We start from the raw sequence: 43,643 nt of genomic DNA on the forward strand, positions 1-43,643 counted from the left end.
CGCCGGGGTGCTCTCCTTGGCCGGAGGCCTCGCCTTGGACCAAGGCGTTCCTTGGGCCGCCTGGCTCGCCCTCGCGGCCCTCGCGGGCTACGTCTCCCACCTCGTGCTCGACCTGGCCAACCCGACGCCCCGGATGCTCCTCTGGCCCTGGTCGAGGAAGCGGATCCGGCCGGAGCGCCTCCCCGCTCTGCCCGACGGAAGCCTCCCGGAGAACGCGCTCGAGGCGCTCCTGTCCTGTCTGGCCCTCGCCAGCGGCTGGACCGTCCTGGGCCCAGACGCCCTTTGGCGTCTTCGGGAGGTGGTGCGCCCGTGATCGAGGCGGTCGTCACCCGCGCCACCGCGACCGCCGTGGCGCCCCTGGTTGGCGCAGACGGCCATCTCCAGGTGGTCGAGCGCGGCCAGGGCGGGCCGGCCGTGGAGACGGCCGCCCGGGTGCCCTCCGACACCCTGATCGTCGACGCGGACGGGCTCCCGGGCATCGGTCCCCTCGTCACCTATCGGCTGGCCCGGCCACAGAGCCGCGTGATCGTCCTCGCCCCGGGTCGCTCGCCTGGCGATAGGCTTCTCGCGAGCATCGTGGCACTGGGCGTCTACGACATCGTCACCGACCCGGAGGAGCTCGCGACCGTGGTGGACAGGCCTCCGGCCACCCTCGCCCAGGCGATCCGCTGGGTCGACCCGAGCCGGGATCCCGGCGCCCAGGCGGCCACGGCCACGCGCGTCGAGGTGGTCGACCGCCTCGTTCCCCTGGGGGCGCGCAGCCAGCTCATCGCCGTCGGCGGCATCGCCCCGGGAGCGGGAACCACCACGGTGGCCGCGGCCATCGCCGGCGCGCTCGCCCGGCGCTGGGGCGTCTACCTGGTGGAGGCGAGCCAGGTGCCCTCGGCGGCCTTGGCCGCGACCGGGCCGGCCGAGTGGGTTCCCCGGTTGGCGGTGATACCCGGCGCGCTCGTGAGCGTGGCCGAGGGTGAGGAGGCGGGGAAGCCCCTTCCCTATGCCCGGCCCCCCGAGGCGTGGGAGAGGGTGATGGAGGTCCTCCGCGCCCGCGACCGGCCCTATGTGGTGGCCGACCTGGGCACGGTCGACGTCGGCGTGGACGAGCTCTGGCGGCTCGCCAGTCGCCACGCCGACCTGACGGTCCTCGTGGGCTCGGGCGAGCCCGCCCGCTTCGCCTGGTGGCTCGCCTGGCGGTGGCGTACGAGGCGCCACCGGGCGCTTCCCAATACGGTGGTCCTCACGGGTTCGCGGGTGAATCCCCGCGACTGGTGGCTCGCGATGTCAGACGGTGACCCCGGCTTCCCGCCGGCATCCGTCCGCGCGGTGCACTTCCCGCGCCCGGAGCCTCGCCTCCGCGATGGCCGGTGGGAGACACCGCCCGCCTATCGCGACGAGGAGGAAGCCCTTCGGGGCGCCGTGCGCGAGATCCTCGGCGACCTTTGGCCGCCGGAACCCGAAAGGAGGCACCGCTGGAAGCCGCCGTGGCGGAGGTGAGGGCGCATGGTACGCTCAGCGTGAACCTGGGAGGGAGGGGAAGGATGGGCCCGGACCGGACTGACGGCCATCGACGGGCCGAGGAGTGGTCGCTCTACTACCACAGGCTCGTCGCCCAGAAGCTCCGCGACGCGCCCGAAGCCGTGCTCGCCAAGGCCCGCAGGAATCTCGCCGAGATGCGCCGGCTGCACGGGCCCAGCGTGGAACCGTACGCGGCTCGTTGGGAAGAGCTCCTAGACGGGCCCGTCGAGGAGCTGCTCCAGGCGCTCTCCTCGCCTAGCGAGGAGGACCGTGCGCTCCGGCAGTGCACGCCTTTCGCGGGCGTGCTGAGCCCAAGAGAGCGATGGGAGGCCTACCGGGCATGGAGTCACGAGCGGAGGCGAGCCGATGCGGCGCGACCAACTTGAGCACGTCATCCGGGCTGTGGGAGCGATCCTCGGCGAGACCCGGCTCGTCATCCTGGGCAGCCAGTCCATCCTGGGCAAGTACCCAACCGGCCTGCCTCCCGAAGCCACCTTCTCGGTGGAGGTCGACGTCCTGCCGTTCGACGACCTGGAGGGGCGCAAAGCCGACCTGATCGACGGCACGATCGGGGAGGGCTCGCTCTTCCATGAGACGTTCGGGATCTACGCGCAAGGCGTCGGAGAGAAGACAGCCCGTCTTCCGGACGGGTGGCGCGAGCGCCTGATCCCCGTCCAGAACGCGAACACCATGGGCGTTACCGGGTACTGCCTGGAGCCCCATGACCTCCTGATCTCGAAGTACTTGGCAGGACGGCCGAAAGATCTCGCCTTCTGCGAGGCCGTGGTGCGAGCGGGGCTCGTGAGAGAGGACGTCCTCGTCGACCGCCTCCGGCACACGTCCTGCACCCCCGAGGAGGCCCGGCGCGTCCTCGCGGCCATCCGCCGTCACTTCCGCGACCGCGGAGAACGCCAGGACCGCGAGGCCGACCCCGGGCGCGACCGCTGAACGCTGAGAGCCGTGGAGCGGGGCCGTATCCGCGGCCCTTTTCCCATGTCCAGAGGCTCCGGCCGAGCCTGCCCCCGCCGGGCTTCCCGCTCCGCGCTCGTTCCGCCCTGGCCCCTGTGCCCGGCGGGACCGCGGTGCGCGCCCAGCCCTCGGCTATCAGAACCGCTAGGCGGCCCCCGGAGCATAAGGAACTGGTCAGACATCTAGAACCCGGGAGGGGCGGCCCATGCGGCCGCCCCTCCCACTTGGAGGTGCAGCCCATGTCGGTAGGACCCTGCCCCCTCTGCGGGGCGGAGGCGCTCGAGGAGATGGAAGACGGCTGGCAGTGTCCGGAATGCGAGTGGGTGCTCTGGCGCGAGATCGGGCATCGACCGCTCAGCGACGCCGAGGCAGCCGAGCTCTGCAAGAAGGGGAAGACGGCGGTATTGAGCGGTTTCCGCTCCAAGGCCGGGAAGCCGTTCAAGGCCGCCCTCAAGGTGAACGACGAGGGCAAGGTCGTCTTCGACTTCCCCGAGCGGCCGCCCGCCGAGCCGGTGGGAAGGTGCCCGTCCTGCGGCGCGGACGTCATCGAGTACGACCGCTCCTACTCCTGCTCGGCCTGGCGGGAGACCGGCTGCTCCTTCGCCCTCTGGAAGGAGATCGCCGGCCATCAGGTGACGCGGGTGGAGGCGACCTCGCTCCTCCGTGGGGAGACGGTGGGGCCGGTCCGGCTCAAGGGTCGCAGCGGCCGGCACTTCCGGGCTCGGCTCCGCCTCGGGGAGGACCACCGCGTCGAGTTCGTCTTCGACGACACCGCCCAGGCCGTCTCGTGAACACTCGGACCGCCCCAGGGGGTCGGGCTGGGCCCGGACCCCTCTCTCCCTTTCCGGAGGTGCAGAGCGTTGAACCCCGAGACCGTGCGGGAACGGGTCCAGGCGCTCCACAGGCGACTGGAGGAAGGCATCGCCCGCCTCCAGACCGCCGGGGAATGGCAGCGCTACCTCAAGGTCCAGGCCCGCTTCCACCGTTACAGCTTCGCCAACACCCTGCTCATCCTCACCCAGCGGCCTGACGCCACCCTGGTGGCCGGCTACCGAGCCTGGCAGGAGCTCGGGCGCCACGTCAGGCGCGGCGAACACGGCATCGTCATCCTCGCTCCGGTGGTCGTCCGGAGTCGAGCCAACGAGGAATCGCTGCCCGCACTTCGGGCAGCAACCGTTTCGGACGAAGAGAGCCGCGAAGAGGAGGGTGGCCACCCGGACCTGAGCTCAAGGGACGAACGGGTCATCCGATTCCGGCCCGTCTACGTCTTCGACGTGAGCCAGACCGAAGGGAAGCCCCTCCCGGAGCCACCCGTCCAGACGCTCCGGGGCCACTCCAAGGCGGCGGAGCGCCTCTACCGCGCGCTTCTCCGCATGGCCGCGGCGGAGGGGATCCGCGTGGCGGAGACCTCCGAACTGGGCGGTGCCCATGGCGTCTGGCGCCCGCAGGAGCGAGAGATCCTCCTTCTCGCCTCCGATCCGCCGGATCAGCGGGCGAAGACGCTGGCCCACGAACTCGCCCACGCCTGGCTCCACCCCGCAGGGTACCCCTACGAGCAGAACCGGGCGCGCGCCGAGACGGAGGCCGAGAGCGTGGCCTACGTGGTCTCGGCGGCAAGGGGCCTCGACACGTCCCGCTACTCCTTCGGCTACGTGCTCGGGTGGGCCCAAGATCCGAAGCTCGTGCGCGAGTCAGGCGAGCGGATCCAGGCGACCGCCCGACGCATGATCGATCGACTCGAGGAGCTTGAGCACCGCTGGGAGCAGGTGGAGAGAACCCACGCCGGGCTTGGAAACCCACGGGGCGAGCGCGAGGAAGCGCTCGCCCTGGAACGATAGGAGGCGTCAGCATGGACGACCGCATTCTCGACGAGGACGGAGAGCCGCTGGTGCTCACCGTCGCCGAGGTGGCCCGGCTCCTGAGGGTCGGCCAGACCACCCTGCGCCAGGCGCTCAAGCGGGGCGACATCCCCCACGTGCGCCTGGGCCGGCGGATTCTCATCCGCCGCGACGCGCTCTTCGCGTGGATGGAGGAGCGGGAGCAGAGGGCTGCAATCACCACCGGCTGAAAGGCCGCCCGCGAAGGTCATGGCGGCTCCCCGGCGTACTTCCTGGGCCGGAGGGGCCACCTCGCCTTTCGAGCGAGGTGACCAGAACCTTGGCAAAGGCACAACAGGCAAAAAAGGGCGCCGCTCCACGGGGCCACATCGAGCGGCGTGGGCAAAGCTCCTGGCGGGTGGAGGTCACCCTCGGGACCGAGCCTACCACCGGCCGGCGAAAGCGCCTACGGGTCACGGTCCGAGGGACCGAGGAGGACGCGCAGCGGAAGCTGACGGAGCTCCTGCGCCAGGCCGACCTCGGGCAAGCGGTAGAGCCGTCGAGAATCACTGTGGGAAGGTACCTCGAGCAGTGGATCGAAACTGTCAGACACCAACTCGCACCCTCAAGTCACATCGCCTACGGATTCGCTCTCCGGTCGTGGCGGAGAACCAGCTTGGCCGACATCCGCCTGCAAGCCCTGACGGCCCTCCAGGTGGAACGCGCCCTGGGCGAGCTGCTCGCGGCCGGGCTTTCGCCCCGCACGGCGGCCACGCGATTGACCATCCTTAAGCGGGCGCTTTCCGATGCGGTACGATGGGGCTTGCTGCCGGCCAACCCGGCGGCGCGGGTGAAGCGCCCCAAATGGGTCGGGCCGGAGATGCGGGCCTTGGATGAAGGCGAGGCCAAGCAGCTTGCCCAAGCCGCTCGGACGGCGGAAGAGACGGGAGCAGGGAGAAAGTACGCCCGCATCATCCTCTTGGCCCTCGCCACGGGGATGCGTCTCTCCGAGATTCTCGGCCTGCGCTGGTCGGACGTGGGGCCGCGGGAGCTGAGCGTGCGCCAGGGACTCCGCGACGGTCACACGCCCCACCCACCGAAGACGGCGGCTGCGATGCGGACGATCCCCCTGGCAGACCAGGCCCTCCAGGCTCTGCGGCGGCAGCGGCACTGGCAGTTGGAGCAGCGACTCGCTTGGGGCCCGGCCTGGAGGCAGACGGACTACGTCATGACGCACGAGGATGGCTCCCCGATCGCGGAAAGGATGGTGGAGCTCTGGTACAAGCGCTGGATTCGCTCGGTCGGGTTGCGGGAGCCTGCTCCCCGGATTCACGACCTGCGGCACACCTGGGCTACGCTCCAGCTCCGCGCGGGGACTCCGGTCCACGTCGTGAGCCGGCTGCTCGGGCATTCGAGCATCGCTGTCACCCTCTCCGTGTACGCCCACGTATTGCCCGAGGAGACGGTGGGAGCTGCGGAGACAGCCGACAAATGGCTCCATGTTTAGGGCACATCCAGGGCAGGAGACCGAGACGGCAGGCGGCGCTGTCCCCAATCCGGTCCCCAATCATGGGGGCAAGCAACCGCAACCTGGCTCAGGACAAGGGCTTCCGGGGGTGGGTACTTTGAACGCCTGGTTCACCGAGGAACAGACGCGCGACATGCGCCTCTCGCTGCGCGTCCGCTCGCTCCTGCACCGGGAGCGGAGCGGCTACCAGGAGATCGCCGTCTACGAGACGGCGGAGGTGGGGCGCCTCCTGGTCCTGGACGACGTGATCATGACCAGCGAGAGGGACGAGTTCGGCTACCACGAGATGATCAGCCACGTGGCGCTCTGCACGCACCCGGCGCCGCGCCGCGTGCTCATCATCGGCGGCGGCGACGGCGGCACGCTGCGCGAGGTGGCGCGCCACCGCGAGGTGGAGGAGATCCACATGGTGGAGATCGACGAGCGGGTGATCGAGGTGTCGCGCCGCTTCCTGCCCTCCATCGCCGCCGCCTTCGACGACCCGCGCCTCCGGCTGCACATCGACGACGGCATCGAGTACGTGCGCGCCGCGGCCGAGAAGGGCGACCGGTACGACGTCATCCTCTGCGACTCCACCGACCCGGTGGGGCCGGCGGCGGGCCTCTTCAGCGCCGACTTCTTCCGGAACGCCGCGGCGGCGCTGGGCGAGGAAGGGCTCTACGCCGCCCAGACCGAGTCGCCCTACTTCAACCGCGAGCTGCTGAGCGGCGTCCAGCGCGACCTGCGCGAGGCCTTCGGGCGGAGCTACCTCTACCTGAGCGCCGTCCCCACCTATCCGGGCGGCCTCTGGAGCTTCTCCATGGGCTCGAAGGGGCCCGACCCGACGGGAGCGGAGCTGCACTTCGAGCGGGTGGAGGGGATGCCGCTCCGCTTCTACTCGCCCGAGGTGCACCGCGCCGCCTTCGCGCTGCCGCCCTTCGTGCGCGAGCTGCTGCCGGGGGAGGCGCGGGGGGCGCGGTGAGCGGGCGGTTCGTGCGGCGGGGGGGCTTCCTGGGCGCGGTGGAGCGGGAGCGTGCGCGCGCGGTGCTGGTGGGCCTGCCGCTGGACGCCACCACCAGCTTCCGCGGCGGCACGCGCGAGGCGCCGGCGCGGGTGCGCGAGGTCTCCGACGTGCTGGAGGAGTACAGCCTGGAGCTGGACCGGAGCCTGGAGGAGCACCCGCTGGCCGACGCGGGCGACGTGGCCGTGGTGCCGGGGAACGTGGCGCTCTCACTCGGCCGCATCGAGGAGGCCGTGGGCGAGCTGCTGGACGAGGGGAAGCTGCCCCTCGGCGTGGGCGGCGAGCATCTGGCCAGCCTGGGCACCTTCCGCGCGCTCCTGGCGCGCCACCCCGACCTGCACGTGATCCAGCTGGACGCCCACGCCGACCTGCGCGACCGGTACGAGGGCGAGGCGCTCTCCCACGCCACCGTGTTGCGGCGCATGGCCGAGGCGCTGCCGCCGGGACGGGTCCACCAGTTCGGCGTCCGCTCGGCGGTGCCGGAGGAAATGGCCTTCGCGCGGGAGCGGACGGAGCTGGTGCCGGTTCAGGTGCTGGAGCCGGTCCGCCGCCTGGTCGGCTCGGGAAGGCTGGAAGGGGCACCGGTCTTTCTGACGGTGGACATCGACGTGGTCGACCCCGCCTTCGCCCCGGGGACGGGGACGCCCGAGCCGGGCGGGGTGAGCGCGCGCGAGCTGCTGGAGGCGCTCTACGCCATGGCGCCGCTGCGCGTCATCGCCTTCGACGTGATGGAGATCTCGCCGCCGCGCGACCTCTCCGAGCGGACGGCCATCCTGGGGGCGAAGCTGGTGCGGGAGGCGGCGCTGCTGTGGGGCTGAGGCGCACTTTCTGGACGGGGACGGCGCGGAACCGGAGGGGATGCGGGCGATGGGCGTGATCGAGCGGACGGTAGAGGAGCTGCGCGGCCGGCTGGAGGCCGCCTGGCGGGCGGCGGTGGCGGAGGGCGAGCTGCCGGAGGGCGGGTTGCCGCCCTTCGCCGTGGAGCGGCCCAGCGAGCCGGGCCACGGCGACTTCACCTCCAACCTGGCCATGCTGCTGGCGCGGACCGCAAGGAAGCCCCCCCGCGCCATCGGCGAGGCGCTCCTCCGCCACCTCCCCGCGGGCGCGGGGGCGGCGCCGGTGCGCGAGGTGGAGGTGGCCGGGCCGGGCTTCCTCAACTTCCACCTGGAACCGGGCTGGATCCGGCCGGTGGTGGAGGAGGTGCTCCGCGCCGGCGAGCGGTACGGACAGGCGCCCGCCAACGGGATCCGGGTCAACATCGAGTTCGTCTCGGCCAACCCCACCGGCCCGCTCAACGTGGTCAACGCGCGCGCCGCCGCCTTCGGCGACGCGCTGGCGGCGGTGATGGCGGCCGCCGGCTACGGCGCCTACCGGGAGTTCTACGTCAACGACGCCGGCGGGCAGTTCGAGAAGCTGGGCCTGGCCATGGAGCTGCGCGCCCGCCAGGAGCTGGGCGAGGCGGTGGAGCTGCCCGAGGGTGTCTACCCCGGCGAATACGTTCGCGACCTGGCCCGCCTCTGGCTCCAGCAGTGGGAGGCGCCCGCCGACCCCGAGCTCCGCCTCGACCTGCTCCGCCGGGAGGATCCCGCCCTGCGCGAGGCCATGGGCCGCTTCGCCGTGGAGAGGATCGTCGGGGAGCAGCGCCGGGTGCTGGAGCGCTATGGCGTCCGCTTCGACCGCTGGTCGCGCGAGTCGGAGATCCGCGCCCGCGGCCTCGACGGCGGGCCCGAGTGGGTGGTGGAGGAGCTCCGGCGGCGCGGCGCCGTGGAGGAGCGGGAGGGGGCGCTCTGGTTCCTCTCCGACCGCTGGGGCGACGAGAAGCCGCGCGTCCTCCGCCGCTCCAACGGCGAGCTTACGTACTTCGTGCCCGACGTCGCCTACCACGTCGACAAGTTCCGGCGCGGCTTCGACCGGCTCATCGACATCTGGGGGCAGGACCACCACGGCTACGTGGCGCGGATGCGGGCGGCGCTGGCGGCGCTGGGCTACGAGACGGAACGCTTCGAGGTGCTGATCAACCAGATCGTCCGCCTGGTGCGCGGCGGCGAGGTCGTGCGCATGTCGAAGCGGCAGGGCGAGTACGTCACCATGGAGGAGCTGCTGGACGAGGTGGGCACCGACGCCGCGCGCTTCTTCTTCCTGATGCGGACGATCAACAGCCACATGGACTTCGACCTGGACCTGGCCAAGCTCCAGGGCGAGGCCAACCCGGTCTACTACGTCCAGTACGCGCACGCGCGCATCGCCAGCATCCTCCGCCAGGGACGGGCGGAGGGGATGACGCCGCCCGGGCCGGGCGAGGTGCCCGCGGAGCGGCTGACGGAGCCGGCGGAGCTGGAGCTGATGCGGAAGCTGGGCGAGTTCCCGGAGGAGATCCGGCTGGCCGCGGAGGAGAGGGCGCCGCACCGGATCGCGACCTACGTGCGCGAGCTGGCGACGCTCTTCCACGCGTTCTACACGCGCTGCCGCGTCCTCGACCCGGCGGAGCCGGAGCTGACGCGCGCGCGCCTGGGTCTGGTGGAGGCGACGCGTATCGTCCTGGCGCGGGGGTTGGGGCTCCTGGGGGTGAGCGCGCCGGAGCGGATGTGAGCCGGGGCGACCGCGCCGCCGGGGCGGTCCGTCGCGCTCCCGTCGGAGGCCGGGGATCCTGGTGCCAGGAGGCGTGGCGATGCCCGTCGTGGAGCCGAAGTTGCGCTACGACCACCTCCGCCAGTTGCCGGAGGACGGAAGGCGCTACGAGCTCGCCGAGGGGGTGCTCTGGGCGAGTTCCCCGCCCAGGGAGCGCCACCAGCGCGTGGTGGCCCGGCTGGTCGCGTGGTTGGACGGCCTGGGGCGGGCAGGCCTCGGCCGGGTCTACCCGGCTCCCTTCGACGTGGTGCTCTCCGAGGAGACCGTCTTCCAGCCGGACGTCCTCTTCGTCCGGGAGGAGCATAGGGGCGTCGTGACCGAGGAGAACGTCCAAGGACCGCCGGACCTGGTCGTGGAGGTGCTCTCCGAGGCCACCCGGGAGTGCGATCTCGGGCTGAAGCTCCGCCTCTACGCCCATTACGGCGTGCCGGAGACCTGGATCGTCGATCCCGACGGTCGAAGCGTGCGCATCTTCCGCCGCGGCCCGGAGGGGAGATACGTCGAAGAGACGACCGTCCGCCCGGGGCAGGCCTTGACCTCGCCGCTCCTCGGCGACGCGCGGTTCCCGGTGGAGGAGCTCTTCGACGGAGGCGCGGGGCTCGCCTGAGGCGCGGGACTCGTCTCAGGCGCCGGCGCCCGTCTCGCCCTGCCGGTCCGCGGGGGCGGGCCGCGCTTCCCGGAAGCCGCGCAGCGGCGAGAAGACCAGCCAGAGTGCGGACGCGCCGGCCCCCGCCGCCGCGAGAAGGAGCGTCGCTCGCAGCCCGAGGAGCCTCCCCAGCAGGCCGCCCAGGAGCGACCCCAGCGGCATCAGACCCCAGACGATGAAGCGCAGGGTGGCGTTCATCCGCCCCAGGAGCGCGTCCGGCGTGATCGCCTGGCGGAGGCTGAGCGCGTGGACGTTGTAGACGGGGATGGCGCAGGCGGTGAGCAGGCCGCCCGCGACGACCATCGCCACCCGGGCCGCTCTCGGCCCGGCGGCCAGGGGAAGGCCCAGCTGCCCGAAGCCGATGGCCGCGGCGGAGAGGACGAGCGTCCGGCCGAGCCCGAGGCGCCGTCCCAGCGGCGCCGCCGCCAGGGCGCCCAGGAGCGCCCCTGCGCTCTGCTCCGAGAAGATGAGCCCGACGGCGACCGCGTCGAAGTGGAGCTCGCGCGTCAGGTAGAGGATGATCAGCGCCTCGGCCATGCTTCCGAAGAAGTTGCCGGTTCCCGTCGTGGCGGCCAGCGCTCGCAGCCGCGGCTCCCGGGCGACAAGCCGCAGCCCCTCGGCGACCTGCGCGCCGAGCGGCGGCTCCTCGGAGCCGCGCTCCGGGGCCGGTTCGGGGCGGCGGATCCCGGCGAGCGCCAGCGCGGAGAGGGCGAAAGAGGCCGCGTCGGCCAGGACCGCCAAGGCCGCGCCCCACAGGTGGACGAGGGCGCCGGCCAGCGAGGGACCTGCCACCCGCGCCAGCGAGCGGCTCACCTCAAGCTTGCTGTTCGCCTCGACCAGGTGGGGCCGTTCAACCAGGGCGGGGACGTACGCCTGGTAGCCCACCTCGAAGAGGACGGTCAGCGTTCCGGCCAGGAAGCCCACCCCGGCCAGCCACTCCACGCTCAACCGTCCCGCCAGCGCCCCCGCGGGGATCAGCGCCAGGACCAGGGCGCGGCCGGCGTCGGCGGCGACCATCGCCGGGCGCCGCCGGCTCCGGTCGAGCCAGGCGCCGGCCGGCAGCGCGAAGAGGAGCCACGGCAGCCACTGGACCGCGTTGAGGAGCCCCATCTGCTCCGGCGTCGCGTGCAGCCGGAGGGATGCGATCAGCGGCACGGCCAGCAGGGTGACCTGCGACCCGAAGAGCGAGACCGTCTGTCCCGCCCAGAAGAGCAGGAAATCCGCCTGCCGCCAGAGCCCTCCCGGCCGTCTCACCCTCCCGGCCTCCCTCCGGGCGGCGCAGGATTCGGTCGTCTCGTCGCCGTAACCTGCGGGAACATGCGTCGCGCGCCCCCCGACCGCGGCGGGCGGCACCGGGCGCGCGCGACGCCCTCACAGCGGGAGGAAGCGACCATGCACCCCAACGTGCAGCGGGTCCTGGCGGCGCTCCAGGCGGCCGGCCTGACCCCCGAGGTTCGCGAGATGCCGCAGTCCACCGCCACCGCCCGCGAGGCGGCGGAGGCCGTCGGGACGACCGTCGACCGCATCGTCAAGAGCCTCCTCTGGCTGGTCGACGGCGAGCCGGTGCTGGTGCTGGTCTCCGGGGCCCACCGCGTCGACGAGGCGAGGCTGGCGCGGGCGCTCGCCGGCCTCCTCGGGCGGGAACCTGGAAGCGTGCGGCGCGCGGACGCCTCGACGGTCAAGGCGGTGACCGGCTTCCCCGTGGGCGGCGTGCCGCCCGCAGGCCACCTCCGCCCCCTTCCCACGGTGGTCGACCGGAGTCTCCTCGACGGCGGCGAGGCCACCCTCTGGGCGGCCGCCGGGACGCCGCGCGCCGTCTTCGCGACGACGGCGGCCGACCTCCTCCGCCTGACGGGGGGCCGGCCGGCCGAGATCGCGGAGTAGCGCGGCCCGCGCGCTCCTCAGTCCGGGAGCCCGGGCGGGAGCCCGTCCGGTCCCTCCCGCCGCGAGTAAGCCACCCAGCGGGCCACCTGCCGCTCCAGCTCGTCCAGATCGAAGGGCTTGACCAGGTAGCCCTGCGCCCCCGCCAGGGAGGCTTCGCCCTCGGGCGGCACCCTGGCCGAGAGGATGAGGACGGGCAGGCCGGCGGTGGCCGGGCTGGCGCGGAGGCGGCGGAGCACCTCGTAGCCGTCGAGGCCGGGCAGGATCAGGTCCAGCAGGACCAAGTCCAGCGGCTCCCGCTCGGCGATGGCCAGCGCGGCGAAGCCGTCCGCGGCCTCCAGGACCGTGTAGCCCTGGAGTCCCAGGTCCGTCGCCAGCAGCTGCCGGATGTAGGGCTTGTCGTCGACGGCCAGCACGCGCCCGCGCTCTCCGGGCCGCTCCGCCCGCGACCGCGCTGCCCACGCCGCCCGCGGCCCCGCGCCCGGCCGCACCTGCCTGCCCGCTAAGATCAAGGCCATCCCCCCTGCCGGCCCGGGGCCGGGGCCCCGCCCGGCTCCCCGTGGGGCGCTTCCGCACGCTGCATCGATTCACGGGCCGCAAGCCGATTCCTGCCACCGATACCGTTGAACCGGAGGCCGCGGCGACGACCGGCGTCGCGCCGGGTCGAGCGGTGCCGGCGACGGCCGGTCCCCGCCCTGCCGTCGGGCCGGCCTTAACGGAGCCTTAACACTTCGTCCGGCCGGGGCGCCGCCGCTTCTGGTAGGTTGGAGGCGGAGCCGGGGAAGCTGAAGGTGGGGGCGGTACCGTGCAAGCGGAGGCGCCGGTGGTCACCGAGGAGCGTCCCGGTCCGCGCGCGGGCGTCGCGGCCTCGAGCGGAGGCGCCCGCGAGGCGGCGGCGGCCACGCAGCCCAAGATCGTGGTCCGGGATCTGAACACCTACTACGGCGCCAAGCAGGCGCTGAAGAACGTCAGCCTGGAGGCGCCCGCGCATCGCGTGACGGCGCTGATCGGTCCCTCGGGTTGCGGCAAGTCCACCTTTCTGCGCACGCTCAACCGGATGAACGACACCATCCCGGGCTTCCGACTGGAGGGCCGCGTCCTCCTGGACGACGAGGACGTCTACGCGCCCGGCGTCGACCCCGTGGCGCTCCGGCGGCGGGTGGGCATGGTCTTCCAGCGACCCAACCCCTTCCCGCGTTCGATCTACGAGAACGTGGCCTTCGGGCCGAGGCTCCACGGCCTCAAGAGGAAGGCCGAGCTGGACGAGGTGGTGGAGTGGAGCCTGCGCGCGGCCAACCTCTGGGAGGAGGTGCGGGACCGCCTGCGCGACTCGGCCTTCACCCTCTCGGGCGGGCAGCAGCAGCGCCTCTGCATCGCCCGGGCGCTGGCCGTCCACCCCGAGGTGCTGCTGATGGACGAGCCGGCCAGCGCCCTCGACCCCACCTCCACCAGCCGCATCGAGGACCTGATCACCTACCTGAAGAGCGAGTACACCATTATCATCGTCACCCACAACATGCAGCAGGCGGCGCGCATCTCCGACCAGACCGCCTTCTTCCTCGACGGCCAGCTGGTCGAGGCGGGTCCGACCAGCGAGATCTTCACCCGGCCGAGGGAGAAGCGGACGGAGGAGTACATCACCGGCCGGTTCGGCTGACCGGCGCGGGCGCCGCCGGGAGGCAGAAGCGTGAAGCAGAGGGGCGACCTTCTCTTCCGGGCCTTGACCACGCTGGGCGGCCTGCTGATCTTCCTCGTGGTCGCGCTGATGCTGGTGCAGATGGTGGAAGGCTCGCTGCCCATCCTCTCCCGGGCGGGAGTGGGCTTCTTCGCCGGCACCACCTGGGATCCGGTCCACTCCGTCTTCCACGCCCTGCCCTCCATCTGGGGCACGCTGGTCAGCTCCTTCATCGGCCTCCTCATCGCCGTCCCCTTCGGCCTGGCGGTGGCCATCTTTCTCTCGCAGGTGGCGCCGCACTGGCTGGCGGGCACCGCCTCGGTGGCGGTGGAGCTGCTGGCCGCCATCCCCAGCGTGGTCTACGGCTACTGGGGCATCTTCGTGCTGGCTCCGCTCATGCGCCAGGTCATCGAGCCGGCGCTGTCGGCCGCGCTGGGCTGGCTGCCCTTCTTCCAGGGGCCGCCCTTCGGCATCGGCATGCTCTCGGCCGGGCTGATCCTCTCCGTCATGGTCCTGCCCACGGTGACGGCCGTGGCGCGCGACGTGCTGGCGGCGGTGCCGGTGGAGCAGCGGGACGCGGCGCTGGCGCTGGGGGCGACGCGCTGGGAGGCCATCACCGGGGCGCTGCTTCCTTATGCGCGGACGGGGCTGGTGGGCGCCGTGGTGTTGGCGCTGGGGCGCGCGGTGGGCGAGACGATGGCGGTCACCATGCTGATCGGCAACCAGCCGACGCTCTCGCTCTCGCTCTTCTCGCCCGCCTACTCCATGGCCAGCATCATCGCCAACGAGTTCACCGAGGCGACGACCACCCTGCACGTCTCCGCCCTGATCGCCATCGGGCTGACGCTCTTCGTGCTGGGCTTCGTGCTCAACGCCGGGGCGCGGCTTCTCGTCTGGCAGATGGACCGGCGCCTGGGGGGTGCGCGGGGGTGAGCCGGGCGACGGAGCTGGCGGAGGCGGTCGGCGGGCCGGGCGGCTATCCGGTGGAGCTTCCTCCCGTCGACACGCGCTGGCGGAGGCGGAAGGACCGGCTGATGGTGGGGCTGACCGTCCTCGCCTTCGCCCTGGCGCTGGTGCCTCTCCTCCACATCCTGGGCTACACGCTCTGGCACGGCCTGCCGGTGCTCGACTGGGCCTTCTTCACGCGCCTGCCGGCGCCGGTGGGGGAGGCGGGCGGAGGCGTCCTGCAGGCGCTGGTGGGGACGACGGTGATCGTCCTCCTGGCGGCGCTGATGGGCGTCCCGGTGGGGCTGTTGGCGGGCGTCTACCTGGCCGAGTTCGGCCGCGGGCGCTTCGCGGCCTGGCTCAGCTTCCTGAGCGACGTCCTGACCGGCGTCCCCTCCATCACCGTGGGCATCTTCGCCTACACGGTGATCGTCGTCCCGATGCGCTCCTTCTCCGCCCTGTCGGGGGCGGTGGCGCTGGCCGTGCTGATGGTGCCGACGGTGACGCGGACGACGGCCGACATGCTGCGGCTGGTGCCGGTGGAGATGCGCGACGGGGCGCTGGCGCTGGGCGCCCCCTACTGGTACGCGGTGCTGGCGGTGGAGATGCGACAGGCGCTGCCGGGCATCGTGACGGGCGTGCTCCTGGCGGTGGCCCGGGTGGCCGGGGAGACGGCGCCGCTCCTCTTCACCGCCTTCGGCTCCAACGTGCTGGTCTGGAACGTGCTGCGGCCCATGGCGACCATGACGCTCCAGATCTTCCAGTACTCCATCTCGCCCTGGCCGGCGCAGCAGCAGCTGGCCTGGGGCGCCGCCCTGGTCCTCATCCTGCTGGTGCTGGCGCTCAACCTGGGGGCGCGCGCCCTCGCCCGCCGCATGTCGCGCTACAACGCCGGGCGCTGAGCGAAGCCGCCCGTCTCCGGGCCGGCCGACGGTGCGCCCTCCCCCTCCGGGCCGGCCGCCGGCGAGCCGTCCTGCGGCCCCTCGCCGGCCTCCTCGGCCGCCTGGCCCAGCGGACGGAGGCGGAGGCTCTGCCGCCGCGGGCGGACCTGGGCCACCTGGACGCGGAGGCGGCCGCGCGCGGGTGCCGTCAGCCGCCCCTCCAGGCCGCCCAGGGCGGGAAGGGTGCAGGCGCCCGTCTCGCCGGCCTGGCCCTCGAAGACCTGGTCGCGGTGGAGCTCCAGGTAGCGCAGGAGCCAGTAGCGCTGGCGGGTCTGCAGGGCGCGCCGGACCTCGCTCATGCCGCGCTCGATGTAGCCGATCAGCTCGCCCATGGCCAGCTCGTCGTAGAAGGGCCGCCCCTCACGGAGCAGCGCCAGCAGCTGGCGCTGGGCCACCAGGTCGCCGAAGCGGCGCAGCGGCGAGGTGGCCTGGATGTAGGGGTTGAGCGCCAGCACCTCGTGCGGCCCCGGCTCCACGCTCACCCGGGCGCCCTCGCCGCGGCGCGAGGTGCGGAAGGGCGCGGGGACGCGGGAGCGCGCCAGGAAGCGGGCGAAACCGTGGTTCCCCCAGATCATGGCCTCGGCCACCAGGCGGCGCGCGGGCGTGTCGTAGAGCGGCTCCACCCGGATGCTGCCGCCTTCCACGCGCACCTCCACCTCGCTGTGCTCGAAGCGATGGGCGCCGGCGGCGACGCGCCCCTCCTCCAGGCGCTCGGTGAAGGCGCGCAGCCGCTCGAGAGGCGCGGCGAAACGCGCCTCCGGACCGGCCCCCGCCTCCCCGCCCCCGGCCAGCGTCCGGTCCACTTCGTCGTAGGTGAGGCGCGCGCTCAGACAGAGGAGCGCCAGCTCCAGCTCCTCCTCCAGCAACTCGCCGCTGGCGGCGTCGAAGCGGAGGTAGACGGAGAGGGCGGGCCTCGCCTCCCGTTCGCTGAGCGAGAGCCAGCCCTCCACCAGCTCGGCCGGGAACATGGGCAGGACGCCCTCGGGGAAGTAGAAGGTCTCGCCCCGCCGCATCGCCTCCCGCTCCAGCGGCCCGCCCGCGGGCACGGCCAGCGCCGGCGCGGCGATGTGGACGCCCAGGCAGAGGCGGTCGCCCTCTGCCCAGAAGGAGATGGCGTCGTCCACCTCGCGCGTCTCGGCCGAGTCCACCGCCAGGACCGGCGCCCCGACCGCCTCGGCGAGGGCGCGGGGGAGGCCGCTGCCGGGGCGCCTCTCCAGCAGCCGGCGCGCCTCCTCCAGCGCGGCCGCCGAGCGCCCGCGGGGCAGCTCGTGGCGCTCGAAGGTCTCGTTGACGTCCTGGTCGAGCACGCCGGCCGCCTCCAGCAGCTCCAGCGCCTCGTCGGCGCCCTCCAGGCCGGAGGCCTGCGCCAGCTCCGCCGAGGGCGGTCGCGCCTCGCCGTGGAGCGCCCAGAGCGCCAGGGCGCGCGCCTCGTCGCGCGCCTCGGGGGGCAGGAGCTCCTCGTGGATCCAGGCGGGGGCGGCGGGGTCCGGCGGCGCCGGAGGCGGCGGCTCCCCCTCCAGGCGGCGGGCCAGGGAGGGGCGGAGCCGCTCCACCCAGGCGGCCAGCGCCGCCAGCCGCCGGCCGCGTGCCTCCAGGGCGGAGGCCTCGCGCCGGGCCGCCTCGACCCGTTCCGCGCTGCGCGGCAGAAGGCGGCCCTCGGCCGCCTCGAAGAAGGTGTTCTCGCGCGACAGCTGGACGGCCAGGGCGAGGAGCGCCTCGGGGGCCGCTTCCTCGCCCAGGTAGAGGCGGGCGAGCTCCTCCAGGCGGAAGCCGGGCGGGGCGGCGGCGCGGCCCTCGCCGGCGACGCCGGCCGCCTCGTCCAGGGCGGCCGACCAGAGGAGCTCCAGGTCGACGGGCCAGCGCGCGGCCAGCGCCTCCAGGGCGGCGGCCACCTCCAGCCGCGAGGAAGGCTCGCCGACCCCCGGCGCCTCCCCGACCAGCCAGGCGCGCTCGGGCGCCAGCTCCACCCGCTCGCCGTCGGGCGCCAGCAGGAGCCAGCGGCCCCGCGGCCCGCCGTTCAGCCGCGCCGCCACCTGGAGCCGGCGGCGGCGCTCCCAGACCACCATCTGCATGAGTCCAGTCTATCCGCTGCCTACCCGGGACGCACGGAGGCGGGCCCGACGGGCCCGCCCCGCGCCCGAGCCGCCTGCCGGCCCGCCGAGGCTCAGCCGGCGGCCTCTCCCCGGGCGGCCTCCGCCTCTTCCCGGCGCCCGAAGAGGCGCGGCCAGAGCCAGCGGTCGACGCCCAGGTAGCCCGCGTTGGTCCCGGCCACCAGGATGAGCAGGGCCAGCGTGTAGAGCCAGCCGTTGGAACTGGAGGAGCCGGCCAGCATGAAGTTGAGGTTCATCAGCGCCCCGCCTGCGGCGGCGATGGGGGTGAGGAAGCCGAAGATCAGCCCCAGCCCGACGAGCAGCTCCGCCCCCACGATGAAGTAGGAGAAGGCCGGACCGGCGTGGATGTTGATCAGGAAGTGCAGGAAGTCGCGGTACCACCAGTGCGCGGAACCGGGGACCGGCTTGCCGTCGGGACCCACCAGCAGGCCCGCGCCCTTCGTCCAGAAGCCCGTGATGGCCGTCCCGGCCTTGGCGCCCACCCAGACGTCCTCGTGCAGCTTCTCCCAGCCCGCGACCAGCCACTGCCAGCCGACGTAGACGCGCAGCAGGAGCCAGATCCAGCTGTAGGCCCGGTCGCGGAAGAGTCGCATGACGCCCACCTTCGACGCCTCCTTCCCGGGGAGCGTCCGGGGTTCTCCTCCGGGCCGGGCTCGCCGTCCCGGCCCGCCTCCGCCTCCCCGCATCGGCCCGAGCGTAGCGGCGGGCGCGGGCGGCCGTTCATCCGCCCGCGAGAGTAACTTCTGCCCGATCTCCTGGTGTTTCTGCCCTTCTCGCCCATTGGCGCCTCGGTCCTGGACCTTACAATGAATCTAGGTTCACCAACTTACACGACGGCCGCCGCCGGCAGGCGCAGTCAGGCGGGATGGCGAATAGGATTCCGGGCGCCCGGGCCCCGGGGACGTCTTCGGTTGGGCGGGCCCGCCGGCGCAGCCGCGTGCGATGGGGGGATGGAGATGCCCAACGAGACGCCGAAGGCGGGTCTGGAAGACGTCGTCGCCGGGATGTCCGAGATCTGTTTCATCGACGGCCTGGAGGGACGCCTGCTCTACCGGGGCTACGACATCCACGACCTGGCCGAGCATGCGTCCTTCGAGGAGGTCGTCTACCTGCTCTGGTACGGCGCGCTGCCCACGCGGGCGCAGCTGGAGCGGCTGGAGTCCGAGCTGGGCGGCCACCGGCTGCCCGCGGACGTGCTGGAGTACCTGCGCCGGGCGCCGAAGCAGGCCAACCCCATGTCCATCCTGCGCACGGCCGTCAGCATGCTCTCGGACAGCGACGAGCGGGCCGACGACAACTCGCGCGAGGCCAACCTGGCCAAGGCGGCGCGGATGACGGCGCTCATCCCGGCCATCGTGGCCGCCTACGCCCGGCTGCGCCAGGGCCTGGAGCCGGTGGAGCCGCGGCCGGAGCTGGGCCTGGCCCGGAACTTCCTCTACATGCTCAACGGCCGCCAGCCCGAGGAGCGCGTCGGCCGCATGTTCGACGTCTGCCTGGTGCTGCACGCCGACCACGAGCTGAACGCCTCCACCTTCGCCGCGCGCGAGACGGTCAGCACGCTCTCCGACCTCTACTCGGCGATCACGTCGGCCGTCGGCACGCTCAAGGGCCCCTCGCACGGCGGCGCCAACACGGCCGTGATGAAGATGCTGCTGGAGATCGGCGAGCCGGAGCGGGTGGACGCCTGGATCCACGAGGCGCTGGACAACAAGAAGAAGATCATGGGCTTCGGCCACCGCGTCTACCGCACCGAGGACCCGCGGGCGACGCACCTGCGCGAGTTCTCCCGCGAGCTCTGCGAGCGGACCGGGAACGGCAAGTACTTCCTGATGCAGCAGCGCATCGAGGAGATCATGCTCCAGGAGAAGGGGCTCTACCCCAACGTCGACTTCTACTCGGCGACCACCTACTACTCCATGGGCATCCCGGTCGACCTCTTCACGCCCATCTTCGCCGTCAGCCGCATCTCCGGCTGGACGGCGCACGCGCTGGAGCAGTACGCCAACAACCGGCTGATCCGGCCGCGCGCCGAGTACGTGGGACCGACCCGCGAGACGTACGTGCCCATCGACGAGCGCTGAGCGTGCGGGCGCCCCGCCTCCGGCAGGCGCGGGGGCGGGGCGCCAGGCCGCGGCGGAAGGCCCCGCCCGCCGGCCCGGCTGCCGGTGGGCGGGGCCTTCTCGTCGGCGGGGGAAGGGCCCGGCGGCCGGCTCCGGCCCCTCCGCGCGCGGCTAGCGGGCGGCGGAGCCGGCCCGCCGTGGCGCCCGGTCCCCGGCTTCGGACGCTTCGGGCTCGCCGTGGACCAGCCAGACGAGGCCCGCCAGCAGGACCAGCGCGCCCAGCAGCTGGCTCGGGGCGAGGCGCTCACCCAGGAGGAGGACGCCCCAGAGCAGGGCGAAGACGGGCTCGCTGGTGGCCAGGATGGCCGTCCGGGCCGGCCCGATGCGCTCCAGGCTGCGCGCCAGGGCCAGGATGGCGACGAAGGTGGGGACGAGGCCGAGGGCGAGGGAGGCCCACCAGGCGCCGGCGCTCCAGCCGCCGGGACCTCCCCGGAGCCAGCTCCAGGCCATGCTCCCCGAGCCGGGCAGAGCGGCGCCGGTCCAGGCGGCCACGGCCAGGAGGGCGAGGAGCCCCCAGGAGACGGAGAGGCGGGCGGCCCGCTCGGGCGGCGTGCCGGCGGCGATCACCCGGTGGACCAGGAGCATCTGCACGGTGTTGGAGAGCGCCGCGGCCAGCGCCAGGAGGACGCCTGCCGACCACTCCCGTCCGCCGGCCCAGGAGGCGCCCGCCACCAGGAAGGTGCCCGCCAGCGCCACCGCCAGCGCGGCCACCCGCCGGCGCGTCAGCCGCTCCTCCCCCAGCCAGTGCGCGCCCAGGGAGACCCAGACCGGATAGGTGTAGAGGAGCAGGATGGCGAGCGAGGTGGGCAGCCGGGCGAAGCTGGCGAAGAGGAGAAGGGTGGTGCCAGCGTAGCCGACGACGCCGGAGAGCACCAGCTCGAGCCGGAGGCTTCGCGGAGCGGGTGCGGCCTCCTCCCGGCCCCCGGCGCCCAGCCGCTCGGCGGCGCGGAGTGCCAGCACGGCGACCGCGTAGCGAAGGAGCAGCACGGGCGGGACGGCCCCGCCGCCCGCGGCGGCGGCGCGGGCGAGCAGACCCTCGGTGCTGAAGGCGAGGGCGGAGAGGATGGCCCAGAGAAAGCCCGGCAACGGCAAGACCCCTCGTCAGGACGGCCGGCGAGCCTCCTCCCGTCCCGGAGACGGGCCGCCCGGGCCGAGGAGCGCCAGCAGAGAGCAGAGCTGCTCCACCACCGGCGGCTCGAAGGAAGCCGCCAGCTGGATCAAGCGGCGCAAGTCGGGCCGGTCCAGGAGGAGCGTGGCCGTCTCGCGCAGGTCGCGCGGCAGGTAGGAGACCAGCGAGGCGGTGTCGCCCAGGATCTCGGCCATGCTGACGCCGTAGGTGGTGGCCAGCTCGCGCAGCGTCTCCAGGTCCGGCTGCCGCTCGCCCCGCTCGTAGCGGCCGATGGTGGAGAAGTGCCTGCCGGTCAGCCGCTCGACGTCGTAGAGGCTGAGATGACGCTCGAGGCGGAGGCGCCTGAGCCTCTCGCCCAGGCTGCGCACCGCCGGACGCCCGGCGGCGCCGGCCCCCGGCACTCGCGGGTCTGGCGTCTCGCGCCCTCCGCGCCCTCCCGCCGGCATCCTGGCGGCCTCGCCTCCCACGCCACCTTTGGCGCGGGACGGCCGCTCACCTATAGCCGTTTTGTCACGTCCTGCGCCTTCCGGCGTCCAGGACGGGCCGCCCGCCGGCCGCGTCCCGCGGCGCGGCCGGCGGTTCCGGCGTGCCCAGCATACGACAAAACCGCGGCGACCGGCGGGAGCCGTGCGGGGGGCGCCGGCGTGGCCGGCGCTCGTCGCCCGCCTAGCCGCCCGCGGGGGCCGCGTCGAAGACCGCCTGGACGGTGGCGGTGACGGTCAGCTGGCCCGGCTGGAGCGGCACGGCCGCCTCGGCCGCCGGCAGGGAACGGACGGCGAAGGGGATGGGCGAGCCGGCGTCGCCCACCTGGAGCGAGCGCAGACCCAGGAGGCGCAGACCGGCGTGGGCCGCCGCCGCCTGGGCGCGCTCGCGCGCGTCGTCGATGGCCAGCTGGACCGCCTGGCGCTCCAGCGCGCTGCGGTCGCGCAGATCGAAGACGACCCCGCCCGACTGGTTGGCCCCGGCCTGGGCGGCGGCGTCGAGGACGGCGCCGGCGCGGTCGGCCGGCACGCCGACGGAGAGCATGTGGACCGCCTCGTAGGCCGACGGGGCGGCGGCCGTTCCCTCCGAGCCGTAGACGGGGGCGAGCGAGTAGTCGGAGGTCTGGATCTGCCGGCTGTCGACGCCGGCCTGGCGGAGCGCCTGGAGCACCTTTTCCATCGCGGCGCCGGCCGCCTGCGAGGCGGCCTGGGCGCTGGCGGCGCGTACGCGGACGCCCAGCTGGAGCCGCGCCCAGTCGGGCGTCGCCTGGACGCTTCCGCTGCCGCCCACGGTGAGGGTGGCCGTCCCGTCCGCCGAGCCGGCCGGCGCGGCCAGGGCGGCCGCCTGCGGCGGGCGGCGGAGCGGGACGGGCAGGCCCGGCAGGACCAGGAGGGCGAGCAGGCCGAGGAGCGCCAGCAGCGCCGCCGCCAGCACCGGGAGCGCGGCGCGGGGGCTGCGCGGCGGCGGGACGGAGGAGCCTTGCGACGTCATGGGAACACCTCCCGCCCTCTGAGACGTGTCGCGAGGAAGGAAGTTCCGGCGGCGCCAGCTTCCTCCCGCTGCGCCAGCCCGCCACTGGCCTGCTGCCCGCTGGCGGGCGGCGGTGCAACTGCCAGCTTGGCCGGCGCGGGCGCTCCAAAAGCTCTTCGGGGTGAGATGCATGGAGCGACGCGTGCCGCGGGCGTACGCGGCCGGCCTGCTACTGACGGCCCTTCTCCTCGCCGCCTGCCTTCCGGCCGGCCGGACCGTGCCGGGCCGGCCGGGCGGGCAGCCCCGCGCGCGGGCCGCGACCCCGGCCGGGCCCTGCGCGGGCGCCCAGGCCGGGCCGGAGGCGCCGCGCCCTGCCGTCGCGGCCGGTCCTTCGGCCGGGAGCGACTCCGCCCCCGGCCGGCCCGGCGACGAGGCGGAGCTCCGGCAGACCGGAGTGGCCGGCGGCCGGCCGGCGGGGCTCGACGACCGGCGCCTCCGGGAGCTCCTCCGCCGCTACCGCCTGAGCGTCGCCATGGGCACCTACCGCACCAGCTACGCCCACGCCAGCGCCTCCCAGGCCGGCAACATCGAGCTGACGGCGCGGCGCCTCGACGGGCAGGTGGTGGAGCCGGGCGCCGTCTTCTCCTTCAACGGGCGGCTCGGCCCGTACGACCGCGCCCACGGCTACGGCGAGGGGCGCATGTTCCTCGGCGACCGCATCGTGCCCAGCGTGGGCGGAGGGGTATGCCAGGTGGCCAGCACGCTCTTCAACGCCGTGGTGCTGGCCGGCCTGCCGGTGGTGGAGCGCCACCTGCACGGTCTGCTGGTGCCCTATCTGCCGCCGGGACAGGATGCCACCGTCGCCGAGGAGGCCGGCCTCGACTTCCGCTTCCGGAACGACCGCTCCTATCCTCTGGTCGTCGCCGCCGACACGCTGCCCGGACGCTGGCTGCGGGTGACCGTCTGGGGCCGCGAGCAGCCGCCCGAGATCCGCTGGGAGCATCGCATCTCCGACTGGCGGCCGGCGCCGCTGGAGCGCCTGCCGGCCGGGCCCGGAGAGGGGAAGGGCGAGCCGCTCCCCGGGGGCGGCCGCCTGCTGGCCCCCGGGCAGCCGGGCCTGACGGTCCACAGCTGGATCGTGCGCAGCCTCCCCGGCGGCTGGCAGCGCATCGACATGGGCGTCCACACCTACCTGCCCAGCCCGCGCATCCTCCGGCTTCCGCCGACCGCTCCGGGCGGGCGGGGCGGCCCCGAGGGCGGCCGGGCCGGCGGGGGGCGACCGGGGGCGTAGGCCAACCCTTCGCCCGCATAGAGGAAGAGGGCGGGGTGGCGCGATGCCGCCGGCTCTCCTGCTGGCCGGGCGGATCCTCCTGCTGGCGGGCGAGCAGCTGCTGGTCAAGCGCCTCGCCGGCGGCCGGGCGGGCGAGCTGGCGGTCACCTTCCTCTTCTTCGCCTGGGCGACGCTGGCGCTCCTGCCCTTCGCCCTGGGCGCGGCGCTGGGGGCCGGGGGCGACGCGGCGCGGCAGGGGATGCTCCGCCTGGCCGGGCGGTGGCCCGAGCTGGTCGCCGCCGGCCTGGTCTACACCGCCGCCTTCGCGCTCTACGTGGCCGGCCTGGTGCGGGGCGAGCTGAGCCGCGTGGCGCCGCTGGCGGCCGTCAACCAGCTGGCGCTCCTCGTGCTGGCGGTGGGCTTCGGCGGCGAGCGGCCGACGTTGCCGCGCCTGGCCGGCATGGCGCTGATGGCGGCGGGGACGGTCCGCCTCGCCCGGCCGGTGCCGGCGGGGGACGGGGGGGCGGCGGAGGAGGAGCGCTGGGCCGCCCGGGCGACGGTGGGGTACGGGGTACTGGCGGCGGCCGCCCGCCTCCTCGACCGGGAGGCGGCCGCCGGGCTTCCTCCGGTGCTCTACGCCGCCGTCGTCGACGCCCAGGTGACCTTCTGGACGGCGCTGGCGGTCACCGCGGGCGGCGAGTGGGGCGAGGTGGCCGGGCTCCTGCGCCGCCGGCCGGGGGCGACGGCGGGGGCGGGGGCGGCCAACGCGGGCTCCTATCTGCTGCTGGTCCTGCTCCTCCCCCGGCTGCCGCTGACGGTGCTGGAGCCGGCCGGCGCGCTGGCCGGCCTCCTGGCCGCGCTGGCCGGCATCGCGCTGGACGGAGAGAGCGGGCGCGGAAAGCTCCTGCCGGCGCTGCTCATGGCGGCAGGCTCCTTTTGCCTGGCGGCCTGAGGCGGCGGGTCGGGGCGGCCGGCGCCTCCCGGCCGTGCCGGCCCCGGGGCGAGGGGGAGAGCGCGTGAAGGCGGTCTTCTGGGGCAGCGGCGGCTGCCGCGGCTGGAGGCGCGCCCTGGCCTGCGCCGGAGCGGCCGCGGCGCTGGTGGCCCTCGCCGGCCTGGCGCGGGCCCTGGCCATGGGGGCGACGACGGCGCCGCCCGCCGCATCGCCGGCGGCTTCGCCCTCCGCCACCGCACCGGGGCGCGCCACCGCCCGGGTGGTGACCGCGGCCCGGCCGGGCGACCACCTGATCGCCCTCACCTTCGACGACGGGCCCGACCCGCGCTTCACGCCCGAGATCCTCGCGATCCTGCGCCGCTACCGGGCGGAGGCCACCTTCTTCGTCGTCGGCCAGGAAGCCCAGCGCCATCCCGACCTGGTGCGCGCCATCGCCGCCGCCGGGAGCGAGGTGGCCTCCCACGGCTGGAGTCATACCAGCTTCCAGCGGTTGAGCGAGGGGGCCATGGAGGAGGAGCTGGCGCGGACGAACCGGCTGATCCGGAGCCTGACCGGGCGGCCGGCTCGCCTCTTCCGGCCGCCCTACGGGCGCTACAACGCCACCGTCCTCTCCGTCGCCGCGCGGCTGGGGATGACGGTGGTCCTCTGGACGCCGGGCCACGATCCCTTCGACTGGGCCGGGGCGCTGCCCGGGCTGATCGTGCAGCGCTGCTGCAACCGCATCCAGGGCGGCGAGATCATCCTTCTCCACGACGGCGGCGGCGACCGCCGGAACACCGTGCGCGCGCTGGGCGCCATCCTGGAGCGGCTGCGGGCGGAGCACTACCAGGTGGTGACGGTCAGCGAGATGCTGGAGCGGGCGGCCCGGCTCGGGTCGACCGGCCGGTCCGCCGGGTCCGCCGCGGCCCCGCGCCCGGCGGCCGCGCCCGCCTCGCGTTGACACTCTTCGCGGGCCATCGCTAGACTGGGGGACGGCCGGCCGGCCCGGTGCGACCGGGCGGCCCCGCCTCGTCCTGATCCGCTTTCTCTCGCGAGCACGTCGCATGTTGCCTTCCGGGAGGTACCCGCATGGGGCCGCAGCGCCCGACCAAGTTCATCTTCATCACGGGAGGGGTCGTCTCCGGACTGGGCAAGGGCATCACCGCGGCCTCGCTGGGACGGCTCCTGAAGGAAGCCGGCTTCACCGTCTCGCTCCAGAAGGTCGATCCCTACATTAATGTCGACGCCGGGACCATGAACCCGCTCCAGCACGGCGAGGTCTTCGTCACCCTCGACGGCGCCGAGACCGACCTCGATCTCGGGCACTACGAGCGCTTCACCGACACCACCGTCAGCCGCGCGCACAACATCACCACCGGTCAGATCTACCTGAGCGTCATCGAGAAGGAGCGGCGCGGCGACTACCTGGGCGGCACCGTCCAGGTGATCCCCCACCTGACCAACGAGATCAAGCACCGCATCCGCTCGGCGGGCGCGGGCGCCGACGTGGCCATCGTCGAGGTGGGGGGGACGGTGGGGGACATCGAGAGCCTCCCCTTCCTCGAGGCCATCCGCCAGCTGCGCATCGACCTGGGCCGCGACGACGTCCTCTATCTCCACGTCACGCTGGTGCCCTACATCGAGGCCTCGGGCGAGCAGAAGACCAAGCCGACGCAGCACAGCGTCAAGGAGCTCCGCTCCATCGGCATCCAGCCCGACGTCATCGTCTGCCGCTCGGAGCGCTCGCTCTCGCCGGAGATGCGCGAGAAGATCGCCCTCTTCTGCGACGTGCCCACCGAGGCGGTGGTGGAGAACGTGGACGCGGCCAGCATCTACGAGGTGCCGCTCCTCCTCCACCGGGAGGGCCTGGACCGCATCGTCCTCGACCGCCTGCGCCTGCAGCCGCGGCGGAGCGTCGACCTGCGTCCCTGGCGGGAGATGGTGGAGCGCATCCGCCGCCCGCGGCACCGCGTCCGCATCGGCTTCGTGGGCAAGTACGTGCGCCTGCCCGACGCCTACCTGAGCATCGTCGAGGCGCTCCATCACGCCGGCGCCGCCCATGACGCGCGGGTGGAGATCGAGTGGATCGAGTCGGAGGCGCTGGAGTCGCCCGAGACCGATCCGGCGGCGCTGCTGGGCGAGCTGGACGGCATCCTGGTCGGCCCCGGCTTCGGCTCGCGCGGCATCGAGGGGAAGATGGCGGCGGCGCGCTTCGCCCGTCACCACCGGATCCCCTACTTCGGCGTCTGCCTGGGCATGCAGGTGGCGGTCATCGACTTCGCGCGGGAGCTCCTGGGCCTGGAGCGGGCCAACAGCACCGAGTTCGACCCCGACACCCCCGACCCGGTCTTCGACCTGATGCCCGACCAGAAGAACCTGACCAAGCTGGGCGGCACCATGCGCCTCGGCGGCTACCCCTGCCGCCTGGCGCCGGGGACGCTGGCCTGGGAGGCCTACGGGCGGGCCGAGGAGGTCCTGGAGCGCCACCGCCACCGCTTCGAGCTGAACAACGCCTACCGGGAGCCGCTCCGGCGCGCGGGCCTGGAGGTCTCCGGCCTCTGGCAGGAAGGCGACCTGGTGGAGATCATGGAGCTCGACCGCCGCCAGCACCCCTGGTTCCTGGGCACGCAGTTCCACCCCGAGTTCGGCTCGCGCCCCACGCGCCCCCACCCGCTCTTCGCCGCCTTCGTCGGCGCCGCCCTGGAGCGGCGCCGCCAGTCGGGCCGCCCGCTGGAGGCCGAAGTCGAGAGGACGGCGGGACGGTAGAGCCCGGGCGGGGCCGGACCCCGCGGCCCCCGCCGCCCGCCGCCGGACGCGTCGACTTCCGGCGAAACGCGTCGCCACCGGCCGAAGGGGCGCCGAATTTGCGTTGGACGGGACGTCGCCCGAGCCTCTAGGATCGGGATTGTGATTTCTCGCTCCGGGAGGTTACCCTGGTGCACAACCCCGCAGAGCCGGCCCGGCCGCTGGAGGCCGGCTGGACCGAATCGTCCGCAGCCCGTCGCGCGCCGGAGGGGCGTCCCGCCGCGGGCGTCCCGACCGTCCTCCAGGTCTGGCGGCACCTGATGATCCGCCGCAACCGCCGCCTCGAGCTCCCCGTCGCCTTCCAGCAGGAGCCGGGCCGATCCCGCGGCGCCCCGCTGCTCGTCCCGTCGCCGGCCGCGCGAAACCGCCCGGAGTGGGATCCCGAGGAAGAGATCCGCTCCAGCCTGACCGTCCTCCACGGCGTCCTCCAGCTGCTGGCGCGGCCCCAGACCGGCCTCCCGCCGGAGCTGCGCCGCCTCGTGGAGGGCGCCCGGGAGGCGGAGCGCGAGCTGGAGCGGGCGCTCTTGCTCGCCCGGGCGCTGCGGGAGGTGGCGGTCGGCGAGGAGCCGGGCCCGGTCCTGGACGGGGAGCCCGACCCCGTGGAGGCTGGCGCCGGCTGCCGTCCGGGACAGGGGTGACCGGCGCGGAGCCCGACTCGCGCCGCTCGCCCGCGAAAGAGACCAATCGCTCCGCCTGCCATCGAAACAGTATTGGAGGAAGGAATCGGCTTAAGTCCCGGGAAGAAGCCTGTACCCCTTGGGGGTCGGGGCGGAGGCGGGGGGTGATCCCGTTGACCGTGGGTTTGGATGCTTCCTTTGAGGAGAGCGGACTGGGCACGACGGAGCGCGCCGAGGTGGACGGAGGCGCGCGGGGCGTGGTCCTGGCCGTGGACGACAAGCCCTACATCCGCCAGCTTCTGGCCACGGATCTCGGCCTCCAGGGCTACACGGTGCTGGAGGCGGCGGACGGTGCCGAGGCGCTGGAGCTGGCCGCGCGCCGGCGGCCCGACGTCGTCCTGCTCGACCTGCTCATGCCGGGCCTCGACGGCTACGAGGTGCTGCGCCGCCTGCGCGCCGACCCCGCCACCGCCGACCTGCCCGTCATCATCCTCTCGGCCAGAACGGAGCTGGACGGTCCGCCCGAGGTGCCGGGGGCGCAGGGGTACCTGGTGAAGCCCTTCGACCTGGACGACCTGGAGAGCCAGGTGGCCCGCTGGGTCGAGTACTCGCGGCGAAACCGGAGCGCCTCCTGGCTCTCCGCCTGAACCGGCCGGCCCCGGTGCTGACGGCCCCGCAGCCGGCCGGTTCGTCGTCCCCGCCGGGAGGAGCGGCCTCAGGGCTGCCCTTGCAGGTAGCGGGCGGCCGCCTCGAGCTGCGTGTCGACGACCGGCGGCTGCACCAGCAGGTCCGCCTGCCGCTGGTCGAGGAGGCCGTCGCTCCGCACGGAGCCGCCGTCCGGAACGGGCGCCTGCGCCAGCCAGGGGTCCGAGGTCCAGCTCCCCCGGTTGACCGCCCGCTCCCAGGCGCGCAGGGCGCCCTCCGTCCGCGGTCCGAAGACGCCGTCCAGCGGCCCCGGGTCGAAGCCCCACGCCTTCAGGTACTCCTGCATGGCCAGCACGTCCAGGCCCACCTGCCCCGGCCGGAGCAGCCGCGTCAGCCTGAGCGGCCCGAAGTCGGGGGCCGAGGGGTCGGGCACGACCACGTCGGGCAGGATGCCGACACCGTCGACGGCGCGCCCCGAGGGCGTGTAGTAGAGCGCCGTGGTCAGCTTGACGGCGCCCCCGTCGGGCAGCTCGAAGATCTGCTGCACCGAGCCCTTGCCGAAGGTGCGGGTACCGAAGAGGCGGCCCACGCCGCGGTCCTGGATGGCCCCGGCGACGATCTCGGCCGCGCTGGCCGTCCCCTCGTTGACCAGCACCGCCAGCTTGAAGGGCCAGGGCTGCGTGGCCGACTGGAGCACCTGCTCGTCCTGGGCCGTCTCGCCGCGCGTGCGGATGCGGACGACGGGCCCCTGGGGGACGAAGACGCTGGCCACCTGCACGCCCTGGGAGAGGAGCCCGCCGGGATTGTCGCGCAGGTCGAGGATGAAGCGATCCTTGCCCTGCATGCGGAAGAACTGGACCACCAGCGAGACCGTGTCGGCCGTCTGCTGGTCGAAGCCGCTGACCACCAGGTCGACGATGCCGCCGGGCAAGCTCTTCACCGTCACCGGCTGGAGGCGGATGGGCGCCCGGGTGAGCGTGACGTCGAAGGGCGGGCGCCCCGCCCGCTGGATGGTCAGGCGCACCGGGGTGCCGGCGGGACCCTGGATGCGCGCCGCCGCCTCCTGCGTGCTCCAGCCGCTGGCGTCCTGGCCGTCCACCGCCACGATGCGGTCGCCGGCGCGGAGCCCCGCACGCGCCGCGGGGCTGCCCGGGACCGGCGCCACCACGGTGAGCAGGCCGTTGATGGTCTCCAGCTGGACGCCGACGCCCACGATCTGGCCGGTGATCACCTGGTTGCTGAAGCTCTGGTACTCCTGCGGCGTCATGTAGACGGAGTAGGGGTCGCCCAGCGACTCCAGGAGGCCCTGGATGGAGCCCTGCCAGAGCTGGTCGGGGGAGACGCTCCGGACGTAGTCCTGCTCGATCAGCTGCCGGACGGCGTCGAAAAGCTGCTGGGTGTTGGTGACCGCCGGGGTCGTCCCCTGCGCCGTCTCGCCGGCGGACGGCGCCTGGGCGGGCTCGGGCGCCGGTGCCGCCTGGGCGGAGGCCGGGGCCGGGGCGAACGCCGCGAAGGCCAGCGCCCAGGCCAGCAGGAGCGCGGCCAGGCGCGGGCGGAACAGGCGATGGCGGATACGGGTCATGAGACGCCTCCTCTATGCCAATCGCAAGGGAATTCCCGCCGGAGGGGGCGCCTCCTGCCTCCGGGGCGGTCTCCGGGCCGCCGGGCGGCCTGCCGTGCCGACTCGGGCCTTTACGGTTCGGTTACAGCCGCGCCCCGGCGGGAGCGGGCGGCGCTCCGGCGGCTATACTCAGAGGCGACTTCATCCGACCACTCGCGCTTCGACGGAGGTCGCGCCGCAATGCGACGTCAGCCGCTCCGGGCCCGGCGGGCGGGCCTCTCTCTCCTGGCGGCCGGGCTCCTGGCCCTGCTCTCCGCGCTCCTCCCTGTCCACGCGGCCCTGGCGGCGCCCTCGGTGCGCCTCGTCCCCGCCGGTCGGCTCTTCAGCGACTTGGCCTCCCCGGGCGACGCCCAGGTCTTCGGCGCACTGGCCGCACTGGGCGCCTTCCAGGGGGACGGCGGCCCGGGCGGGCCGGTGCGGCCCGACGACCCCATCGACCGGGCGGAGTTCGCCAGCGTGCTGGCCCAGTTGACGGGACGGGCCGGCGTGGCCAGCGTCATGTCCAGCTTCCAGCCGCCCTACGCCGACGCGGCCGCCATCCCGAACTGGGCGCGCGGGGCGGTCAACGTGGCGTACAGCGCGGGGCTTCTGCGCGGCTACCCCGACGGCACCTTCCGCCCCGACCGGCCGGTCAGCGAGGCGGAGGTGCTGGCGGCGCTGGCACGGACGGCCGGCTACACGTCGGCGCCGGGCTCCTGGCCCGGCAACTGGGTCGACCTGGCCGACGCCCAGGGACTGGCCGACAAGAGCACCGTCGACCCGTCCGCCGCGGCCACCCGGCGCTTCGTCGCCCAGGTGGCCTACCGGGCGCTCTTCATCCCCGGCCCCGACGGCAAGACGCTCTTCGCGCGGACGGGCGGCGCCGAGGGCGAAGTGGCGGTCCTGGACGGCGCCACCATCCGCATCCGCCCCCCCGCCGCAGGAAGCGCCCTCGGCTCGACGCGCATCCTCTCCTCTCTCGACCCGGCCTCCGCGGAGGCGCCGGAGGCGATCCGCCCGGCGCCCGGCGCCCTGGCCGCCCTGGGCGAGACGGTCACCTACCGCGACCCCGACCTCTTCGCCCTGGCGCCGCAGGTGATCGCCATCGGCTTCGCCAGCTGGTCCGACCTGAAGGTGGGCACGCTGGTCCGCCTCTACCTGAACGACGGCCAGGTGACCGGCATCGAGACGGTGCAGTAGGGGGCGGCCGGCGGGCCGCCCTGCGCCCGGCCCGCCCGTTCACGGCCCGCCCGTTCAGGAGGAGCCGGACGAGCCGCCCCCGCCCGGCGAGGTGCCGCTCCCTCCGCCGGGGCCGCCGCTCCCGCCGCCCGGGGCACCTCCCCCGGGGAAGCCGCGCGGCGGCCCCGGAGGCCCGCTCCGCTCGACGAAGGCGGCGATCCGCTGCCGCATGGCCTGGAGCCGCTGCTGCTCCTGCTGCGCCGTCATCTGGCCGCTCTTCACCGCCTGGTCGAGCCGGCTCTTCGCCGCCTCCAGGAGCGCTTGCTCCAGCCCCTGGACGCTCTTCCCCTCCGCCTGGGCCACCTGGGCCAGCGAGCGGCCCTGCTGCAGCTGCTGCTGCAGCTGCGCGGTCGTGAGACCGAGGTACTGGGCGGCCGCGCCCAGGTTGAAGAAGCCGCCGAAACCCCTTCCTGCGCCGGGGCGCCCGCCCGGGCTCCCCGCCGGCGCGCCGGGCACGGTGGCTCCGGCGGCGTTCCCGGAGGGCGTCGCGCCGTTCGCCACCGAGGCCGAGCGGGCCGGCGAAGAGCCGCAGCCCGCGAGGAGGAGGCCGCCCGCCAGCAGCAGGGCGCCCGCCGTCCTGGGCCAGGCGCGCGTCGCCATGGTCACCATCGCCTCCACCGGAAGAGCTGGTCGCGGATACCGCGGCAGGAAGCGGTACCCGGACCGGCGCCCAGTATACGTCCGCGCGGCCGCGCCACCATGGCCGGGAGGCGGCGCGGGAGGCCGCTCCCCGGCTCCGCCGCGAGGGGCAGGCAGGACGTTGGCAACGCGGGCAAGAAGAGCCTCCCGTCGACAACGCTGTCGTCGAACCGCGGGTGGGGAGGTCGTCATGCAGCCTTCGATGGAACGGGAAGCCGTCTACGAAGACGAGATCGACCTGCGCGAGCTGGTGGCCACGCTGGTGCGCAGGAAGTGGTGGATCGCCGGCGTCACCCTGATCGCGCTGGCGGTGGCCGGCGTCCTCAGCTTCGCCGTCCTTCCTCCGACGTACGCCGTCTCCGTGCAGGTGGCGCCGCCGGCCAACCAAGCGCTCCTAGACATGATCTACGGTATGGATTCCGCTGTCCAAGGCTCGGCGGGATCGACCGGCAACGCCACCGGACAGTCGGAGATCCAGGCTTATACGGCGATGGCATCTTCCGACGTCGTCCTCGCCCAGGTGGCCCGGGAGGTAGGGTGGCAGAAGAACTACAGCGAGCTGCAGCAAAGCTTCGCCGTCCAGGCGGACAGCAACGGCGGCACCCTGACGGTCACGGCGCGGGCGCCCAGCGCGGAGGAGGCCTACCGGCTGGCGACAGCATGGCGGCGGGCCTTCGTCGGCGCCGCCGTCAACCTGGCCAGACAGCAGCTGGACCTCCAGATCCAGGTGGGCGAGCGGCGGGTGGCGGGTGAAGAGGCCGCGCTCGACCGGCTGCAGGCCACCCTCGGGCCGGGTGGAAACCCCAGCACTGCGACGATGATCTCAGTCGCCGCCGTCGGCCAAGTGCTGGCCCAGGCCCAGGGCGACCTCGACCGCTTGCTGGCGCTGCGCCAGTCCGTCGACGCGGTGGCGGCGCCCACCGTCCTCCAGGACGCGCGCCTGCCCGAGGCTCCGGTGGCGCCGCGCAAGGCGCTCAACCTGGCGGTGGCGCTTGTGCTTGGCCTGATGGTGGGCGTACTCGCCGCCTTCTTCGCCGACTACTGGGCGCGGGGGCAGGAGGCGGTGCCGGAGGCGGCGGCCGACGGGGCGACGGCGAGCGGCCGCTGAGGCCCGTCAGGCCGTCCCCGCCTGAGGCGAGCCGTCGGCGCGGCCCGCCTCCGCGGGACGCATCAGGTGGTAGCTGGCGGTGCCGATGGCCACCAGCTCGCCCCGGGCGTCGACCACGTCGACGCTCAGGAAGGCGACCGTCCGGCCGATGCGCCGGATGCGCGCCGTGGCCCGCAGGCGCTCGGACTCCAGCGTCGCCCCGTGGACGAACTCCACGTGCAGGTCGATGGTGGCGTGGCGCGTGCCCGGGGCCGTGTTGGCCACCACGGCGACGCCCGCCGCGGTGTCGACCAGGGTGGCGATGAAGCCGCCGTGGACGCGGCCCGCCATCTGCAGGTGGCGGCGCTCCACGGGCATCTCCACCACCGCTTCCTGGTCGGAGACGCGCACGGGCACGAGGCCCAGCAGCTCCCAGGCGGGATTGTCGGGGAGCAGGGAGCGATCGAAGGGAAAGGCGGCGCCGGCGGCGCCGGCTGACGGCGGAAGACCCTGGACGCCCAGCGCGACCACCTCCCGGGGGTCGAGATGAGCATACCAGAGCCGCCGGCAGCTAGCTTCGTAGCAGTTCCTCGCGCGCCTCGCCGCCGGGGTAGCGGTCGGGGCGGACGGTCAGCTCGCCCGGCTCGGCGCGGAGGCGGAGCCGGTAGGCGCCCTCGCCCAGCCGCTCCACGCCGGCGACGGCGTCGGCGCGGGCGGAGAGGACCGCCCCCTGTGCGTGGATGTCGAGCCGCCCCTCCACCATCTCGCACTCCTCCGGACGGAAGCGGAAGGCGACCGCCCAGCCGTCGGCCAGGCGGTAGGCGACCTTCAGCGTCTCCCGGCGCGAGCGCAGCTCCTCCACCATCCGCTCCAGCTCGCGCGTGACGGCGCCGAGGCCGGCTTCCGTGGTCGCCAAGGCCAACACCCCCCGGCTAGGATGCGCCGGCGGCGGCCGTCGCATGCCGGGCGGCTCACGCCGGGCGGCGGCCCGTGCCGCGAGACGGGCCGGCTCAGGGGCGGGCCACGGCCACGCGCGGGGCGGGCGCGCAGGCGCGGGGCGGCAGCGGGCGCACGTCGGGGAGCTCCAGGCGGCGGAGCTCGGGCACTTCCTCAGCCAGGCGCGAGAGGCGCAGGAAGAGGTCGGCCAGGCAGGCGACCGCCTCCGCCGGCGCCCCCTCGCCCAGTGCCGCCGCGGCCAGGTCGGCGGCCTCCAGGTCGGTCAGCGGCGTGATGCGGGCCAGCGGCTCGCCCAGGGGGACGAACTCGCCGCGGCGGGCGGTGGGCGCCAGGCGCCGCACCAGGAGGAGCGGCCCGAAGAGCGGGTCCGGCTCCACCGTCACCGCCAGCCGGAGCCCCCGCTCGGGCGCCCGCGACGGCTCCACCTCCAGGCCCGCGGCGGCCACCACCGCCTCCGCCTCCTCGGCGGGCAGCCAGCGCTCCTCCTCGTCGGGGGCCAGCCGCTCCAGCGCCTCGCGCGCCAGCTGGCGCGCCCGCTCCACGTCGGCCCCCTCCAGGTCGGGGATGCGGCCGCGCGGCCGGCGGCGGAAGGCCGCGTAGCGCGCTGCCCGCGCCAGCGCCCGCACCGTCCGCTCGGGGAAGGGGTAGACGGGCAGGCGGCGCGCCTCCGGATCCAGGAAGCGGACGGCGTAGGCGCGCTCGGCGGAGGGCAGGAAGTTGGCCACCACCGGCTTGCGCACGCCCTCCGCCTCGGCCTCGCGCACGCCCTCCAGGAGCGCGCGCGCCACCGCCGCCTCGTCGGAGAGGCCGGCCGGGACGAAGAGGACGACGACGGCGTCCACCTCCGGGTCGCGCAGCACCTCGGGCAGCGCCCGCCGGTAGCCCTCCGCCAGCGCCTCGAAGCCCAGGTCGAGCGGCGGGCGGGCCAGGAGGAGCCCCTCGGCGCGCAGCGCGTCGACGGTGATGACGGCGCCGCCGGCGCTGTTGGTGACCACCGCCACGCGCTCGCCCGCCGGCAGCGGCTCGGCCTCGAGGACGGCGGCCACGTCGAAGAGCTCCTCCAGCGTGTCCGCGCGGATGATGCCCGCCTGGCGGAAGAGCGCCTCCACGGCCACCTCGCGCGCCTGGCCGGCGGCCTGGCGCGCCTCGGAGACCTGGACGCCGGCGGCGGTGCGCGCGCCGCGCACCACAAGGACCGGCTTCCTGGGGGTGATGCGGCGGCAGATGCGCGAGAACTTGCGCGGGTTGCCGAAGGACTCCAGGTAGAGGGCGATCATCTCCGTCTCCGGGTCGTCCTCCCAGTACTGGAGGCAGTCGTTGCCCGAGACGTCGGCCTTGTTGCCCATGCTGACGAAGCTGGAGAGGCCGACGCCGATGCGGCTGAGCGCGTCCAGGATGGCCACGCCCAGCGCCCCCGACTGGCTGGCGAAGGCCAGCCGGCCGCGGGCGGGCAGGCGCGGGGCGAAGCTGGCGTTGAGGCGGACCGCCTCCGCCGTGTTGACGATGCCCAGGCAGTTGGGGCCCACCAGGCGGATGCCGGCGGCGCGCAGGCGGCGGACCACCTCCTGCTGGAGCGCCTCGCCCTCCGGCCCGGCGTCGGCGAAGCCGGCGGAGGTGATCAGCACCGCGCGGACGCGCGCCTGGACGCAGTCGTCCACCACCTGCAGCACCTCGCGCGCCGGCACCACCACCACCGCCAGGTCGACCGGCTCGGGCAGGTCGCGCAGGCTGGGATAGGCGCGGACGGCCGCCACCGCGTGCGCCGAGGGGTTGACGGGGTAGACGACGCCCTGGAAGCCTCCCTCCAGCAGGTGGCGGAAGAGGAGGTGGCCCAGCCGCTGCGGGTCGCGCGAGGCGCCCACCACCGCCACCGTCGCCGGCCGGAAGAAGGGCTCGAGGGAGGCCGCGGTGGCCAGCTTCTCCCGCGTCTCCTGCAGCGCCCGGCTCCGCTCGGTGGCGCCCAGGGGGAGGACCATGCGCACCGCCCCGTCCTCCCAGCGCTCGCGGGTCTCGTAGCCCGAGTCGTAGAGCACCTGGATCATCCTGCGGTTGGCGGGCAGCACCACCGCCTCGAAGCGCTGGTAGCCGGCCCGCCAGGCCGCCTCGGCCAAGTGCTCCAGGAGGAGCGTGCCCAGCCCGCGCCCCTGGTAGCGGTCGTCCACCAGAAAGGCCACCTCGGCCGTCCCCGGCTCGCCCGCGGGCGCGTAGTTGCCCACCGCCAGGAAGCGCTCCCCCGCCTCGCAGACCAGCGCCAGCGCCTCGCGCCCGTCGCCCGCCAGGAGCCGCTCCAGCTCCCGCTCGCTCACCTCGCGCACGGCGTGGAAGAAGCGGAAGTAGAGGCTGTCCGGCGAGGCGCTGCGGAAGAGCTCGCGCAGCCGCTCCCGGTCGCGCGCCTCGCGGCCGAGCGGGCGCAGCTCCGCCACCGTGCCGTCGCGCAGGATGACGCGCGCCACCGCCTATCCCTCCTCGCGCAGCCCGGCCGCCTCGGGCGGCAGCGGCAGGAGGCGGCCCGCCCGCGCCATCTCGCCGTAGTAGCGCGCGCTGGGCCGTACCTCGCGGCGCTGGGTGGCGTAGTCGACGCCGATCAGGCCGAAGCGGGGGCGGAAGCCCTCCGCCCACTCGAAGTTGTCCAGGAGCGCCCAGTAGAAGTAGCCGCGCACGTCCAGCCCGCGTGCCAGCGCCGCCGCCACCTGCTCCAGATGGAGGCGGATCCAGAGCTGGCGCTCGCGGTCGTCCAGGGTGGCGATGCCGTTCTCCGTCACCACCACCGGGCGCCCGTAGGCGGCCGCCGCCTCCAGCGTCCGGCCCAGCCCGTCGGGCGCCCAGACCCAGCCCATCTGCGTCGTCCGCTGGCCGGGCAGGGCGCTGAGCGGGCTGAGCAGCCCCTGGAGGCGCCAGCTCCAGCGGCTCCAGCTGCGCGAGTAGTAGTTGAGGCCGACGAAGTCCTGCCGCTCGCGGATCCGCTCCAGGAAGTCCAGGTTGAAGAGCCGCCAGTGGAGCCGGGCGGCGCGCCGGTCGCCGGCCCGGCGCGGGTCCAGCGGCACGAAGTCGATCATGTTCTGCGCCACGCCCGCCATCGCCGAGCCGCCGCCCAGCGCGTGCACCGCCTCCCAGGCGCGGCGGTGCGCCTCCGCCAGCGCCGCCAGCGCCCGCGCCGCCGCCCGCGGCGAGCGCAGCTGCGGCGGCCAGATCCCCGCCAGGAAGCCCTGCACCGCCAGCACCATGGGCTCGTTGACTGTCACCCACCACTCCACGCCGTGCGGTGCCAGCGCCCGCACCACGCGCTCCGCGTAGGCGGCGAAGCGCTCCGGCGCCCGCGGCCAGAGCCAGCCGCCGCGGTTGGCGAGCCAGCGCGGCAGCGTGAAGTGGTAGAGCGTCACCAGCGGCGTGACGCCCCGCTCCCGGCAGGCCTCCACCATGGCGGCGTAGTGCTCCAGCTCTCCCTCCGCGAAGTCGCCCGGGAAGGGCTCCACCCGCGCCCACTCCACGCCGAAGCGGTAGGCGTTCAGCCCCAGGTCGGCCAGCAGGCCGATGTCCTCGCGGAAGCGCCGGTAGTGGTCGGCCGCCAGCCCCGAGCGGTCGCCGCCGGCGACGTGGCCGGGCAGCTGCTCCCAGGCCCACCAGTCGCTCAGCCGGTTCTCGCCCTCCACCTGGTGACCGCTGGTGGCCGCCCCCCAGAGGAAGCCGGCGGGGAAGCGGAAGTCCTCGGGGACCATGCGCGCTCACCTCGGACGCGATCTCGGCCGCCCCGCGCGGCACGCGAACGAAGGCGGCGGGCGCCGCGCCGGCCTCCGGCCGGCCCCGGGCCCACCGCCATTATCCGCCTCCCGCCGCCGGCCCGCTCAGAAGACGGTGCGCCGGCGGGCGAAGCGCTCCTGGACGTAGTCCAGCGTCTCGCCGAAGCGCTGGAAGTGCGTCACCTCCCTCTGCCGCAGGAAGGCGAGCACCCGCGAGACGCGCTCGTCGTCCGAGAGGTCGAGCAGGTCCTCGTAGGTGGTGCGCGCCTTCTCCTCCGCCGCCATGTCCTCGTGCAGGCAGGTGACGGGGTCGTCGAAGGACTGGAAGTAGGTGGCCGTCCAGGGGACGCCGTTGGCGTCCTCCAGGAACATGGCGTAGCCGTGCTGGGCGTAGTGTCCGCCCAGCCCCGCCCGCTCCAGGTCGCGCGGGGAGGCGTCCTGGATCAGCTTCTGCACCAGCGTGCCCACCATCTCCATGTGGGCCAGCTCCTCGGTGCCGATGTCGGTCAGGATCGCCTTGCCCCGCCCCGTGGGCATGGCGAAGGACTGGGTCAGGTAGCGCCAGGCGGCGGTGAACTCGCCGTCCGGGCCGCCGAACTGGGTCATGATCACCTTGGCCAGCGCCGGGTTGGGCCGGGTGATCTCGATGGGGACCTCCAGCTGCTTGACAAAGACCCACATGCCGCTCGCCTCCTCCGTGGCACCGCCTGGGCCGTCGACTCGCCGCCTGCCGCCCGGCCCGCCTCAGGGGTCGGGCCCGCCCCAGAGCGGCCAGGGGAAGGGCGTCCGCGTCCACTGCCAGGGGTAGCCGCTGGGATCCTCGCCGTGGTTCATCAGAGGACCGAAGCGGCGCACCCACTCGCGGTGGAGCACCATCAGCTCGGAGACCAGCCGGTTGTAGTCGTCCAGCGCCCGCCGGTCGTCGGGGTGCGTGTCCAGGTAGAGGTTGATCTCCAGGGCGGCGAAGTGGAGCTGCTGCATGCGCAGCGAGAGCGCGTCGGGCGTCATCCCCTGCGCCTTCACCTCGTCCATGCGCGGCCACCTCCCGCGGGCGTGCGCCAGGGCCGCCCCGTGTAGGGGCGCACCAGGTCGGGCCAGAGCGAGCCCTGGCGGAGCGCCTCCTCGAGCGGGAACTGGTTCCTGTAGGAAGCGGCGCTCTGGATGGGGACGAAGGCCATGGTCAGATCGATCCCCGCGGGGAGGACATAGCTCCCCGGCCCCGGCTGCGGGACGGCTCCGCCCGGTCCCGCCGGCGGCCAAGCCGGCAGGTCGGGAGGCAGGCCGGCCTCGGGACCGGGTCCGGCCCCCGGACCGGCTCCGGCGCCTCCCCCGCCCCAGTTGTCGTAAAAGCCCCCTTGCGCCGAGCCGCTCCCGGGCGCGGCCGCCTCCCCGGCGGGGAGGCCGGCGGCGGCCTCCCCGCCGCCCGCGCCGGCCGGCTGCCCGCCGCCCGGCGGCCCGCCGGCGGGTGCCGCCTCCGTGCCGCGACGTCGCCGCGGATCGCGCAGCATCGCCTCTCCTCCCTTCCGACGTGGTCAAGCCAGCATATGGACGGCTTCCGGGAAGGGTGCGGCAGCCGCGGTGGCCGGAGGCGGAAAGCCTTGTCCTGCACGGGCTGGCGGTGTTGTCCAGCGCGTGCAGCGGTACCTGGAATCGGGGGCTGTCGGAGTCTTCGGTCCCCAATCTGCCCCCAACTGGGTTGGTAGTAATTAGGGAACCAGCAGACCTGGTTTGTCCCCAATCCCCTCCGAAGATCCAAGCGGGGCGACCCCTCCGCCTTGGCCCCTCGGCGACGTAGCCGGTAGACCAAAGCGGGGATCCTCCCCGGAGGAACCGACCCGGCACGCTGGGGCAAGCAGTAGGGAGGAGGCACGTCAAGCGCATACCGAGCTGTAGGCAAAGATGCCGCCCGTGACGGCGGCCGTCGCCTGTATCCCAGGTCGTGGTGGAAAAGTCCCGGATGAGCTGAGTTTCCTCCAGCTACGACCGAGGGAACAGACCGAGGTGAAGCCGGACAGGTCGGCCGGTTCCCGGGACCGAGATTCGGACGCCAGAAGAGCCGGCCGTGGCTGAACCTGGAGACTGCTGGCGCGCGGATTCGATAACGAGGGCGTCGCCTTCGACATATACACCGACAACACGAACTCGTCGACCGCGAATGGAGCGAGCGACAGAGCCGCCGGGTCCAGAGGCAGCTGGCAGCTGGAGGAGGCGCATCTGCGGCTCCCCACCTCGGTGGAGGCGACGACTTCGAGACCGCACCGGGTGGACAAGGCGTGGGTCCACCAGCTGGCCGAAGGGCGCTGGCTCCTGGAACGCCCCAACGCCTTGATCACCGGCCCTACGGGAGCTGGGAAGACCTTCGTGGCTTGCGCGCTCGGCAACGCCGCCTGCCGTCAGGGTTTCCGTTTCCGCTACTTGCGGCTCGCAAGACTCCTGAGCGAGCTCAACAGCGTCCCAGCTCGTGGCGGAACTTCCCTGGCGGCAGCTTCAGGATCGGGATACCGCCGTCGGCGGTAGGGATATCGCCTCACCTCCTGGTCTTTCCGCAGCTTGGCCATCGACTCCTGGCGGAAGTAGCGGCGCGGTGCCGCCTGCCAGGAGTCGCTTTACCCAGGCGGTAAGGGGAAGGTCCATGGGAGCTGTGGCGAAGTTGGCCCACGACCGCCGCTAGCAGGACGCGGCGCCCCATGTGAGAGCGGCAGAGGAGGCGAAAGCCCGTTAGTGACTGAACGCGGGCCTACCCACCCCGGCTTTGGCAGCGTATGCTACCTAGGGAGTTCGTGCTACGAACAATGGAAATTGCTGGTACCATCTTCCCGGCGACATGGCTTGGTTCTTACCACCCAAGGGCGCTTGGCTGATGCGCCTCCGGTTAGCGCGCCCGCGGGCCATCTGCCTCGCGGTCGGCTGTCCCGCAAATACTAGTCTCAAGGAGGTCGGGCAATGCCCTTGGCTCAGATTGCTTCCCTGCGTTCTTGAGGCCATCGAACGTTCACCCGACGGCGAAGGGCGGGAATAGCCGTGCCAACGGCCGAGCAGCTAAAGGCACTGATTCGCACCCATGCCGAGGGCGACGACGAGCGCTTTTACGCCGTCGCCCTACAGCTCGCTGCCCGGGAGGCCCGCCAGGGTCATACCAAACTGGCCCAGGAGCTCCGCGACCTGGTTGATGAGGTACGCGCACGTCCAAAGTCCCTACCTGCCAAGCCCGTACCCATCGTCCAGCCCCGAGGCGAGTTGGCCGGTCTCCTCAGTGCCACATACCCAAAAATCAGGCTTGCTGATATGACCCTCGACCACCTCGTCCGCACCAGGCTCGACCGCGTTCTTATGGAGCAACGCAACCGTGCATCACTCCGCGAGCACGGCTTTTCGCCGATCCGCAAGCTCCTCCTAAGCGGTCCACCCGGCACGGGCAAGACCATGACATCTGCTGCTCTCGCTGGCGAACTAGGGCTAGCCCTCTTCACCATTCAGCTGGATGGGCTTATCACCAAATATCTCGGCGAAACCGCAGCCAAGCTGCGCCTCATCTTCGACGCCATCCATGCCACACGCGCTGTCTATCTCTTCGACGAGTTCGATGCGCTAGGCGGAGAGCGCTCAGCGCGCAACGACGTCGGCGAAATCCGCCGCGTTCTCACCTCCTTTCTTCAATTTCTCGAGGTGGACGACTCCGACAGCCTCATCGTCGCCGCCACAAATCATCCCCACCTCCTTGATGAAGCGCTTTTCCGCCGTTTCGATTCGCTCATTGAGTACTGTTTACCCTCCCAATCCCTCGCAGAACAACTCATCCGCGCCCGGCTTGCACATCTAGACATAACTGATGTCGACTGGGCGAAGGTACGGGAAGCCACAGACAGGCTCAGCCACGCGGACGTCACCCGCGCGTGCGAACAAGTCGCTAAGAACGCAATTCTTGAACGCAGAAACTATGTTCGTACAAAGGAACTTTTGGAAGCTCTCGCCGAGCGTCGTAAGATGCGTTCATTATGATGGCGGGGATTGATCTATGGGCGCGATCCGTGATAAGAGACACTTGATCGTTCCCAAGGAGCCGGCAGTTGAGCCATATCGTCCGCCCAAACGACGCGTCTTACCTCGACCTCTTCCTGGCCCCGAGGACCGTTTGACTCACGCAGCCGCTCTCCGCACCTCGCTGCAAAAGGCGGAACAGGAGGCCTTAGAGCAGCGTGCAGCCCTGGGTCTGACCGTGCACGGCGCGCAGCCGGGTATCTACGTCCAGTTCGAAAGCCTACCGGGAATCGATCTTAACGTTAAGTCTCTTGAAGATCGGCGTCAGCGGATAGAGGTTGTTGCCGTACAGACTGTAAAATCAGGCTCCGATGGTGACCCCGTTCAGCGTGCCACGGTATTTATTCCAGACGGCAAACTCAAACACTTTTTCACGCGCTTTGAGCAGTATGCCACCGAGCAGACGAGCAAAGGCGAGCCTCGACACAAGGACATGGTGGATCGAATTGCTGATGTTCGGCGCGCCGCGTTGCGGGAACTCTGGACAGACGCTGTGACAGCTTACCCACGGGAACACGAAACCATTTGGTGGGAGGTGTGGCTTCGCGTCCATGACGGACACGAGGTCGAACGCCTCTGTGAGTTTGCACGTGTCGTGGGACTTCACATGGGAGAACAAAGACTTGTATTTGACGACCGGATCGTCGTGCTAGTTCGGGCAACGCCAGAACAGCTATCCGGCTCGATAGACGTCCTTAATGATGTGGCCGAGGTGCGGCGGGCTAAAGAAAGCGCCGCGTTCTTCGTCGACATGTCTCGACAGGACCAACTCGCCTGGGCCGAGGACTTCTCTCGGCGAATCACCCGTCCGCCGACCGATGCCCCTGCAGTGTGCATTCTGGATACGGGCGTTGCGAGCGGGCATCCCCTGCTTCAACCGGTCATTGATCAGTCGGGGGTCACGTCCGTAGATCCCACGTGGGGGGGACATGATGACGGCGGTGGACCAGGCCGTATGGGTCATGGGACGGAGATGGCTGGCCTTGCCGCGTATGGTGATCTTACGCCGCTCTTGAGTGGTAGCGCGCTGGTCCGCGTCCACCACCGGCTTGAGTCAGTGAAGATCCTCCCACCGCGCGGGGACAATCATCCAAACCTATACGGTGCGATCACTGCGCAGGCAGTTTCTCGCGCAGAAATCCTTGCACCGGATCGACGACGCGTCTTCTCGCTCGCTGTGACAGCAAACGACCAGCGGGATCGCGGCCAGCCCACGTCTTGGTCTGCAGCCATTGACGCATTGGCGGCTGGACGGATATTCGACCGATGATGTCCCTCTGACGCTGTAAAAGCGTTCAGGCTGCCCGGGACGCATCGGAGCTCGGGTTTTCACCCTCGTTCTCTCTGCCGGGCTTCGGCGGCACCGGATCCAGGCCCAGCTCCTGGCGAAGGGCGAGGATCTGCCGCTGTTCGAGCTGGGTGAGGTGGATCTGCTGCCAGCGGGCGGCGGCCCGGATCAGCGCGCCGAAGATCAGCTTGAGCGCGCTCCGCTCGTCGAAGAAGCGCGGGAGAACCTTGGTCCGCCGCCGCTCCTCCTCGAAGCTCCGTTCGATCAGGTTGGTGGTCCGCACGAACTTCCGGTGCCCCGCCGGCAGCCGGAGGTGTTGGAGGCTGGCCTCGAGGTCGTCCTGGAAGCTGTGCACGGCCGAGGGGAGAACCCGCTCGTAGCGGGCGACGAAGTCCTGGGCGAGGCGGCGCCCCTCTTCCAGGTTGGGCGCGTCGCG

General features: G+C 73.3%; 44 protein-coding genes and 1 pseudogene. 28 read left to right on the plus strand and 17 right to left on the minus strand.

Annotated features, from left to right (window positions below):
* The 12 genes from K6U79_03330 to K6U79_03385 form a co-directional block, all read left to right on the plus strand.
* The coding region (locus K6U79_03330) for a metal-dependent hydrolase (protein ID MCL6521388.1) at positions 1 to 313 on the plus strand (313 nt) is incomplete at its 5' end.
* The gene (locus K6U79_03335; protein ID MCL6521389.1) at positions 310 to 1,491 is read left to right on the plus strand and encodes a hypothetical protein; all 1,182 of its coding nucleotides are present in this window, start codon (positions 310 to 312) and stop codon (positions 1,489 to 1,491) included. The genes K6U79_03330 and K6U79_03335, both read left to right, overlap by 4 nt.
* A 44-nt stretch (positions 1,492 to 1,535) precedes the next feature.
* Positions 1,536 to 1,898 carry a hypothetical protein gene (locus K6U79_03340; GenBank protein MCL6521390.1) on the plus strand — a complete coding sequence of 121 codons (363 nt, stop codon included), beginning with the start codon at positions 1,536 to 1,538 and terminating at the stop codon, positions 1,896 to 1,898.
* Positions 1,879 to 2,460: a hypothetical protein gene (locus tag K6U79_03345; GenBank protein ID MCL6521391.1), complete on the plus strand. Its 582-nt coding sequence runs from the start codon at positions 1,879 to 1,881 to the stop codon at positions 2,458 to 2,460. The genes K6U79_03340 and K6U79_03345 overlap by 20 nt, the downstream gene beginning before the upstream one ends.
* 260 nt (positions 2,461 to 2,720) lie before the next feature.
* Positions 2,721 to 3,272, plus strand: coding sequence for a topoisomerase C-terminal repeat-containing protein (locus K6U79_03350; GenBank protein MCL6521392.1), 552 nt, complete (start codon positions 2,721 to 2,723; stop codon positions 3,270 to 3,272).
* A gap of 69 nt (positions 3,273 to 3,341) precedes the next feature.
* On the plus strand, positions 3,342 to 4,319 hold the full coding sequence (locus tag K6U79_03355) for an ssDNA-binding domain-containing protein (protein ID MCL6521393.1): 978 nt from the start codon (positions 3,342 to 3,344) through the stop codon (positions 4,317 to 4,319).
* A gap of 11 nt (positions 4,320 to 4,330) precedes the next feature.
* Positions 4,331 to 4,549: a helix-turn-helix domain-containing protein gene (locus K6U79_03360; GenBank protein MCL6521394.1), complete on the plus strand. Its 219-nt coding sequence runs from the start codon at positions 4,331 to 4,333 to the stop codon at positions 4,547 to 4,549.
* Between the two features lie 425 nt (positions 4,550 to 4,974).
* Positions 4,975 to 5,805 (plus strand): site-specific integrase, encoded by an 831-nt coding sequence (locus K6U79_03365; GenBank protein MCL6521395.1) that lies wholly within the window; start codon positions 4,975 to 4,977, stop codon positions 5,803 to 5,805.
* A gap of 118 nt (positions 5,806 to 5,923) precedes the next feature.
* A complete protein-coding gene (gene speE, locus K6U79_03370; GenBank protein ID MCL6521396.1) occupies positions 5,924 to 6,787 on the plus strand; it encodes a polyamine aminopropyltransferase in 864 nt (287 codons plus the stop codon).
* An 11-nt stretch (positions 6,788 to 6,798) separates the two neighbouring features.
* The gene (gene speB / locus K6U79_03375) at positions 6,799 to 7,644 is read left to right on the plus strand and encodes an agmatinase (protein MCL6521397.1); all 846 of its coding nucleotides are present in this window, start codon (positions 6,799 to 6,801) and stop codon (positions 7,642 to 7,644) included.
* Between the two features lie 49 nt (positions 7,645 to 7,693).
* On the plus strand, positions 7,694 to 9,415 hold the full coding sequence (argS, locus tag K6U79_03380; GenBank protein MCL6521398.1) for an arginine--tRNA ligase: 1,722 nt from the start codon (positions 7,694 to 7,696) through the stop codon (positions 9,413 to 9,415).
* 79 nt (positions 9,416 to 9,494) lie between these two features.
* Positions 9,495 to 10,061, plus strand: coding sequence for a Uma2 family endonuclease (locus K6U79_03385; GenBank protein MCL6521399.1), 567 nt, complete (start codon positions 9,495 to 9,497; stop codon positions 10,059 to 10,061).
* Positions 10,062 to 10,076: 15 nt separating this feature from the next.
* On the opposite strand, the gene K6U79_03390 is transcribed toward K6U79_03385, so the two are convergent.
* Positions 10,077 to 11,354 carry an MFS transporter gene (locus K6U79_03390; GenBank protein ID MCL6521400.1) on the minus strand — a complete coding sequence of 426 codons (1,278 nt, stop codon included), beginning with the start codon at positions 11,352 to 11,354 and terminating at the stop codon, positions 10,077 to 10,079.
* A gap of 138 nt (positions 11,355 to 11,492) precedes the next feature.
* On the opposite strand from K6U79_03390, the gene K6U79_03395 reads away from it, so the two are divergent.
* On the plus strand, positions 11,493 to 11,984 hold the full coding sequence (locus K6U79_03395) for a YbaK/EbsC family protein (GenBank protein ID MCL6521401.1): 492 nt from the start codon (positions 11,493 to 11,495) through the stop codon (positions 11,982 to 11,984).
* A 17-nt stretch (positions 11,985 to 12,001) separates the two neighbouring features.
* Here the strand turns inward: K6U79_03395 and K6U79_03400 are convergent, their stop codons facing one another.
* Positions 12,002 to 12,499, minus strand: coding sequence for a response regulator (locus K6U79_03400; GenBank protein ID MCL6521402.1), 498 nt, complete (start codon positions 12,497 to 12,499; stop codon positions 12,002 to 12,004).
* 305 nt (positions 12,500 to 12,804) lie between these two features.
* Between K6U79_03400 and pstB the strand changes: the two genes are divergently transcribed.
* The 3 genes from pstB (at position 12,805) to pstA (ending at position 15,503) form a co-directional block, all read left to right on the plus strand.
* Complete coding sequence (gene pstB, locus K6U79_03405; GenBank protein MCL6521403.1) at positions 12,805 to 13,638, plus strand: phosphate ABC transporter ATP-binding protein PstB; 834 nt, start codon at positions 12,805 to 12,807, stop codon at positions 13,636 to 13,638.
* A 30-nt stretch (positions 13,639 to 13,668) separates the two neighbouring features.
* Positions 13,669 to 14,589: a phosphate ABC transporter permease subunit PstC gene (pstC, locus tag K6U79_03410; protein MCL6521404.1), complete on the plus strand. Its 921-nt coding sequence runs from the start codon at positions 13,669 to 13,671 to the stop codon at positions 14,587 to 14,589.
* A gap of 101 nt (positions 14,590 to 14,690) precedes the next feature.
* Entirely contained in the window at positions 14,691 to 15,503 is an 813-nt protein-coding gene (gene pstA, locus K6U79_03415) for a phosphate ABC transporter permease PstA (protein MCL6521405.1), read from the plus strand.
* Here the strand turns inward: pstA and K6U79_03420 are convergent.
* Positions 15,485 to 17,614: an RNB domain-containing ribonuclease gene (locus tag K6U79_03420; GenBank protein ID MCL6521406.1), complete on the minus strand. Its 2,130-nt coding sequence runs from the start codon at positions 17,612 to 17,614 to the stop codon at positions 15,485 to 15,487. The two genes, pstA and K6U79_03420, sit on opposite strands and share 19 nt — an antisense overlap.
* 92 nt (positions 17,615 to 17,706) lie before the next feature.
* On the minus strand, positions 17,707 to 18,255 hold the full coding sequence (locus tag K6U79_03425; protein ID MCL6521407.1) for a DoxX family protein: 549 nt from the start codon (positions 18,253 to 18,255) through the stop codon (positions 17,707 to 17,709).
* A 354-nt stretch (positions 18,256 to 18,609) separates the two neighbouring features.
* Here K6U79_03425 and K6U79_03430 point away from each other — a divergent pair, with 354 nt between their 5' ends.
* A complete protein-coding gene (locus K6U79_03430) occupies positions 18,610 to 19,734 on the plus strand; it encodes a citrate synthase (protein ID MCL6521408.1) in 1,125 nt (374 codons plus the stop codon).
* Positions 19,735 to 19,884: 150 nt separating this feature from the next.
* Here K6U79_03430 and K6U79_03435 read toward each other — a convergent pair whose 3' ends face one another.
* The 3 genes from K6U79_03435 to K6U79_03445 form a co-directional block, all read right to left on the minus strand.
* Positions 19,885 to 20,859 (minus strand): DMT family transporter, encoded by a 975-nt coding sequence (locus K6U79_03435; protein MCL6521409.1) that lies wholly within the window; start codon positions 20,857 to 20,859, stop codon positions 19,885 to 19,887.
* Between the two features lie 15 nt (positions 20,860 to 20,874).
* A complete protein-coding gene (locus tag K6U79_03440) occupies positions 20,875 to 21,270 on the minus strand; it encodes a helix-turn-helix domain-containing protein (protein MCL6521410.1) in 396 nt (131 codons plus the stop codon).
* Between the two features lie 298 nt (positions 21,271 to 21,568).
* Positions 21,569 to 22,375 (minus strand): SIMPL domain-containing protein, encoded by an 807-nt coding sequence (locus K6U79_03445; protein MCL6521411.1) that lies wholly within the window; start codon positions 22,373 to 22,375, stop codon positions 21,569 to 21,571.
* Between the two features lie 433 nt (positions 22,376 to 22,808).
* Between K6U79_03445 and K6U79_03450 the strand changes: the two genes are divergently transcribed.
* From K6U79_03450 to K6U79_03475, 6 genes are all read left to right on the plus strand, one after another.
* Positions 22,809 to 23,645 carry a VanW family protein gene (locus K6U79_03450; protein MCL6521412.1) on the plus strand — a complete coding sequence of 279 codons (837 nt, stop codon included), beginning with the start codon at positions 22,809 to 22,811 and terminating at the stop codon, positions 23,643 to 23,645.
* A 43-nt stretch (positions 23,646 to 23,688) separates the two neighbouring features.
* Positions 23,689 to 24,576, plus strand: a complete 888-nt coding sequence (locus K6U79_03455; GenBank protein ID MCL6521413.1) for a DMT family transporter — start codon at positions 23,689 to 23,691, stop codon at positions 24,574 to 24,576.
* 64 nt (positions 24,577 to 24,640) lie between these two features.
* Positions 24,641 to 25,516 (plus strand): polysaccharide deacetylase family protein, encoded by an 876-nt coding sequence (locus tag K6U79_03460; protein MCL6521414.1) that lies wholly within the window; start codon positions 24,641 to 24,643, stop codon positions 25,514 to 25,516.
* A gap of 128 nt (positions 25,517 to 25,644) precedes the next feature.
* Positions 25,645 to 27,321, plus strand: coding sequence for a CTP synthase (locus K6U79_03465; protein MCL6521415.1), 1,677 nt, complete (start codon positions 25,645 to 25,647; stop codon positions 27,319 to 27,321).
* Positions 27,322 to 27,491: 170 nt separating this feature from the next.
* Positions 27,492 to 27,998: a hypothetical protein gene (locus K6U79_03470; protein ID MCL6521416.1), complete on the plus strand. Its 507-nt coding sequence runs from the start codon at positions 27,492 to 27,494 to the stop codon at positions 27,996 to 27,998.
* A 215-nt stretch (positions 27,999 to 28,213) separates the two neighbouring features.
* On the plus strand, positions 28,214 to 28,624 hold the full coding sequence (locus K6U79_03475) for a response regulator (protein ID MCL6521417.1): 411 nt from the start codon (positions 28,214 to 28,216) through the stop codon (positions 28,622 to 28,624).
* A gap of 68 nt (positions 28,625 to 28,692) precedes the next feature.
* On the opposite strand, the gene K6U79_03480 is transcribed toward K6U79_03475, so the two are convergent.
* Entirely contained in the window at positions 28,693 to 30,204 is a 1,512-nt protein-coding gene (locus tag K6U79_03480) for a S41 family peptidase (GenBank protein MCL6521418.1), read from the minus strand.
* A gap of 219 nt (positions 30,205 to 30,423) precedes the next feature.
* Here K6U79_03480 and K6U79_03485 point away from each other — a divergent pair, with 219 nt between their 5' ends.
* Positions 30,424 to 31,422 carry an S-layer homology domain-containing protein gene (locus K6U79_03485; GenBank protein ID MCL6521419.1) on the plus strand — a complete coding sequence of 333 codons (999 nt, stop codon included), beginning with the start codon at positions 30,424 to 30,426 and terminating at the stop codon, positions 31,420 to 31,422.
* Between the two features lie 54 nt (positions 31,423 to 31,476).
* On the opposite strand, the gene K6U79_03490 is transcribed toward K6U79_03485, so the two are convergent.
* Positions 31,477 to 32,070, minus strand: a complete 594-nt coding sequence (locus K6U79_03490) for a hypothetical protein (GenBank protein MCL6521420.1) — start codon at positions 32,068 to 32,070, stop codon at positions 31,477 to 31,479.
* Between the two features lie 220 nt (positions 32,071 to 32,290).
* On the opposite strand from K6U79_03490, the gene K6U79_03495 reads away from it, so the two are divergent.
* Positions 32,291 to 33,208: a hypothetical protein gene (locus K6U79_03495; protein ID MCL6521421.1), complete on the plus strand. Its 918-nt coding sequence runs from the start codon at positions 32,291 to 32,293 to the stop codon at positions 33,206 to 33,208.
* Positions 33,209 to 33,214: 6 nt separating this feature from the next.
* Here K6U79_03495 and K6U79_03500 read toward each other — a convergent pair whose 3' ends face one another.
* The 7 genes from K6U79_03500 to K6U79_03530 all read right to left on the minus strand — a co-directional run bounded on the left by K6U79_03500 (position 33,215) and on the right by K6U79_03530 (position 39,389).
* Positions 33,215 to 33,718 carry a PaaI family thioesterase gene (locus K6U79_03500; protein ID MCL6521422.1) on the minus strand — a complete coding sequence of 168 codons (504 nt, stop codon included), beginning with the start codon at positions 33,716 to 33,718 and terminating at the stop codon, positions 33,215 to 33,217.
* A gap of 40 nt (positions 33,719 to 33,758) precedes the next feature.
* Positions 33,759 to 34,103, minus strand: a complete 345-nt coding sequence (locus tag K6U79_03505; GenBank protein MCL6521423.1) for a hypothetical protein — start codon at positions 34,101 to 34,103, stop codon at positions 33,759 to 33,761.
* A 94-nt stretch (positions 34,104 to 34,197) separates the two neighbouring features.
* Positions 34,198 to 36,597 carry a GNAT family N-acetyltransferase gene (locus K6U79_03510; protein ID MCL6521424.1) on the minus strand — a complete coding sequence of 800 codons (2,400 nt, stop codon included), beginning with the start codon at positions 36,595 to 36,597 and terminating at the stop codon, positions 34,198 to 34,200.
* A 3-nt stretch (positions 36,598 to 36,600) separates the two neighbouring features.
* Positions 36,601 to 37,860, minus strand: coding sequence for a family 1 glycosylhydrolase (locus K6U79_03515; GenBank protein ID MCL6521425.1), 1,260 nt, complete (start codon positions 37,858 to 37,860; stop codon positions 36,601 to 36,603).
* Between the two features lie 126 nt (positions 37,861 to 37,986).
* Positions 37,987 to 38,562: a manganese catalase family protein gene (locus tag K6U79_03520; GenBank protein MCL6521426.1), complete on the minus strand. Its 576-nt coding sequence runs from the start codon at positions 38,560 to 38,562 to the stop codon at positions 37,987 to 37,989.
* Positions 38,563 to 38,625: 63 nt separating this feature from the next.
* On the minus strand, positions 38,626 to 38,889 hold the full coding sequence (locus K6U79_03525; protein ID MCL6521427.1) for a spore coat protein CotJB: 264 nt from the start codon (positions 38,887 to 38,889) through the stop codon (positions 38,626 to 38,628).
* Positions 38,890 to 38,900: 11 nt separating this feature from the next.
* Positions 38,901 to 39,389 (minus strand): spore coat associated protein CotJA, encoded by a 489-nt coding sequence (locus K6U79_03530; GenBank protein MCL6521428.1) that lies wholly within the window; start codon positions 39,387 to 39,389, stop codon positions 38,901 to 38,903.
* A gap of 754 nt (positions 39,390 to 40,143) precedes the next feature.
* On the opposite strand from K6U79_03530, the gene K6U79_03535 reads away from it, so the two are divergent.
* The 3 genes from K6U79_03535 (at position 40,144) to K6U79_03545 (ending at position 43,189) form a co-directional block, all read left to right on the plus strand.
* Positions 40,144 to 40,398 (plus strand): ATP-binding protein, encoded by a 255-nt coding sequence (locus tag K6U79_03535; protein ID MCL6521429.1) that lies wholly within the window; start codon positions 40,144 to 40,146, stop codon positions 40,396 to 40,398.
* Positions 40,399 to 40,902: 504 nt separating this feature from the next.
* On the plus strand, positions 40,903 to 41,880 hold the full coding sequence (locus tag K6U79_03540) for an ATP-binding protein (GenBank protein ID MCL6521430.1): 978 nt from the start codon (positions 40,903 to 40,905) through the stop codon (positions 41,878 to 41,880).
* Positions 41,881 to 41,896: 16 nt separating this feature from the next.
* Complete coding sequence (locus tag K6U79_03545) at positions 41,897 to 43,189, plus strand: S8 family peptidase (protein MCL6521431.1); 1,293 nt, start codon at positions 41,897 to 41,899, stop codon at positions 43,187 to 43,189.
* Between the two features lie 286 nt (positions 43,190 to 43,475).
* On the opposite strand, the pseudogene K6U79_03550 reads toward K6U79_03545, so the two are convergent.
* Positions 43,476 to 43,571, minus strand: a pseudogene (locus K6U79_03550) (hypothetical protein).
* Between the last annotated feature and the right edge of the window lie 72 nt (positions 43,572 to 43,643).

The sequence above is a fragment of the Bacillota bacterium genome, from assembly GCA_023511835.1.
Classification (GTDB): domain Bacteria; phylum Bacillota; class Sulfobacillia; order JAIMAT01; family JAIMAT01; genus JAIMAT01.

Bases quoted from the DNA above. Each gene is read 5' to 3' on its own strand.
- K6U79_03340 (MCL6521390.1), top strand. From the start codon at position 1,536: ATGGGCCCGGACCGGACTGACGGCCATCGACGGGCCGAGGAGTGGTCG.
- K6U79_03345 (MCL6521391.1), top strand. From the start codon at position 1,879: ATGCGGCGCGACCAACTTGAGCACGTCATCCGGGCTGTGGGAGCGATC.
- K6U79_03350 (MCL6521392.1), top strand. From the start codon at position 2,721: ATGTCGGTAGGACCCTGCCCCCTCTGCGGGGCGGAGGCGCTCGAGGAG.
- K6U79_03360 (MCL6521394.1), top strand. From the start codon at position 4,331: ATGGACGACCGCATTCTCGACGAGGACGGAGAGCCGCTGGTGCTCACC.
- argS (MCL6521398.1), top strand. From the start codon at position 7,694: ATGGGCGTGATCGAGCGGACGGTAGAGGAGCTGCGCGGCCGGCTGGAG.
- K6U79_03385 (MCL6521399.1), top strand. From the start codon at position 9,495: ATGCCCGTCGTGGAGCCGAAGTTGCGCTACGACCACCTCCGCCAGTTG.
- K6U79_03395 (MCL6521401.1), top strand. From the start codon at position 11,493: ATGCACCCCAACGTGCAGCGGGTCCTGGCGGCGCTCCAGGCGGCCGGC.
- K6U79_03400 (MCL6521402.1), bottom strand. From the start codon at position 12,499: ATGGCCTTGATCTTAGCGGGCAGGCAGGTGCGGCCGGGCGCGGGGCCG.
- pstA (MCL6521405.1), top strand. From the start codon at position 14,691: ATGGTGGGGCTGACCGTCCTCGCCTTCGCCCTGGCGCTGGTGCCTCTC.
- K6U79_03420 (MCL6521406.1), bottom strand. From the start codon at position 17,614: ATGCAGATGGTGGTCTGGGAGCGCCGCCGCCGGCTCCAGGTGGCGGCG.
- K6U79_03430 (MCL6521408.1), top strand. From the start codon at position 18,610: ATGCCCAACGAGACGCCGAAGGCGGGTCTGGAAGACGTCGTCGCCGGG.
- K6U79_03445 (MCL6521411.1), bottom strand. From the start codon at position 22,375: ATGACGTCGCAAGGCTCCTCCGTCCCGCCGCCGCGCAGCCCCCGCGCC.
- K6U79_03455 (MCL6521413.1), top strand. From the start codon at position 23,689: ATGCCGCCGGCTCTCCTGCTGGCCGGGCGGATCCTCCTGCTGGCGGGC.
- K6U79_03465 (MCL6521415.1), top strand. From the start codon at position 25,645: ATGGGGCCGCAGCGCCCGACCAAGTTCATCTTCATCACGGGAGGGGTC.
- K6U79_03480 (MCL6521418.1), bottom strand. From the start codon at position 30,204: ATGACCCGTATCCGCCATCGCCTGTTCCGCCCGCGCCTGGCCGCGCTC.
- K6U79_03485 (MCL6521419.1), top strand. From the start codon at position 30,424: ATGCGACGTCAGCCGCTCCGGGCCCGGCGGGCGGGCCTCTCTCTCCTG.
- K6U79_03490 (MCL6521420.1), bottom strand. From the start codon at position 32,070: ATGGTGACCATGGCGACGCGCGCCTGGCCCAGGACGGCGGGCGCCCTG.
- K6U79_03495 (MCL6521421.1), top strand. From the start codon at position 32,291: ATGCAGCCTTCGATGGAACGGGAAGCCGTCTACGAAGACGAGATCGAC.
- K6U79_03515 (MCL6521425.1), bottom strand. From the start codon at position 37,860: ATGGTCCCCGAGGACTTCCGCTTCCCCGCCGGCTTCCTCTGGGGGGCG.
- K6U79_03520 (MCL6521426.1), bottom strand. From the start codon at position 38,562: ATGTGGGTCTTTGTCAAGCAGCTGGAGGTCCCCATCGAGATCACCCGG.
- K6U79_03525 (MCL6521427.1), bottom strand. From the start codon at position 38,889: ATGACGCCCGACGCGCTCTCGCTGCGCATGCAGCAGCTCCACTTCGCC.
- K6U79_03530 (MCL6521428.1), bottom strand. From the start codon at position 39,389: ATGCTGCGCGATCCGCGGCGACGTCGCGGCACGGAGGCGGCACCCGCC.
- K6U79_03545 (MCL6521431.1), top strand. From the start codon at position 41,897: ATGGGCGCGATCCGTGATAAGAGACACTTGATCGTTCCCAAGGAGCCG.